Origin of the sequence: Streptococcus sp. 21.1 (assembly GCF_016648635.1) — a bacterium.
In the GTDB taxonomy this organism is placed as follows: domain Bacteria; phylum Bacillota; class Bacilli; order Lactobacillales; family Streptococcaceae; genus Streptococcus.
In genome coordinates, this window is sequence record NZ_JACLQL010000015.1 from 1 (window position 1) to 40,530 (window position 40,530).

Annotated in this window: 19 protein-coding genes; 5 read left to right on the plus strand and 14 right to left on the minus strand. The window is 39.9% G+C overall.

The window, feature by feature from the left end:
- Positions 1-854, minus strand: an 854-nt coding sequence (locus H7U01_RS09030) for an ISL3 family transposase (RefSeq protein ID WP_201041472.1), incomplete at its 3' end; no start/stop codon positions are given.
- 283 nt (positions 855-1,137) lie between these two features.
- Between H7U01_RS09030 and H7U01_RS09035 the strand changes: the two genes are divergently transcribed.
- A complete protein-coding gene (locus H7U01_RS09035) occupies positions 1,138-4,230 on the plus strand; it encodes a hypothetical protein (protein WP_201041473.1) in 3,093 nt (1,030 codons plus the stop codon).
- 325 nt (positions 4,231-4,555) lie between these two features.
- Entirely contained in the window at positions 4,556-7,081 is a 2,526-nt protein-coding gene (locus H7U01_RS09040; RefSeq protein ID WP_201041474.1) for a glucosyl transferase, read from the plus strand.
- A 112-nt stretch (positions 7,082-7,193) separates the two neighbouring features.
- Here the strand turns inward: H7U01_RS09040 and H7U01_RS09045 are convergent, their stop codons facing one another.
- The 4 genes from H7U01_RS09045 to H7U01_RS09060 form a co-directional block, all read right to left on the minus strand.
- Positions 7,194-8,204, minus strand: coding sequence for a hypothetical protein (locus H7U01_RS09045; RefSeq protein WP_201041475.1), 1,011 nt, complete (start codon positions 8,202-8,204; stop codon positions 7,194-7,196).
- A 242-nt stretch (positions 8,205-8,446) separates the two neighbouring features.
- Positions 8,447-10,972 (minus strand): bifunctional lysylphosphatidylglycerol flippase/synthetase MprF, encoded by a 2,526-nt coding sequence (gene mprF / locus H7U01_RS09050; protein WP_201041476.1) that lies wholly within the window; start codon positions 10,970-10,972, stop codon positions 8,447-8,449.
- Between the two features lie 18 nt (positions 10,973-10,990).
- Complete coding sequence (locus H7U01_RS09055; protein ID WP_183135779.1) at positions 10,991-11,938, minus strand: AEC family transporter; 948 nt, start codon at positions 11,936-11,938, stop codon at positions 10,991-10,993.
- 83 nt (positions 11,939-12,021) lie between these two features.
- Positions 12,022-13,647, minus strand: a complete 1,626-nt coding sequence (locus H7U01_RS09060) for a malolactic enzyme (protein WP_201041477.1) — start codon at positions 13,645-13,647, stop codon at positions 12,022-12,024.
- Between the two features lie 349 nt (positions 13,648-13,996).
- Here H7U01_RS09060 and H7U01_RS09065 point away from each other — a divergent pair, with 349 nt between their 5' ends.
- Together H7U01_RS09065 and H7U01_RS09070 are read left to right on the plus strand one after the other, a co-directional pair.
- On the plus strand, positions 13,997-14,347 hold the full coding sequence (locus H7U01_RS09065; protein ID WP_037598004.1) for a helix-turn-helix domain-containing protein: 351 nt from the start codon (positions 13,997-13,999) through the stop codon (positions 14,345-14,347).
- A gap of 140 nt (positions 14,348-14,487) precedes the next feature.
- Positions 14,488-15,363, plus strand: a complete 876-nt coding sequence (locus H7U01_RS09070) for a LysR family transcriptional regulator (RefSeq protein ID WP_073686346.1) — start codon at positions 14,488-14,490, stop codon at positions 15,361-15,363.
- 82 nt (positions 15,364-15,445) lie between these two features.
- On the opposite strand, the gene H7U01_RS09075 is transcribed toward H7U01_RS09070, so the two are convergent.
- The 7 genes from H7U01_RS09075 to H7U01_RS09105 form a co-directional block, all read right to left on the minus strand.
- Positions 15,446-16,204, minus strand: coding sequence for a CPBP family intramembrane glutamic endopeptidase (locus tag H7U01_RS09075; RefSeq protein ID WP_060973011.1), 759 nt, complete (start codon positions 16,202-16,204; stop codon positions 15,446-15,448).
- Between the two features lie 166 nt (positions 16,205-16,370).
- Positions 16,371-17,756 carry an MFS transporter gene (locus tag H7U01_RS09080; protein ID WP_060972267.1) on the minus strand — a complete coding sequence of 462 codons (1,386 nt, stop codon included), beginning with the start codon at positions 17,754-17,756 and terminating at the stop codon, positions 16,371-16,373.
- A 25-nt stretch (positions 17,757-17,781) separates the two neighbouring features.
- Positions 17,782-18,192, minus strand: coding sequence for a MarR family winged helix-turn-helix transcriptional regulator (locus H7U01_RS09085; protein ID WP_060972268.1), 411 nt, complete (start codon positions 18,190-18,192; stop codon positions 17,782-17,784).
- Between the two features lie 151 nt (positions 18,193-18,343).
- On the minus strand, positions 18,344-18,907 hold the full coding sequence (locus H7U01_RS09090; protein ID WP_073950906.1) for a sugar O-acetyltransferase: 564 nt from the start codon (positions 18,905-18,907) through the stop codon (positions 18,344-18,346).
- A gap of 137 nt (positions 18,908-19,044) precedes the next feature.
- Positions 19,045-19,794, minus strand: a complete 750-nt coding sequence (locus tag H7U01_RS09095) for an MBL fold metallo-hydrolase (RefSeq protein WP_201041478.1) — start codon at positions 19,792-19,794, stop codon at positions 19,045-19,047.
- Between the two features lie 263 nt (positions 19,795-20,057).
- A complete protein-coding gene (locus H7U01_RS09100) occupies positions 20,058-24,041 on the minus strand; it encodes a mucin-binding protein (RefSeq protein ID WP_201041479.1) in 3,984 nt (1,327 codons plus the stop codon).
- A 778-nt stretch (positions 24,042-24,819) separates the two neighbouring features.
- Positions 24,820-29,169 (minus strand): glycoside hydrolase family 70 protein, encoded by a 4,350-nt coding sequence (locus H7U01_RS09105; protein WP_201041480.1) that lies wholly within the window; start codon positions 29,167-29,169, stop codon positions 24,820-24,822.
- Between the two features lie 592 nt (positions 29,170-29,761).
- On the opposite strand from H7U01_RS09105, the gene H7U01_RS09110 reads away from it, so the two are divergent.
- Positions 29,762-30,205 carry a hypothetical protein gene (locus H7U01_RS09110; RefSeq protein ID WP_201041481.1) on the plus strand — a complete coding sequence of 148 codons (444 nt, stop codon included), beginning with the start codon at positions 29,762-29,764 and terminating at the stop codon, positions 30,203-30,205.
- A 201-nt stretch (positions 30,206-30,406) separates the two neighbouring features.
- Here the strand turns inward: H7U01_RS09110 and H7U01_RS09115 are convergent, their stop codons facing one another.
- Together H7U01_RS09115 and H7U01_RS09120 are read right to left on the minus strand one after the other, a co-directional pair.
- Positions 30,407-37,381, minus strand: coding sequence for an accessory Sec-dependent serine-rich glycoprotein adhesin (locus H7U01_RS09115; RefSeq protein WP_201041482.1), 6,975 nt, complete (start codon positions 37,379-37,381; stop codon positions 30,407-30,409).
- 272 nt (positions 37,382-37,653) lie between these two features.
- On the minus strand, positions 37,654-40,530 hold a 2,877-nt coding region (locus tag H7U01_RS09120; RefSeq protein ID WP_201041483.1), incomplete at its 5' end, for an LPXTG cell wall anchor domain-containing protein.

The following is a 40,530-nucleotide window of genomic DNA, read 5'->3' on the forward strand; positions in this document are numbered from 1 at the left end:
TAAAAAGGGTTGAGAGATAACTTACGGCTGTCCTTTTGGAAGAGTCTCCAGTGATTTTTTAAAGCTCGATAAGGTAGCGACTTCTTATCAAACTGGTTCATAATCGCAATTCTTGTCTTTAAAAAGGCTCGACCAAGGTGCTGAATAATGTGAAATCGATCAAGAACGATTTTGGCGTTTGGAAAGAGCTTGCGAGCCAGTGGCATATAAGCTCCAGACATATCCATCGTGATAAACTGCACCTTTTGGCGAGCTTTTAATGGATACTTCAAAAAGTAGTTTCGTATAGTAGTTTGGCAGCGATTATCAAGTATAGTTATGAGTTCGTTTGTCTCATAGTTCTGTGCCACAAAAGCCAATTCCCCTTTCTTGAAGCCAAACTCATCCCAGGACATAATAGCTGGGAGTTTGTCATAATGTTCCTTGAAAGTAAACTGGTCGAGTTTACGATAGACAGTGGACGTTGACACGCGAAGTCTTCTGGCAATATCCGTTAATGACACCTTCTCAGTTAGGAGTTGTGTAACCTTTTGTCGGACTAGATTGGAGATTTGGCAGTTTTTCTCAACGATAGATGTCTCAGCTACCGTGACTCGTCTACAACTTTTACACTGGAAACGACGTTTTTTCAGACGTAGTAGTGTTGGAGTTCCAGCTTGCTCAAGAAGAGGGATTTTAGAAGGCTTTTGAAAGTCGTACTTGATCATCTTTCTATGGCAATGAGGACATGATGGTGCAGGGGAATCGAGTTTTGCTTGAATCTCGATATGAGTATCAGTTTCAAAAACAAGTGAAATATTGATATTTTGGTCTTTAATTCCGATTAATTCTGTGGTATTCTTAATAAGTCTCATAAGTTCTTCCTAATGATGGTTTGGTTGCTTTTCATTATAGTTCTTATGGGACTTTTTGTCTGCATTCAAAAAGCTCTATAATCTCTACAGTAGTTTTACCCACTACAGAAATTATAGAGCCGGATTTTTTTGTTTTTAGAAAAGTCTGTAGCAACTAAAATCATTCCCTCTCTCACTCGCATCACAATGTAATCGTTTTCTTATTTTTATCAAAATTTCTTATATTTCCTTGAAAGTCTCTAAAATAGCGCTATAATAGGACTTAGGAAATGGAGGAAAAAGTATGAAAGTACATTCTAATTTTACTGGACCTAAGTCCACAAAACGTCTGATTGCATTCTCATGTGCAACTGCTCTTGCAAGTTTTGCCTTTATCGCAAAACCTGCCTTCGCTGAGGAAGCTAAGGCTGACAATGCATCTAACCTTGATACGACTGCTGCTACCACTGCCAATGTAGAAACTACCGCAGACCTCGTCGAAACAAAGGTTGTCGAAGCACCTGTTACTACTGAAAATGTGGCTAGCACAGAAAACACCACAAATGTCTCAGAACAAGCCTCAACTTCTACAGCAAGTTCTGAAACTGCCAGTGAAACAGCTTCAACAACTACAAGCGAAAGTCAAGCACCTGCAGAATCGGTCTCAGGCCAAACACGCGAAGCTGTAACTACAGACCGGGCTGCCAGTGAGGCTGCATCAGCAACCGCAGATACCAATAGTGAAACCAATGTTACCGGTGGTCAATATTATAGTGATAGCCTTGGTAACTGGTATTATAAGGATGCTAGTGGTAAGAACCTAACTGGTGCACAAAAAATCGATGGGGTCAACGTTTATTTCGATGAAAATGGCATACAAGTCAAGGGAAACTTTTCAAAAAATAAACAATACTATGATGCAGATTCTGGTGCTCTTGTAACGGATCGTTATATTAATCATCTTGGTGGTGTTTACTATGTTGATAAAAATGGTGAAACATTAAAAGGTGCACAAACCATTCAAGGAAAACAAGTTTATTTCAATGATTACAACGGCCTTCAAGTTCGAGACGGATTTGCTAGCAATGAACACTTCTACGATAAAGATGGTAACCTTGTAACAGATAGCTATGTTTTTAGCACTAAATACAACTATAACAACACTATCTATCCTTTCTATGTTGATAAAAATGGCGACAAATTAAAAGGTGAACAAATCATCAATGGAAAATCTGTCTATTTCGATAAGTATGATGGAGCACAGGTGCGTAATAGCGTTGCTGACAATGGGCGTTTCTATGATCAAGATGGTAATTTAGTTGATCTAGGGAAAAAACACTACGTGTTCATCGATAACCATTGGTTCTATGTTGATGAAGATGGAAAGATACTTAAAGGTGAACAAGTCATTGATGGTGTGAAAGTTTACTTTACCCCTTATTACGGATATCAAATTAAAGGGGATTTTAATTCTGACGGCCAATTCTATGACAAGGATACTGGCGAGCTCGTGACAAACCGTTATATTCAATTAACACGCTACGAATCGAACGGCTCTATGGCTCCAACTCTAGAGACCCATTGGTATTATCTTGGGTCAGACGGAAAAGTGGTAACAGGTCCACAAGTTATTGACGGCGTTCGTGTCTACTTTAACTATAGAGGACACCAAGCCAAAGGAGACTTTGGCTACGATGGTTATTATTATGATAAAGACACTGGAGCACTCGTCAAAAATAGCTTTGTCTCCTTAGAGCAACCATCAGGAACCCTTATTTATTACCTCGATAACGAAGGCAATACAATTAAGGGAGAACAAATTATTAATGGTAAGCATCTCAACTTCGGTAAATACGGTATCCAAGTTAAAGGAAATTTCGCACCTAATGGACTTTTTTATGATGCAATTACAGGGGAACCTGTTACTAATCGTTATGTTCAAATCAATGACCTGAGTAACTCATATAATACCCATGAAAATAAAGATAAATGGTTCTATATCGGTTCAGACTCTAAAGCTCTTAAAGGAGAGCAAGTCATTAATGGCGTAACCGTATTCTTTGACAAAGATGGGGTTCAAGCTAAAGGGATTTTCGCAGATGACGGTTTCTATTATGATAAAGATTCTGGTGCACGCGTTAATCTTGGAAACAATCAGTTTGTTCAAGTGAACGGCAACTGGTACTATCTTAATAACGAAGGTAAAATTGTAAAAGGTGAACAAGTCATTGATGGCAACAATTTTTACTTTGATAAAGATGGCAAGCAAGTTAAAGGGAACTTTGCTGAAAATGGAGCGTACTATGATGAAAATTCAGGAGTACAAGTAACCAATCGTTATATTAACTTCAATAACAATTGGTATAGAATCGGTGCTAAAGGTACTCCTCTTAAAGGTGCCCATGTCGTTGATGGTCATAATGTTTTCTTTGACCAAGACGGTAAACAGATTAAGGGCGACTTCGCTTCGGATGGCTACTATTACAGTAAAAATTCAGGAGACCGAGTAGACTTAGGACAAAATCATTATCAAAACATAAACAATAATTGGTATTATATTGGTAATGACGGCAAACGCCTTACTGGTGAACAAGTCATTGATGGTGTCGAGGTCTACTTCGATAGTACTGGTAAGCAGGTTAAAGGAAACTTTGCTGAAAACGATTCATTTTACGATAAAGATAGTGGTGCCCGCCTTAAGGAACAATTTGTCGATTTGAATGGAAAGACTTATTATGTTGATGCTAAAGGCAAAAGACTTAGAGAAGGGGGAGTTCGAACTATCAATGGTAAAGAGTATACCTTTACGGGCGGTGCAGATCCCCACCTTGCTAGAGAAGAATTTCTATATCCTTACGGCTACTCTTCATTCTACGATTTGAATAACAAAGAAGTCAAAGGGCCTCAATTCGTTAAGGCCAAAAACGGTAATAGATATTACATTACCGCTTCTGGTCACGTCCCATTAGGGCTTCACATTATCAACGGAGAACTTTATATGTTTGATGCTCCGACAAATAAATATGCTGATGGTAGGGTTAGTGCGAATGGCTTGACTAAAGACTATTTCCCATCACTTATTCCTAATGGTAGCCATATCTATTACTTTGATAAGGAAACAGCTACTGCTATAAAAAATCAATATAAAGAGGTTAATGGTAACTGGTATTACTTTGGACCTAATTGGTATGCACTAACCGGTGAACAAACTATTGATGGGGCTCATGTCTATTTCCATAGAGATGGCAAACAAGCTAAAGGGGAACTAGTCACTGTAAATGATAAACTTCATTATTATGATCCTAACAGTGGTGCACGTACTGAGAACACTACCCTCACTATCGAAGGTAAGACCTACCATTTTGATGCTGAGGGAAATGGAAAACTCCTCAATTAGTGTAAGTGAGCAGTAAGCATTATGAAAAAGTAATTCCATCTTCCACTTTAAGAAAACTTTAGGCTTTGCTTTATATACTATAAACATCCTAAAACTTTTCTTTTTCATAATCTCCTAAATCCAGGGCGCAGGTCCTGGATTTTTTTGTTTTTTGATAATTGTTTGAATTACTAAGAACTGGAAAAATCTCACCTAATAGCCAGAAAAATAGATGTTATTCTCTTTTATCAATCTCTTCACATTAAAAGAAAGCCTTTTTATTTTTAATATTGAAAAGGCTTTCTTATTGCATTATAATATAAATTAAAAAGGGGAGGTATTTGTTATGGAAACAAATAATAAGGTCAAACATCAAACATCTAAAAAGTATCTTATTGCATTTTCATGTGCATCAGCTCTTGCAAGTTTTGCGCTTATTGCAGGAGTTGCTTTTGCGGATGAAGTAACTACTGGTGAAACACACAAGATTGACACAACAACAAGTGTTATTGCCAATGTTGAAACAACAGCAGACTTAGTTGAAACAAAGGGTATTGAAGCAATATCTTCTGCTGAAAGTTCAACAGGTGCTCCAGAGTTAGCAAGTTCGGAAAACGTTAGAGAAACGGCTTCAGCAACCACTAGTGAAAGTCAAGCACCTACTGAAACAACAACCGTTGAAGCACACGCAGCTTCAACAAGAGACAGTGTAACTAGTGAAACAACTACAACAACTCCTGTTATTAATGAGAACGTAAACATTACAGGTGGTCAATATTACAGTGACCAAAACGGTAAATGGCATTACCGAGATGCCAATGGTAATGACCTGACTGGACCACAAACTATTGATGGGGTTCAAGTCTATTTCGATAAAGAAAATGGCGTGCAAGCTAAAGGCGTTTTTGCAAAGGATCCTAATAATGCTAAAAAACTAAATTTCTATGACAAAGATTCTGGTGCCCTTCTCAAAAGTCAATTTATCGTAGCCTACAGCAACGATACGAAACAATATGAACGTTACTATCTAGATGATAATGGGAACCCCGTGTACGGTGAGTATCGAATTAATCGTAGATCATCCTACTTTGACGATAAATTTGGGACTCAAATCATTGATCGCTTTGCTCCTAATGGACACTTTTACGATCAGGATGGTGTTTTCGTCAATTTAGGTACCAACCGCTTTGTTGAAATCAAAGGAAAATGGTACTATCTCAATGATAGAGGACAAATTATAAAGGGCAGCCATATCATCAATGGAGCTCAGGTCTATTTCGATGAAAATGGTGTTCAAATAAAAGGGAATTTTGACAAGGAAAACCGCTATTATGATAAACACACTGGTAAGCTAGTAAGCAACCGATTCGTAACAGTCAACGATAAGAGCTACTTCGTTGGCGCAAAAGGTGTCGCCATGAAGGGTGCTACTCGTATTGATGGTAAAGAGTACTACTTCGATAAAAAGACAGGTGCCCAAGTAAAAGGTGACTTCGGAGGTAATGGTAAATACTACGACGCCTCAACTGGTGCACTTGTAACCAACCGTTATGTCAATGTAGATAAATATTGGTACTATGTTGATGCTGAGGGCAAACCATTAAAAGGTTCACAAACCATAAATAATGTTCCTGTCTACTTTGATTCTTATTATGGACGACAAGTTAAAGGTGATTTTGGAGACGACGGTTACTACTATGATAAAGACTCTGGTGCGAGAATTACACTCGAAAAAAATCGTTACCATAATATTAATAACCATTGGTATTATGTCGGTTCAAATGGCAAAATCCTTAAAGGTGACCACGTCATCAATGGCGTTCAGGTGCATTTCGATAGGGTATTTGGAATACAAGCTAAAGATGACTTTGTAGATAAAGATGGCATTAATGTTCTCTATGATAGCTTTGTTGTCTTCGGTATCCCAGTTAAGTATTATGATAAGGATACTGGTGAACTTGTTAAGGGGCGTTACTTTACAAGTCGAGGCAAATGGTTCTATGCAGACAAGCAAGGCAATATTCTAAAAGGTGCCCATACCATTGATGGTGTCCCTGTCTATTTTGACGACCACCTCGGAACACAATTCAAAAACGTAGTTAAAAATGGCTACTACTATGATAAGGATACCGGTGAACAGAAGGAAGTTCCACGGAACCAATTTGTTCGTGCTGATAATGGGCTCTTCTATTATTATAAAGATGGTAAAGCACTTTCTGGTTCTCATACCATTAATGGTGTAACCTATTCGTTCTATGAAAATGGACAAGCCCGTCAAGGAACTTTTGGGCCTTCCGGTTCAGGACCTTTCTACGATGAGGTTACTGGAGCAGCAGTCAGAGAAAAAGGATTCCATCAAGTAGGTGGCGATTGGTACTATACTGATGAAAATGGTAATAAACTCTTAGGTCTTCAAGAAATAGATGGCAAACTCTATTATCTCGATAATACAGAGTCTACTAGCTTAATTACTGGTTATCTCGCAAAAGATAAAGTGCTTAGTCCTGAGCAAAAAGAGTCTACTAGATATCCTCGGACATCTAGTAGTACTATCATCGAACCTAAAATCTACAGTTACTACTACTTTGACGCTGAAACAGGTGCTGCTGTAACTAATCAATTCGTTAATTGGAAGGGCAACTGGTACTACTTCGGTAACGATGGCAAGGCCCTCCTCTTTGATCAAGTCGTCAATGGTCAACACCTCTACTTTGATTATGAAGGTAAACAAGTGAAGGGTGATTTCGTTACAGACTACAAGGGAACTCGTTATTATGACGAAAACTCTGGTGAGCTTGTAACCAACCAAACTCGTACCATCAATGGTGTGACTTATCACTTTGATGAAAATGGACGTGTGAAGCAATTGTAAGAAATGTAAGAAAATCGACTAAAATTATTCTTACTAGTCATACAGATAAAAAAACAAACAAAAAGCCAAAATCAGAATGCTGATTTTGGCTTTTTGTTAGGTAAAGAATTTATTAGTCCTTTTTCAGTCTTTTTAGGTGTTTATAGAGACCGAAGGCCCGATCCAGTTGCATAGATTCGATAGGACGTTTGCCCTTGATATAGAGATTTCCATTGGTTGCATTCATCAACCCTGTCTTAGAAATAGCATAGCCGGTAATCATGCCACTATAAAGGAATCTTTCCAGTTCCTTGACATCTAGAACTCTGCTTGAAGGTTCAAGAATACCATATTCTGCTTCATAGATATCCACAAGTCTTTTAAATTTATAGGCTGTTTTTATGGGCATATCTCCGACATTTCCCTTGGCATAATAATGATAAAGATTCTGTGGGCTTAAGTCTGCAGATGCCACCTCTTGACCATTGGGCGAGTAAGGTTGTGATTTAATGAAAGTATTAAGCTTGCCAATATCAATGTGGGAGTCGCTAACATTTTCCTTAGGAACAGGACCTTCAACCTTATCAACAATCTCCCTTCGTCTTATAGTTGCCAACAATTCATAAGGCTCGACTCTAAGTCTTTTGGAGAATTTTTCCAAAGTATCAAGCGAAACCGTTCCGGTTTGATTGATTAAATTATAGTTAGTTTGAGCCATGCCAGATGATACCACAAAGGCAGTCATACGTTCTCTGACTTGGTCCTCATCCATATCTTCCGTAATCTCTAGCTTCTTACGAATGTTGTTCCACAAGTTTTGCGTGACTTGATCAGGATCTCGTGGAAACTCAAAAACTCCATGCTGATTGTCTCGAGCTAAGAGATTCCCAAGTGTAATGTTTTTCCCAGTCACCTTGGCCAGACCGTTAGTAATGGTTACAATCTTTGGAATATTTCCCTTGGGCTTGTTCATGAAAAGCATCCGAAGGCTTCCTGACGGAATCCCCGTAGCTTCTGAAAGCTCTTTGTAACTCTTCTTGTCTTTCCAAAATTCCCCCATACGAGCTTTTTCCGCATTTTCCCAGAAAAGCTCCTTAAGGGGTTTGGGGGCATTCAGCTCATCCGAAAATAGTCGTTTTGACATCATTGTCTCCCTCTAAAATTGCTGTTTTAAAATTAGTCCAAATCTATTATCTCATATTTTTAATAAAAATCAAATCATTCCCTAATTAAATGTATTTATAACTTTCTATTTGTGCTGATTTTTTACAAGATAAAAAGGATTTAGCTCTGTTTTACACGGAACTAAATCCCTTACTTAGACAAACTATCGGAAGTCATAATAAATCTCGAAAATCATCATATACGGTTTAAAACTAAAAGTTATCATGATAATCTCTTTACTTTGCGATTATCAACTCTATAAATGGCTAACATATCTAGTATAAGCCATGTATCACGGGGATAAGCGACATATCGTGGTGACCAGATTGGATTAAACTTTTGTTTATATTGTCTAAGACCACTAAAAGAATAGAAGCGATTGGTAAAGGCATAGATTAGATAAGCCACTTTTTCCTGTAAGAAACTATGTTTCTCAGTTCCTACATTTGACAATGGCGCCATACCTAAGTCAAAGTAGGTAACTCCTTCTTCTTTAAAATGAAGTAATAATTTTACAAAAAGATAATCCATGATACCATTGGAGGCTGTCTTTAAGTCGTAACGCATCAGGTCAATGCTTGCTTCGTTAGGTCCATTGCTAGCTAAAAAGGTAACGAAAGCCTGAATGTTATCTTCCTCATCACTTACAAGAGCTATTGGAGCTAATTGAATGTACTTTTCATCAAAATAGCCAAGTGAAAAACCTTTTTCTTGGCGACCATCTAGCCAACTATCCGATATTTCTTTTAGGGTATTAAGCATCTTTTTATCAAAAGGCGGTTGTAATACTTGAAATTGATATCCTTTATTTTCTAGCTTATTCACAACCGTTCTAAACTTCTTCCCGTGTTTTCCTTCAGTTGTAAATTCATCGAGTGATACCTGAGCAGTCTCACCAAACTTCATAAAGTCGTATCCATATTCATGAAGTAAAAGGGTTGTTTCTTGATTAACTTCATAGAAAATAACAGAGATATTTGCATCCTCAGCTTCTGCTAGAAACTGCGATAAGCCCTTTTCTAAGTAGCCTGAGTGTGCTAGTGGATCCGACATAACAACACACTTGTTATTTTCAATTGCAAATTGGAAAACAACTTTGTCTTGACCATCCTCCTGGTACCAATAAAGATATTTATCACCTAAAAATGCTAGGGCAGCATCTAAATTTAAATTTGGGATTGTTGCGATAAAGTCTTGATAACGTTGCTTATCGAAAACTTCTCCGAAGTTCTCTTTAATTTTATTACTTTCACGAAGAACCAAAACATACAAAATGACCAATATCAGAGACAAACCAAGAAAATGAATCCAGTGTGTAACCAGATGAGAGAGATGTTTTAACTTAAACACATGATGTGGATTCAAATGTCCTAACAAAACAAGCGTCAAGAAGAAACTACCACCAATATAGGATATATCTTTATAACAATCTTCCCAAGCATAAATATAATGTCTGCGAACAAATATATCTTTATTCCACCAAATGAGTGACAAAAGAATGATTAAGAAAATACTACTTGGTAATGAAAAACTACCAATATTCAAATAAACAAGACTTACTAGCCCTAGGACAGTAGCCAGTGTTAACGTAAATTTTAAACGTCGTTTAACTAATCTTGCTAAAAGGAAGAACAGAGCACCAAGAACAATACTAGGAAGTTGAAAAACAAACTGTCCAGTGCTAGGTGTAAGTTCTCTAAGCAAAGGAAGATGTCCTAATTCTTGAGGAACTATGGCTGAAACGATAAGAAAGAAACCAAAGAGTCGCAACCCCCAAACCAATACTATACTAGATAAGGCCTCAATGACCTTTTGGGGAATTCCTAAATATTTCTCATTTAGTCGTCCACCCATATTTTTTAAGAATAAAACAACTCCTAAACAGAAAGGGAGAATATAATAGAATAATCGAAATACAAGTAACCAACTTAGTGCCTGAGCTTTATCAAGCCCAAGACCAACTAAACCAGATACCATAATTAAATCAAAACTACCTAGACTACCTGGAATCATTGACATAATCCCAATTGTAATAGCAATCATAAAGAGGGGGATTACATCATAAATTGGTAAATTATAGCCCAAAATATACCCAACCAAAAGGAAAAAATTTAGTACGCAAGCCCAATCAAGGGCAGAAGCTAATACTAAAGATAACATCGTCTTTCCACCAAGCTGGCCAAAATAGGCCCAATTTTTCCTATTTGAAACAAATAAAACAATTGGGAGATAGAGACTAGCTCCTAACAGGACTGGCCAATACTGCTTAATCCCAATTGATAAAGGGAATAAACCTGTCAAAACCAAGCTTATCAGGGCAAACAGTGAAAATCCACTCATGAAATAAGGAATAACACGAGAAATTCCCTGCATACTTTTTTCAGGTCGTTCTTCATCTCCATAGAAAGAATATCGTAAACCAATATCTATCAAGCCGGCAAAGCCTATCATATTATTCAAGCTATTAATTGTCCAGCTAGTTTCTAGTAAGTAAGAAAATGTTTGTTTCTGATTTAGCTCTTTATTTAAGATACTATCATAGAAGATCATTGGCGCAACGGCCATAAAACCAAACAGTGCCAAACAGATGACATTTAGTGGAGACAGTTCCCCCAATATTTCTTCAATCTTATCAAACGAAATTGTTTTAAAAAGTCTAGTTATCTCTACAATAACTAGACTAGTAATAGATATAAATAAGACGAGTTTGATAAGTGTTTGCCATTTTTTAACCCAATTTAAAAACATTTGCAAACTCTACTCCTTTTATCCTAATAATGTCTGTAAAATCGGAATCACAATCACAAATAAAACCGTACTGAGAGTGACCACATTCGTTGAAAACTCAACATCACCTTTTCCTTGATTGGCAAGAATAGGAAGAACCGCTAGAGCAGGTGTTGCTGATTGGATCATAAAGGTCCTAAATTCTGGTGCTACCATATTTGGAGAGAAGAATTTCAAAACTAGGAGCATGATGACCGGTGCAAGGATAAAACGACCAACCAGTGTGATAATGGTATCCTTATCAAAGCGAATCGTCTTAAGTCCTGCCTTCGCTAGAACGATACCAATATAGACAAGTGATAATGGCGTTGTTAAACTACCAATATAGGTCAAGGTGCTTTCCGCAAAACTTGGAACAGGAAGACGGAGCACTAAAAAGGCGAGGGCTACGAGAAATCCTAATAAAGGAGCAGGGAAGAGCTTCTTCCAATTAAATTTTTGAGCCTGTTTTGAAGCCCCTTCTTTGCTATCAGACGTCATCAGATAGACACCTAATGTCCAAGTAGATACTGTATTTGTAATATAATACACTAAGAAATAAGGAAGGGCTTGATTTCCAAACAGAGCGATATTTAAAGGCAAACCAATAAATATGGTATTGGCATTGACAAAGGTATTAATCATGGTTCCTCGGCGTCCTGGGCGCACTCTAAAAACTTTCACCGCGATAAAGGCCGCTAGGTAACCAAGAATGAAGGCGATAAACGTATAGAGCAAACCGCCAGACAAGCTAATCAGCTTATCTAAAGTTAAATATTTAAGAACAGAGGTGAAAATTGCAACGGGCATGGCCACATTCATAATAAGTTTAGACAAGTCATTTCCGAAACTCTCTTGGAACCAACCGCGGACTTGCAAGAAATAACCAAGAATGATGATGACGATAATGGGTACAATACTCTGAATTGACGTTATAAAGATTTCCATAGTCTCCCCTTCTATATAATAGGACATACAGCAAAAGGCGTACGAGGCATCCAGTCGCACTCGTACACCCCAATTAAATTTACTTATTTATATTCTGGGTACCATTTCAAATCACGAACTGCTTTGGCCATATCTGTTTCCTTAGCACGCGCAAGACCTTGCTCTTGTGCTTTTTTAGCGACTGCTTCTGCTACTTTAATAGAAACATCTGCTACATACTTGAATGGTGGCAAGACAGGAGCTCCTGGTTGGCCTGGATTGACAATACCACTCAATGAATGAGCTGCTGCTCCAATCATTTCATCAGTCAAAAGACTTGCTTCAGAAGCCAGCATACCTAGACCAAGACCTGGGTAAATCAAGGCATTATTGGCTTGACCAATCACATAGTCGACACCTTTATAAAAAACTGTATCAGCAGGAATTCCTGTTGCGACAAAAGCTTTGCCATCTGACCATTCAATCAAATCTTTGGCACTAGCTTCTGCTAGTTTGGTTGGATTTGACAAAGGGAAGATCATCGGACGTTCTGTGTTTTCACACATAGCTTCTACTATTTCTTTGGTGAAGGTATTAGGTTGAGTTGAAGTTCCTACAAGAATGGTTGGCTTCACAGTCTTCACTACTTCAAGCAGGTCAGTCAATTTGTCTGCGTTACTAAAGTCAGCACGTTTCTTAGCAAACGGTTTTTGTTCAGGAGTTAGGTCATCCATGTCATCAAAGAGAAGACCTTGTTTATCAACCATAAAGAAACGTTTATAGGCTTCTTCTTCAGAAAGACCTTCACTTACCATTTCACGAAGAACACGAGAGGCAATTCCTGCACCCGCAGTACCACCACCATAGCAGAGATAAACTTGATCTGTTAATTTTTCACCACTAATATCCAGTGAACCAAAGATACCACCTAAGGTAACGATTCCTGTACCTTGAATATCATCATTAAAAGTTGGAATTTGTTTCCGGTATTTTTCAAGAATATTGGCTGCATTCAAGCGGCCGAAGTCTTCCCAGTGAAGGTAGAGTTTAGGAAAAAGACGTTCTGCTGTTTGAACAAATTGTTCAATGAAGTCGTAGTAACGATCTCCGCGAACCCGTTCGTGACGATTTCCTAAGTAATTAGGATTGTTACGAAGTTCTTCACGGTTAGTCCCTGCATCAATAACTAAAGGAAGGACCATAGAAGGATCGATTCCAGCAGCACCCGTGTAGACCATCAATTTCCCGACAGAAATATCGACACCATTTGTTCCCCAGTCACCGATTCCAAGGATTCCTTCTGCATCTGTTACAACAATGAGACGAATCTCGCGATCCCCAGCAGCATTTTTCAAAGTGGCTTCAATATTTTCAGGATGATTGATATCAAGATATCCCGCATATTGTGGATCTACAAAGAGGTCACTATAGCCTTCAATGGTATCTGCAATGGTTGGATCGTATACAATTGGATTGAATTCCTCCAAATGTTGAGAAAAGAGGTAATAGAAAAGAGTCCGGTTGGTATTAAAAATTTCCATTAGGAAAAGACGTTTTCCCAAATCATTGGCTTTTGTTTGCATTTGTGCATAAGTTTGTGCCGCTTGCTCTTCAATCGTTTGAACATACGGTGGCAGTAAACCAATAAGGCCTAGTTCCTTTCGCTCCTCTAAGGTAAAGGCAGTACCTTTATTTAGGAAAGGGTTGTTTAAAATATCATGTGCAGTCATAGTGCAACCTCCTTTTTACTTATATTATACTACTTAAATAGTTGTTTTAAAGAACAATGTACTTTATAGTGTCCACTCATTTCTTTTATGTTATAATGGGCAAAAAGAATTATGACAGAATCAACTATACAACCAGTTATCATCTTTCCTCCAGATACAAATGGACAACCACTTTATCTGTGCCTAACCGTATAACACATTTGTTTTACAGTCTGTATAGTAGCAACAATTATGATGGTACTAATAGAGACTAGCATATTGAACTAATAAACAATAATATGGATTTTATAGTATACTTTGTATTGTTTAAAAAGTTATTTTTGTCATTTAAAACTTGTATTCTGTTTATATGACAACTAATAATTATCTACAAAAATATATTTCACAAAAAGTGAAATATTTTCGTAAACAAAACAAAATGAGCCAGGAGGAACTTTCGGAACAGGCAGGACTCGGACTCAAGTATATCAATCAATTAGAAAACCAAAATGTGAATCTGACCATTCACAGTCTAGAAAAAGTGATTGTCGCCTTAAACTTGACACCAGAGGACTTTTTCAATTTCAATAGCCTCGAGCCCACCACTGACCAAACCGATAATCTCTCATTGAAAAGAGTTAACATGAAGCTGAAACAAGTTCCTGTTGATAAAAGGGAGAAAATCCTAGCTATTTTTGAAGATATTCTTGATAACCTATAATCATCTCCTGACTCATCATCATATTCTAACTCAATAAAAAAGTTATAGTCAAACACACCACTACGGATAATATTTACTTATCGTCTCACCTAGCCTTGTCTATGTAACTCTTTTTAACAATTTTTTGAAAGTGTGATTTTATGAATCTTAAAGACTTATACTATTTTTATGACCTAAGCAACCTGCAATCTTTCACTGAAGTAGCTCGAAAAAACGGGGTGAGTCAACCATCTATTTCTTATGCCATTAAACGTTTAGAAAAGGAGTTTCATTGCCAATTACTTGTGCATGATCCTTCACATAGGACATTTAAGCTAACTCCACAAGGTGATATATTGTTACGACATGTAAAGAAAGCTCTTCCAGAAATACAAGGTGCCCAAAAAGAAATACTTCGAAGCATTTCTCCCTATGATACAATTGGGTTTCCGCCTCTTATTATTGACTATCTTGTTCGTAAAGAGCCTGCTTTTATTGAAAATGCCTCAGCACTTCGAAATATTCACCCTATACAAGAAGGTTCTATTGAACTTCTAAACCTCTTGTCTAAGGGAGAACTAGATGCCAGTTTTATTGGAAGCTTAGAACCGATTATCGATAAACGATTTTCAGTTAAAACTCTTATGACAAGTGATCTTTATTATATTCTACCTTCAGGCCACTCATTGGCAGATAAGGAAGCTATCGCTTTCTCTGATGTTCTAAATGAAAATTTTATTATTTTAGACGAACATTTTGTTCATCTAAAAGCTTTTCAACATTTGAATAATCAATATCATCATGCTGCAACACCATTCTTTCAAACAGATGATATTAATTTGCTTAAGCAACTCCTTCGTAAAAAAATTGGTATCAGTCTTCTTTCTGAAATCGCTATAACAAAGGAAGACAAAGATTTAATTTCTATCCCAATGGTTAAAGAGGAACGCATGTCGCTTTATGTTTCACTACTTACACTTAAGGAAACTAATCTTCATCCTGAGGTAGAAAACTTCTTCCAAGAACTATTAAATTAAAAGCGATAATACTAAGCTAATTAAGATACATCTAACAATAAAAGGAAACTCCCCTCGTACTTAAACGAAGGGAGTTGTTTTACTAATAATTCCAGTTTACCAAGAGATAAATGAGACTCGAGCCAAACATATCCGCCAAGGCATGCATGAGGAAGAATGGAAGCAAGTTTTTGACCTTGTATTTATAAAGGAAATAATAAAGTAGACCAAAGACCACACCGATAACCAGAGCCCATAGCATGCCCTGATAGGTATGGAAGGACACACGGACAATGGTTGAAAAGAGCAAGACCCACCATTTATACTTGTCCTTTACTGAGGTCAAGAGCCCTAAGAAGAAAAATTCCTCGTAGAAACCATTAAGCAGTCCGTAAGCAATGGCCATAGGTGACAAAGCCATAAACTTATCAATAACAGCCATAGGATTAATATAGGCTAAAACTTGAGGACTAAAATAATTATACTGTCCTGACAAGGTGCTAACCATATCGGCAAATAGACCTGAGATAGCGAAAATAAAGGGTACCCAAAAGAGAACAGACCACTTTAGGCGTATAGGTAATTGTTTAAAGTCAAAATGACGTATCCAGAGATATATAATCGCTAAGGTTAGGAGAATAATCTGCAAGGTGAAATTACTTGAATAGCCTGCTCCTTCACTGGCTGTATTTGTTGAAGTCTCACTGATTGCTGTGGAAACGCTTGGAGCCAAACTTGCCAAATATATTTGTGTTGAACGGACAATAAACTGTCCAAACATAATGAGCGTAACAATACCGATATCAAACCACCTCAGATTCTTTAGTGGTTGTTCGGGACGAATTTTCTTGAGTAAAGACATTGGTCTTTCCTTTCTTCTATCCTCTTGATCGAAGACTGGTTTATTCTTTAAGTTTATTATAAGTCATAAACCTTAACATAATACTAAAATTTGCAGTAAGATTAGTATTTCATTTAAGGAAAGAAAAAGCAAGGGAAAGCATGTTTCCTTTGCTTCAAACTTGTTATTAATCATTCTTTTTAACAACACTAACTAAGACAAGGAGTTGGAAAATAGCCAAAACAAATAGGACCACAAAGCCATTTCGACTACCTTGAGCCGTTGCTCGTGCAAAGTCAATCTTGTGGTTAGCTTGACTCATAGCAACAATTAGAGATGCTAGTGTTGTTCCCACTGCTCCTGCAAATTGTTGGAGCGTGTTAAAGATGGCATTAGCATCGGCTCGTTGATCAAGCGACAGTTGTTTCTGTCCATTGGTCATGACATTACCAAAGACAACCCCAAGTCCCGTCATGAAAATCATGTAAAAGGCGAGAATCAAAGTATTTGAAAGGGAGAGACCAAACAAGCTAAATAGCAACTGAGCAAGAACGATAAGGCTTGCTCCAATCAGAATTGGTTTACGAGCTCCCATCTTATCTAAAATGATACCCGAAAACGGAGCAAATCCTGCACCAATGATAGCTCCTGGGAGGAGCATCAAGGCTGCAAGAGTGGTATTAGAGTTGTTAACCAACTGCACATAGTTTGGCAAGAGGAAACTCATCGCAAGGGAACCCAATTGGAAAGAAAAGAAAGCGATGATATGACCTGTCAGTTTACGATTTTTCAAAATAGAGAGGTTGATGATGGGATTTTCTAATGTTGTAGAACGCCAAATCAAAATGACAAGACCTAAGATCCCAATCAAAAGCCAACCTAAGACTGAGAAGCTGAAGAAGGCATGTTCAGCAACCCCATGAAGACCTAAAATCAGGCCCAAGAAAAGAAAGATGGTAGCCAGTAGACTGAGGATATCTAAAGATTCACGTTTAACCTCACTCTTTTGCTCAATCGAGCGAAGCCCTGCAATCAGTGAAGCCAAGAGAATAGGAAACTGAATGAGGAAGATAGAACGCCAACCAAAATGTGCCGTCAAAAGTCCACCAACAGTTGGTCCAATCGCCGGTGCAACTGCTGTAATCAGTGTCCCAACTCCCATCATGAGACCAATCTTACGACTTGGCACCTGCTCCAAAATGATGTTAAACATGAGAGGTAGGGCAAAACCAACTCCCATCCCTTGAACCAATCGTCCCAAAACAACAAAGCTAAAACTAGGAGCTATAAAGTCAATGAGAACACCTAAGATAGACAAAAGGTTTGCGACAAGAAAGATGGTTTTCATCTTAAACGAGCGCTTGAGATAGGCAGATAAGGGCACCACGCAAGCAACGACTAATAGGTAGATGGTTGTAACCCACTGTACTGTTGACGTATTAACCGAAAATGCCTTCATCAATACAGGAAAGGTGATGTTCATAGCTGTTTCACCAGCCACTCCACAAAAAGAAAGGATTCCTGTCGCAAAGATGGCACACAGGATCTTAGTGGAGATTTTTTCGTCTGACATAAGTATTTGTTCCTCCTATATAAACTTAAATATTGCGGTAGTGTTGTAAGATTTTGAGAAAGACTTCTCTCTCTTCAGATGAAAATTGCTGGGCAAACTCTTCCTCTTCTTTTCGAAGATAGGATTGGCAGGCAGACGCGATTTTTACTGCCTTATCCGTTAAAACAACCGCTTTTTGCCTAGCGTCTTTCGATGAGGTATGTCGTTCGATAAGGCCTTTTTTCTCCATCCGTTGTAAGAGAACTGTCGTTGTCGAACGCTGAATCTCAAATTCGTGCTCAATGTCACGTTGAAATACCTCATGATTAGCATGATTGGTTATAAAATCGATAATGGCCATCTGATTTCCAGTCAAATCATACTGCCTAGCAAACTGATCAAAGTGGCGCATCATATTGTTATTGGCTTGCTTCAACAAGCGTCCAAAGTGGTCCAAAAAACAACTCCTTAACTACATTGTTAGCTAACTAACGTTGTTTAGTATAAGAGTTTTAGAAGGTAATGTCAATAACTTTTCAAGAGATTTCCACTCAACTTTCAATAGATTTCAAAAAAACTCAAGGACTTAAATCCTTGAGTTGCTTCATTTAGTCTTTCTTTACAGGAATTTCCTTAATAACACGCGCAGGGTTTCCACCTAGCACCACATTGTCACCGAAAGACTTAGTCACAACAGCGCCTGCCCCAGCCACTACATTATTCCCCAAAGTAACGCCTGGAAGGATGGTCACGCCTCCACCAGCCCAGAAGTTATCACCGATAGTAATTGGAGCCCCATATTCAAGGCCTGAATTACGCTCGGTTGGATCAAGCGGATGAAGAGGTGTTAGAAACTGACAATTCGGACCAATCATAGCATTGTCACCAATCGTGATAGGACAGACGTCTAGCATAGTCAAGTTCCAGTTAGAATAAAAATTTTCACCGATATGGATATTAACACCGTAATCCGTAACGAACTGAGGATTCATGGCAAGATTTTCACCAGTCGAACCAAACCAAGATTTGACAATTTCAGCTCTCTTGAGACGGTCAGGTTCCGCATTAAAGGCCATTTGGTTTTCTCTCGATTTAGCTGCTAGGGCACGTAACTCAGGGTCGCTAGGCTTATAAAAATCACCTGCAATCATTTTTTCATATTCTGTCGGCATGGCATACTCCTTTTATGGTTGTTTTCCTATATTGTAGTATAGAAGTGATGTTACCACAAGAGAAACTACAATGCAAACGTGAGTAAGAATGCCATAAACAAGTTCATTTTAGTAGAGTATTCAATTCGCTCAATAAATTATATATCGATGGTCTCACCTACAGCTAAAACCTTATAGCCTGCTGCTTCAACTTCTTTTTTAGTTGTCTTGTAATGACTATAATCATCTATATGAATGGGATAAATCCTTTTAGGTTGAAGGAGATCTTTCATTCGGTTTAACATATTTAAGTCCATGGTAAATGGTCCACCAAATGAACCTGATTTTACAGCACCTAAATTAGCAAATATAGCATCTATATTTTGAGGAACATTTTTTGTTAAACCTGGGTACAAAACAGTATCGCCGGTAAAATAAATGACTTTAGTTTCTGACGAACTGGTGAATGTTAGTTGATAGCCATTTACCTTACCAACAATCTTTCGTATGATGTAGTTGCTGGCATGATAAGCCGGTAGTGCTTTAATGGTGATACAGTAGTCAGCGACTTGAAATGATTGTTCTTCTCCCCATTTTAAAACACTATTATTTAAACATGACACGCCATTTAAGATTTTCTTATTAGGAGAAATGACTGTTTTACCCTTCAAATAATCTTTCCCTACATCATCCAAATGATCTTGATGCCCATGAGTAATTAGCCATACATCAACTTTACTAAGAAGAGACTTATCCTTATGAACATCAGTTTGTTTCTCGGAGACAAATCCTTTAAACCGTACCAAGGTTCCTTTAGGTGATAAATCAGGATCAATTCCGATATAAAATTGATTATCAATAGAGATGACGCCACATGCAACGCCACAATAAGTAAACGAAATAGACATAGTACCTCTTTTTTAAAACAAGCTGTAAGTTGAATTTAACAGTATTTGAATGAACATTTAAGTACATAACACTTGTAACTAGATTATAGTTTTTATCGTCAATTTAATCAATGTCTGTTTATGTTTCAACACCTTCTTTTACATTTATAATGCTAAGTTTCCACAAATCTCAGTTAGGTAATCCACAAAAAAATCCCAAGTGCTCTATGCAACTTGAGATTTTCTTTCTGTCTGGGCATGCCTGAGTCATTCAGGTCTTTTGATTATTTTTCTTTTTGATCTTTGTGATCTTTTTTATTTTTCTTCTTACGTCCGTTGCGGCCAAGTCCTAGACCTGTTACCGATACGGTGAAGCCTGCGATATTGATGGTTTCTTCAATCTTACCTTTGCTTGCTTCTTCCTCATTTGAGAGATTAATTGGCATCTTGTGTTTAGAGCCTTTACCCTCAGCTTGACCAGAAACAGGTGCTTCAAAGTCGTCGCCTGGTCCATAAGTGACTGGTCCCTCATGAGATTCCATTTGTTCTTCGACTTGGTCGAGAACTTCTAGGTCTTGAACCTCTTCAACAACGATATCGTCTGCCTTGTTTTCTTTAGGTTTACCATTGATATCGCCTGTAAGCGGGATATAAACAACGGTTTCTTCAAGGTTACGTTGACCAACGGTCTTACCTTCAACCTTATCCTTATCAGCGCTGTAGCCTTCTACTTCAGGAGTGATGACTGTTTCAAACTGACCTTTATTTGAAGTCCAGTAGCTTGAACCAAGCTCTTCACCTGTAACCTTATCAATGGTCAAACTACGAGTCCATTGAGCGGTTTGGATGTTATTGGCAGGAAGTTCTGCTTGTCCATCGCTAGATGTGTAGAGAACTGTGAAGGTTACATCTTTGATATAGCTTTCACGTTCTGGCCATTTAGCACCATCAGGATTTGCTGGGTTGATTGGTGTACCAGCTTCTTGGATGTTATCTGGACCTACTTGAACAGTACCATGACGAAGGGTAACCATGAAGTTTTGGTCAACATGTGAATCACCATCAAAGATAACACCGTTTGTGAAGCCATCTGCAAGGAGGGTATAACCACGGTCACTATAGTACTTGATACGCTCGATTGTTGAGTATTCAATCACTTCGCCTGATTTACCAAGCAAGTCAACCACTTCAAGTTTCTTACGAGTTGTGCCATCAACATAAGTAACTGTAGCTTTCTGAGCATCCTTGAGGTAAGTTACTACTTCCATGATTTCAGGTGTTTCTACAGAAACATCTGTCATTTCAGCTACTTCCATACGGTCTGGTGTAAATCCAACAACCTCTGGAGAAGGAACAGCTGAGAAGCCAGCTTGAGTACTTGACCATGCTTCATAATTGATAGCGCCTGTCACAAGGTTAACGTTAGCCAAACGTTTGAAATCAAGAACTTCAACGTAATCGTCGCTAGCCAAGCCGCCTTCTTCGAAGACATACTGGATTGTACGTGTCACATCTGCACGGTTTTCAAGCATCTCTACGCTATTTGGCCAAACTGGACTATTAACATCGTTTGGATCTACGACTTCACCTGCAACTGGTGCTGGCATATCTGGGTCAATAAGAACCAAACGTTCACGAAGAACAACTTCGAAGACTTGATCAAAGTCAGAGTCACCATTGTAAGTGTGGTCAAAGGCTGCCGCATAACCATCGTTGACGAGCTCGTAACCTTGTTTGAGCAAGTTTGCGATTTGTTCATCAGTAGAGTAGTCAATCTTCTCACCTGAGCTTCCGATGACAACATCACGAGTCAATTCTGACTTATCAAGCTCATTCATGTAAAGGATAATAGCTTTTTGCTCATCCTTAGCATAAACCACGTTGGTATCTTGACCTGGGTGTTCTGGAGTAATAAAGGCCTTTTCAGAAATGTAACCAAGAACATCTGGAACGACTGTTTCCATAGCCATGGTCGGATCTTCAGGATCGTTGTTGTAGCTTGGAGTAGGCGCATTTTCAATAGGTGTACCATACTCATCTACTGGAATAATCTTACCAAGCTCTGTGTAAGTAACTGTATCTTCCACTTCTGGAAGGTCAGGGCGAACTTCAAGTCCACCAGCTTGACGTTTATCTGCATAGAAGCCTTCAACTACTGGAACTTCTACAACATCATAAGTGAAGCTTTCTTGATCCCAAGTGCTTGTTTGTTCCACTTGGTTAAACTTACCGTGGAAGCTGAAGCTATCTTGAATGTTGATAACTGGATCTTTGTAGCCAGCACCTTGGAAGGTAACCGTTTGTTTCGTATCTTGTGTGATATCATCCAAGATTGGTTCGTAAACCAAGGTTTGGTCCAGGCTGAGGTCAATTGGCAATACCAATTCACTTTCAGCTTGGTAGCCAGCAACTTGTGGTGCTGGTGTTTCAATAACTTGCGTAGCATCTTGAGGATTATTAGCATAATGAACTGGTTCTGCATCCGCGATTGGATTACCAAAGGTATCAACAGGGATAATCTTACCGAGTTCTTTATAGACAACACTGTCTGTAGCTTCTGGTTTATCAGGTGTAACAACCTGCATACCAGCCACTGCCTTGTCCGCATAGTAACCTTCGATAACTGGGACATTAACCTTAGCAAAGGTATAGCTGTCTTGATCCCAAGTGTAAGTGTCTTCTGCTTGATTGTACTTACCAGTGAAAGTAAAGTCAGACTGGATATTAACAGACGGTGTTGCTTCGCCAGCTCCTTTGAAGAAGACCGTTTGCAAGGTTGGTTGCGTTACATCTTCAAGGATTGGAGCGTACTCAACAAGAATATCGTCTGTCAAGCTCTCAGGCATGACACTTTGTTGCATTGGACGATAACCCGGAATGTGAGGAACAAGTGTCTCACTAACCTTAGTTGGGTTATTGGCATCGTTGTTGAAGGTTGGCGTTGGAACGTTTGGAATCAAGCGTCCATTCGCATCAATAGGAATAATCTTACCAAGTGGAACGTAGGTAATGGTTTCTTCGATGTTATCTTCAGTAACCTCTCTACCTTTTACTTCTACTCTATCAGCAAAATAGCCTAAAACAACTGGTGCATAGATATCATAATACTTGGTTTTGTTTGGAGACCACTCTGTCTCATCAACAAGCTCACCTGTAACCTTGTCGAAGGTAAGAGTACGCACCCAATAAGCCTTTTGCACATCGGCATCTGGCAAATCCGCATTACCATCTGTACTTCTGTAAAAGACTGTGAAGCTTACTTCTTTTTCGTAAGCATACTTAGATGGCCATTTAGGTCCATCTGGATTATTAGGATTGATTGGAGTATCTGGGACTTGTTCATTTTCAGGTCCCACCTTGGCAACATCGTGTTGCAAGAGGACGAACCACTCTTGATCATCAATATCTTTATCATCAAAAATGGCATCCTTAGGGAATTCGTCCTGAATCAAGTCATATCCCATGTCTTTGAAAGTCTTGATACGTGTTGCTGTCCCGTATTCAATCGCTTCACCTAATTCACCGGTCAACTGGTCGCTAACCAAGTAAGCACCGGTAGTTTCATCGATATAAGTGATGCTGGCTTTCTTGAAAATCTTACGATACACAACCGGAGTGTCCGCTCCTGGTTTGTTCGGTACTACACTTTTAATATCTGTCATATAATCTTGAACAGCTGGTGTTGCTGTCTCACCCGCCTTTCGTGGATCTTTTTTGTTATTGTTATACTGCTTAGTCAAAGCACCTGGAATATATTCCCCATCTTCTGTCACAGGGATTATGCGTCCCAATTTCCTATAGGTCACATGTTCCGTTACTGTTGGCACATAGGGTGTGACAACGTTAAAACCCGCTTCCTTTTGGTCAGCGAAATAGCCCTGGACAACTGGTACCGATATCTTAGGATAGGTATAGCTGTCCTTGTCCCATTCGATTAAACCAGTCTTCCCATCTCTAGTCCCTGTAAAGACATGGTTTTCCATGACTTCAGGATCTGGAGTTTGCGAATCCGCTCCTTGAAAGATAATCTCCTGCTTGGATGGAATCCTCACAGTTTCCGATTGAGCATGGTTATCAAAGAGGGCTTCGTCAGCTCTGGCAAAATCTAATGGGGAGGGGGCACTGTGGTCAGAGCGACTTTTTGGGTTAGTCAATAATTTAGAAAGATCTATAGTATCAACTAAATCAGAGTGCGCTGATTTATGTGCAATATGCTCTTCGGCAGTTCTTGCTGCTGCTTCAGTCGCATCTTCCCTATAGGCTCTCAAAAATACTCCCCCTTTCTTCTTTTTATGAGAAATAAAATCCTTTACTTGCTAAGTTCTCATGGAAATCTTTTCTATTAAGATTTCATTTTCCCTCAGAGAAGCTAACAAGTTCTTATCAAAGATTAAAATTTTTGATATCTCTTATATATACTATAATACGAGAATCGAATTTTTACAAGTAAGGTGTAAGAACTTTAATCATTTTAACCCCTAAGTGAAAAAATAGCGCTTTAATGTGCAATATCTATCAAGTAGTTTACGAAAGTGACATCAAAATGAGATTACCCCTATAACTTAAATGATGAGTCTTTAATGGTGTTTTCTCTCCCTAAAGACACTCTCATAAGAAATACACTATAAACTATCACAACTACTTCTCATCTTTGAATGGCTAGAGCCTTACTGTATTTGTTAAAGAAATGGCCTATTAGGAATGACACAGGCCAAGCCTGCGACTAGTCCTCGACTAGGGATGCCAATAAATAACTGGTATTACTCCTAGTATAGATTGACTTTGACGCTTCGTCAATAGATTGGAAGCATTTAATGAAAATCCCTAATTTTAAAGCTTTTTCGTATTAAATTGTGCATTAATAATAGTCATTGGGATTAGGCTATTTTGCTGTCATTCTGGGCACCAAATAGTCATAGGTATTTCACAACTCAGCCAAGAAAAGGGTTAAATGACTTTTCACAGTCCACATTTAAGTCTTTACGGAAACCCAGTTATGCCATAAAAACCGAGACTACTGTCTCGGTTCATACAGTTTGGAAACGATTAGATTTGACCTCGGCCTTCACCGTCAAAGTAAACCCACCATTCTGGACTTACTTCAACCCAACGGTTAACTGCCATTTCACCTGAATTTGGATCAAAGTAACGAACAACACCGTTTACGCGAACCAGATGACCTTTGATTTGTTTACCATTGTTATCAAAGAGGAGATTTTGACCATTGATATTAACCATGCCTTTGACAGCATTACCATTACCATCAAAGTAATACCAGCTACCATCAATTTCGTGGAATTGATTGCGGTAGAGCTCACCTGAGTTTACATCATAATAACGAAGGTTACCATCTACGTTTGCCAAAGCACCTTTGACCTGACGGCCATTTTGATCAAAGTAGAGGTTTTGACCATTGATGTTTTGTGAACCTTTTACGGCTGCTCCATCATTATTGAAGTAAGCCCAAACACCTGGTTCGATTTCAGCAAAACGGTTGCGAGCCATTTCGCCTGAGTTAGCATCATAGTAACGGATAGTGCCGTTCTCATTAACGGTACGACCTTTAACTTGGACACCATTGTTGTCGAAGAAGAGTTCTTGACCATTAATGTTTTGGTGACCTGTTACACGTTTACCATTACCATCATAGTAAGCCCAAACGTTATTACCAATTTGAACGAATTGGTTACGTCCTGATGCATTATTATTGTTATCTGGTTTTGGATCTTGTTTACCGTTTGCATTCAAGACACCGTTTTGGTCATAGTAGAAGACTTGACCTCTGCGGTTTTGACGATAACCATCACGCAACTGCACCCCATTAGCGAGGAAGAAGTATTGTTTACCATCGATAGTCTTTTCACCGATTGCCATGCGACCTGAGTTATCAAAGTAGTAAACATTTCCGTCGTTATCTTTGATGAAGGCATTCTTAGCACGTTTGCCATCGTTATAACGATAGTAAACACTGCCCCAGCTCTTCTCGAACCTACCACTACCATCACCGTTTTGGTTGTCGTTGTTAGTTGATTGGTTGCTTCCGACTACTTTTGGAAGGCTAACTTTACCACCATTTGTACCATAGTAACCACTTAGACCATTCTTAAGCACGTACTCTGAACCACGGTCAAGAATATTAGTACCATTCATGTACTTCGCAGACCACTGTGTAATCTTCTCGTCAGTAGTCATACGTTTACCAGTAGAGATTTGAACACGGTCAAAGATTTGTGGGTAAAGACGTTTCAATTCATCAAGGAAGGCACCACCATATTTACCTTGGTAGTCGTTACCAAAAGTACGTGTCTTAGCAGCATAGAGGCTATGATTGATGATTGCACCGTCTTTAGTTTCACCATAGTTATTAACACGAGTTGCAGTGACCACTTCATCACCCGGAAGGTTGTAGATTTGGTCTGGAACCCAGTCAGCAATCGCTGAGATACCTACAGCGTGGAGCGATTTAAGAGCTGCTTTCAAGTCAGCCAATGAACCGTACTTGTTGTCCTTACTCATACCAATATCATAACGGTCTGTAAAGGCATAACCATTTTGGATGACTGAGTCAAGGAAGCTACCATCATCACTTGAAACGTATTGTGGTGCAAGTTCGAATGATGTAATACCCCATGATTTGAAGAGACTAGCATTTTCAGCAATCTTCTTATTAGTGTATTGTGATGGATTTTGAACGAAGTCTTGGAAGTTAGAGAAGCCTTCGTAGATAACTTGTGAATCAAGGGCAGCATTTGATTCGTAGACCAAACCACTGCTGTTTTTCTCTTTACTTGGTGCTACACGCACATCTTGAGTTTCAGAAGCTCCTACTGGCACCCAAACAGCAAGGTAACCATCAACTTGAGGATTACGGATACCACGGATTTCGTTTGCATTAAATGTCAAATTACCATTACCATCAGTGTATTTGACAATGCCGTTAGCATCGCTATCATTCAAGTAAGTAGCCACACCATCCTTTGTTGTCAAAAGCAATGGACGATAAGCTTGGTTACGGTGAGCCGCACCCATGTTAATTGTCAAGTTGCTTGTCAAACGAAGGGCTGGTTGGTTTGAAACGATAACTGCCATACCTTGGTTGCGTGTTTCTGCTGTACCAGCATCAGAAGCACTGTTAGCCCCTGTACCATAACGTACAGATGTCAAGACACCTGCAGCATCCCAACCATTAGTATTACCATAACCGATGTAGTTAACCTTCATATCTTGACCGCCGGCTGCATAGCGGATACGGCCTTTCAAGAGGGTTTCAATAGCATCATAATATGGTGATTTTTTAGCCATATATTGACCATCATCTGTGTACATGTCTCCATAGTAAACACGTGGCACAGTGTCCTTATGTGTAAGCATCAAGGCATATGCTGATGGGATGTTATATTGTGTGTATTGCTTGTTAGCACTACGCATGTCTCTGTTGTAGATTTCAAAGGCTTTCTTCATTTCATCAAGCGTGAAGGTATTCCCTGTTGATTGAGGGTTGATTTCATTTTTGATGATTTGACCAATGATTGATTGTACCTCTGAATCGTGGGCACGAACAAATGAGTAGTTAGCCATACGTTTAGAGTTTTTACCACTTTCAGAACGGTCATTTAAACTATTTGAAATGAGTGGTTCAACTCCTGAACGGTTACCAATTGGACGCAAGAGTGAATATACCAATGCCAAGTGCATAGGGTCATCCATTGGCAATTGAGCACCTTTGGTGTCTTCATTGTAGTAGGCATCATTGTGAGACCATGCTTCCAAGATAGACAAGTGCTTAATAGCTTGTTCTTGGCTTTGATCAGAACCATACTTAGCTTTGAAGTAATCTGAAGCAATTTGGAGAAGGTCAGCATTGACATTATCCACGGCATCGACACGAACACCATCAAAGTTTTCATCTTCAGAACCACCAGTGATAGTACCGATGTTCATGATGTAGTAGAGCCAGTTCAACTGCTCAGCTTGAACCGCTGGGTTTGAGTTGTCGATATCATTAGCCAACAAGAATTCAAAACCACCGTTACTTGTATCCTTAGTATACTTAGGATTCTGTTTACCTGTTTGGCTAGTTGGTGTGCGGTTCAAGAGACGATAGTCAGAGTTAGCATGACTTGTACGACTATCGTTGTTATAGAGAAGGGCACCACCTTGCAAGTGGTCACTATTATCAAGATTTTCAGAAGTTGAATTCCAACCTGGTTGGGTCTTCACGAAATTTTTGATAGTTGTACGCAACCAGTCAGTGTTACCTTCACGCGCAATACGTTCTTCAATACGTTTTTGAACTTCAAGCGCTGCTTGGTCCATTTGGGTTTGTGAGCTGAATGACGTATAGGTCTGATTGGTACCGAGACCTTGCTCCTTCATGTAGTTGAGGTAGCTCGCTTGGATAGCCTTGCTTGGCCACCAAACTGTAAGCAATGGACGTTTGTCATTTTCAGTTGAAGCAGTCCACTCTTTACCATCTTTCAAGATTTCTTTTGGACGGTACCATGTGTTGGCAGTGAAGTAACCATCAACAAGTTCGATATCTTTATCAGTTGTACCATAAAAGGCATTTTTATCACCATTTACAGTAACGTTTGTGTTTGTGCTATCAGCTGATGAACCTGTTCCACCGTTCTTGTCGAAACGGTATTCTTTTTGGTTAGACAATTCACCAGTTTCAGCGTTAAAGTATTGGCTTCCGCCGTTACGTTCAAGGACATAGTTCTTGCGAATAGTGCCATCATCTTCAACGTAGTATTGTTTTCCATTAATAGTTTTGATGTGGCTTGGACCATTAGTTACAACATTGTTAGTTGCTGGAAGGTCGTTATTTACTACTGTGACCGTATTGTTAGCATTGTTATTATTACCAGCAACTGGTGTGGCACGACGGCCTCCTGTAGGACCACGGCGGGCACCAGTCGCACGACGTTCACGTGTCGCTGCACGGTCTGTAACTGTTGTTGTATCAGTTGTAGTATTGTTATTTGTTGTATCAACGGCTGTATCGTTGGTTGCTGTTGTATCTGTTGTAGTTGCCGCACGATCAGTGCCGACTGTCGCTGCCGTATCAACAGCATTCGCTACAACTGTATTTGTTGTATCAGTTGTCAAATCGAAAGTTGCTGTTGGAGCTGCTTGGTCAGTTGCGGCATTGTTTGTCGTTGCAACTGCTGTAGTTGGATCCTGAGCAGTCGTTGTATCGTTAGATACAGTACCCGTATCAACAGAAATATCGGGGATGGCTACAGTAGCATCCGTGTGTTCGTCGGCCTGAACGACACCGTCGTTAGTCCCTAATGAAACCGCTGAGACTGCACCGAGTGACATCCCTGTAACTGCAATGGTTACCCATTGTTTCTTGACTTTGTGCATTTTATAATGTACTTTTTTGTCCATAATAAAAAGACTCCTTTTTCCCATTTATAGCTTCATTCTAAATCATTGAAAGCTTTTTTTCAATAAGATTCGATAAATTTTCATAATTTTTAGAAAAAACACTTTATTGTTTTAATTAAATGAGTTTAAAGTGAGTGTTTCGAAATAAAAAATAGCTTATTTTATTTTTTTTAAATCAATACAAATGATACTCTATCGCTATTTAGAATGATTATTGATAAGGTATTTCTTTTAATGGGATTACAATGAAATCTAATGAAAATTCACAAAATCCTTAAGACTTCTTCTCTTGAGTCATCTAAGATTTACATCCTAACTAAATCATTAGGTTTGTAAAGATGATGATTTTTTAGGAGAGCTTCTCATACTGAAAATAAATTCTAACTATCTAAGCGACTCATTACTTACCGAGGTGTAAGGGCTTTAAATTGAGACCTATAGTGCCAGTAAGAAAGCAGAACACGAGCAACAAGCCATCACATAATAATGTCTCAAAAGCCTATCAATCTTGCTGAAACTAAGGAAAAAAGAAGTATAATAAAGGTGAAAGAATTAACCTATTTAGATACAATTAGAGGGGTAGGTGAGAAAGATGTCAGTACAACATACAAACTTCAACATAAGCCAAGATAAGGGTAAGACTGGTCAAGAGTTCAATAATCAAGAGCTCATTAAGAAGAATGCTCCAGACAACAGGGTTGCTTCTATTTTCCTTGCAGTCGCCTTTTATTTAGCTATAGTCTATCTTGTCTTATTCTTGCTCTTAGGTCTGTCAAATCCTTGGGGAATGCTTATAATAATTTTCCTAGCACCTAGTTTGATTAGTTTTATCATTGCAACTATTTTAACAGGAATAGGACGTAAAAAAGGTAACAAAAACTTTCTATACACTAGTATTATTTTTTACCTAGTCTCAATTTTTTTGGCCTATGACCCTGACTGGGGAGTTTTTCGAGTTATACCAATTCTGTTAACCATTCTAGTAACGATTGGAACTGTGATGTTTAAACAAGATAATGAGCAAGACAACAAATAAGAGACCATGCTCAAGTGGTCTCTTATTTTTATGTAGTCATTTGTATTTCAAAAAGTCAGTTCCATTTTGAAACTTTCACAACATCTCCAAATCAAAAAACACCTTCTAGCTAGAATGGTTAGCTAACATAAAGGTGTTTTTTTGTGCTTATCTGAGCATTGCAAAGACTATTACAATTCTGAAATACGAATAATCTTCGACCTATTCTTCATCTTTCTTACGTTTAGCAAGAAAGGCGAGACCTGTTGCAGTTGCCAAAGCACCAAATGCCATTGACAATGATGAGTTTTCCTCACCAGTCTTAGGAAGCGCTTGGCTTCCACGTTTGTGCTTAAGATCTTTCACTTCAGAAGTTGATTCTGAGGCACTTGTTGAGGCAGAGGTTGAAAGACTTGCTGATGTACTCAATGATGTTGAAATACTTGTTGAAGCGCTTGTGCTTTCAGAGGTACTCAAGAATGCTGATGTAGAAGCTGACTCTGATACTGAAACGCTTGATGAAGCGGATTCTGAGACAGAGGCACTTGTTGAGACTGACTCTGACGTGCTGGCTGATGCTGATAGAGATACACTTGCACTTTGTAATTCGCTCAACGATAAAGACTCACTTGTTGAAATCGAAGTACTTACTGAGGATGATTCTGACGTACCTACTGAGGCTGACGTAGATACTGAAGCGGATGCGCTCGCTGATACTGACTCTGATGCACTTACACTTTGTGATCCGCTCAACGATACAGACTCACTTGTTGAAATCGAAGAGCTTACTGACGCTGAAACTGAGTTTGATACTGATTGTAATTCTAAGATTGAAGCACTTAATGAGGCTGACTCTGACTCAGAGGCTGATTCAGATGCACTTGTGCTTTGAGACTCACTCAATGATGCTGACTCACTAGCTGAAACTGAAGCACTTAATGAGCTCGATGTACTCAATGATACTGATTCAGAAGCCGAAACTGATGCACTTGTGCTCTGCGATTCACTCAATGATGCTGACTCACTAGCTGAAACTGAAGCACTTAATGATGCTGATTCTGAGTTTGACTCAGATTGTGATGTTGACGTTGATTCACTCTCTGAAGTCGAAACTGAATTCGATACTGATTGTGATCCTGAAACAGATGCACTCAATGACGCCGACTCACTCAAGGATGTTGAGTTAGATGTCAAAACAGATTCACTTGTTGAAATGAAGCTTGAAGCCGAGTTCGAAACAGATTCAACAGTTGAAATAATCGCAGAAATTGAAGCACTGAAAGCTTGAGACTGACTTTCAAATACAGAAGCACTTAATGAGCTCGATATACTCAATGATACTGATTCAGAAGCCGAAACTGACGCACTTGTGCTCTGCGATTCACTCAATGATGCTGACTCACTAGCTGAAACTGATGCACTTACTGACGCTGACTCTGAGTTAGATTCTGATTGTGATTCTGAAATTGATTCACTTACCGAGGCTGACTCGGAATTGGACACTGATTGTGACTCTGAAATTGATTCACTTACTGAAGCGGATTCTGAGTTAGACTCTGACTGTGACTCAGACACTGATGCACTCTCTGAAGCGGATTCGGAAGTTGAGACAGACTGTGACTCAGACACAGATGCACTTTCTGAAGCGGATTCTGAGTTAGACACTGATTGTGACTCAGACACAGATACACTCTCTGAAGTGGATTCTGAATTTGAAACTGATTGTGATTCTGAAACAGACGCACTTTCTGAAGCGGATTCGGAAGTTGAGACAGACTGTGACTCAGACACAGATACACTCTCTGAAGTGGATTCTGAATTTGAAACTGATTGTGATTCTAAAATTGATTCACTTACTGAGGCTGAAGTTGAGTTCGACTCAGACTGAGATGCTGATGTTGATTCACTTTCTGAAGTTGAAACTGAATTCGATTCCAGCTGTGATGTGCTTACTGATGCACTTTCTGACGCAGAAACTGAGTTCGATTCTGATTGTGATGCTGACGTTGACTCACTCTCTGAAGTAGAAACTGAGTTTGACTCGGATTGTGATGTCGATGTTGACTCACTCTCTGAAGCTGAAACTGAATTTGACTCGGATTGTGATGTCGATGTTGATTTACTTTCTGAGGTCGAAACTGAGTTTGACTCGGATTGTGATGCTGAAATTGAGGCACTCTCTGAGGCTGACTCTGAGTTTGAGACTGACTGCGATTCAGATACTGACTCACTCTCTGAAGCTGACTCGGAATTTGAGATTGATTGAGAGATCGATGTTGAGGCACTTTCAGATGCTGATGTTGAGTTTGATTCAGACTGTGATGTTGATGTTGACGCACTTTCTGAAGCTGAAACTGAATTTGATTCAGATTGTGACACTGACGTTGACTCACTCTCTGAAGTAGAAACTGAGTTTGATTCGGATTGTGAAGATGATGTCGATTCACTCTCTGAGGTAGAAACTGAATTTGATTCCAGCTGTGATGTGCTTACTGATGCACTTACTGACGCAGAAACTGAATTTGACTCAGATTGTGACTCAGAGATTGATTCGCTTACTGAGGCTGATTCGGAATTTGATACAGATTGTGATTCTGAAATCGACTCACTTGCAGATGCAGACTCGGAATTAGACAATGATTGTGATTCGCTTACTGAAGCACTTTCTGAAGCTGACTCTGAGTTTGAAACGGATTGTGATTCTGAAATTGATTCACTTACTGATGATGACTCTGAATTTGAGGCAGATTGTGATTCTGACACAGATGCACTTTCTGAAGCGGATTCTGAGTTAGACACTGATTGTGACTCAGACACAGATACACTCTCTGAAGTGGATTCTGAATTTGAAACTGATTGTGATTCTGAAACAGACGCACTTTCTGAAGCGGATTCTGAGTTTGAGACAGACTGTGATTCTGAGACTGATTCACTTTCTGACGCTGACTCTGAGTTTGAAGAAGACTGTGATTCAGACACTGATGTACTTTCTGATGCTGATTCGGAATTTGATACAGATTGTGATTCAGACACTGATGCACTTGCTGATGCTGATTCAGAATTAGATACAGACTGCGACTCTGAAATTGACTCACTTTCTGACGATGACTCGGAAGTTGAGGCAGATTGTGATTCTGAAATTGATTCACTTACTGACGATGATTCTGAATTAGACACTGATTGTGAGGCTGAAACAGACGCACTTACTGACGATGAAACTGAGTTTGATCCAGACTGTGAAGCTGAAACTGATTCACTTACTGAGGCTGATTCTGAATTTGAAACAGACTGTGATTCTGAAATTGATTCACTTACTGACGATGACTCCGAATTTGAAACAGACTGTGAGGCTGAAATTGACTCACTTACTGAGGCCGATTCTGAGTTTGACTCGGATTGTGATGTCGATGTTGATTCACTTACTGACGATGACTCTGAATTTGAAACAGACTGTGATTCTGAAATTGAAGCACTTACTGAGGCTGAAGTTGAATTTGACTCTGATTGTGATGTCGACGTTGATTCGCTCTCTGAAGCTGACTCGGAAGCCGAGACTGATTTCGATTCAGACACTGATGCACTCGTTGAGGCTGATTCGGAATTTGATACGGATTTCGAATCCGAAACAGACGCACTCTCTGAAGCGGACTCACTTTGTGAGACACTAGTCTTCAAAGACTCACTCAAGGAACTTGAAATGCTCGCCGATTTCACGGCACTCAAAGATGTACTTGTTGAGGCTGATTGACTTTGTGAGACGCTTGTCTTCAAGGATTCACTCAAAGAACTTGAAATGCTCGCCGATTTCACGGTACTCAAAGACGCACTTGTTGAAGCGGATTCACTTTGTGATTGGCTTGTCTTCAAGGACTCACTCAAGGAACTTGAGATACTCGCCGATTTCACGGTACTCAAAGACGCACTGGTTAAAGCGGACTCACTTTGTGAGACACTTGTCTTCAAGGACTCACTCAAGGAACTTGAAACACTTGCTGATTTCACGGCACTCAAAGATGCACTTGTTGAAGCGGATTCACTTTGTGAGATGCTAGTCTTCAAGGATTCACTCAAGGAGGTTGAAACGCTCTCAGATTTCACGGTACTCAAAGACGCACTTGTTGAAGCGGATTCACTTTGTGAGATGCTAGTCTTCAAGGATTCACTCAAAGAGCTTGAAACACTCGCTGATTTCACGGTACTCAAAGACGCACTTGTTGAAGCGGATTCACTTTGTGAGACGCTCGTCTTCAAAGACTCACTCAAGGAACTTGAGACACTCGCTGACTTCACAGTACTCAAAGACGCACTTGTTGAAGCAGATTGACTTCGAGATTGACTTGTCTTCAAAGATTCACTCAAAGAACTTGAGACACTCGCTGACTTCACAGCACTCAAAGATGCACTCGTTGAAGCGGATTGACTTCGAGATTGGCTTGTCTTCAACGATTCACTCAAAGAACTTGAAACACTTTTTGAGGCTACCGTGCTCAATGAAAGGCTAGTCGATGCAGATTGCTTAACAGACTCACTTCGACTTTGAGAAATCGATTCCTGCTTAGACTGACTGACACTTTGCGACACTGACTGGCTGTAATCACTATCCGACAATTTCACCGTCACAACATTCGTCGTACTATCTTTATAAGTAATCGTTACCGTACCATCACTATTAACCGTATAAGACTTAATACGGTTAGCGACCTCTGGATTCAAGGCAGATACAGCCTCAATAATCTTACTCTTATCTGCGTCTGTTAGGGCAGTCAGGCTGGTCACCTGAATAGTACTTGTCGGCGCCACACCCGGTTTACGATCTGACAAGCGCCCCTGAGTAATACGAATCTCACCCAAGCCATTTGGACGATTCATATTTGACGCATTGTCAATAGCAGCAACATTACGTTGCCATGTGTTTCGGAAGGAATGGTAAAGATCATCTTTCAAATGAATGGTCGCTGTGATGGTTGCAGGATTGTCACTCGTTGCTGTGATATCTCCCGTAATCGGTGCAATATTACCTGTTCCATACTGGCTACTACCAAAGAAATTTCCGTTCAAGGCATTGTCATTCAAGTCGGCTCTTGCAACGACTTTCATTTCTTTAAGCTTACCACTGTCATCTGTAGCCGTGAAAGTCAAAACAGCATCATCGCCAGCATAGATGGTATAGTTTTTCCCGCCACCTTCAAGAGGCGTAGACTCAGGTTCCACACCATCGACAGTCAACTTGGCCGTCACTTCAGGACGCGTTCCGTCCGTTACAGCCACGGAATTGCTGGCATCTGAGTATACCGCATAATCATCATACATGATGCAAGCTTTGGCTGTTACACCACCTGTTTGTAACTTAACTGTCGGCGTCACAATCGCTTGACCCGAAGCATCTGCCACTGCTGTTCCCACTTCGTCGTCATTATTGTATAGAACGACTGTAGAACCTGGCTCAGCTCCTGTCACCGTTACAGGTGTCTGCGTGTAAGCCTTGTCCAATAATCTCGTTTCAACCGTTGGTGCTGCAAGTCGCTTCACTGGAGCCGTCACATCATTTGTGGTGTTATCTTTATAAGTAATAGTCACCACACCAGATGATGAAACCGAATAAGATTTAAAATCCTTTGAAGTGGCAATATTTGGGTTAGCAGTCTTAAAGGCCTCCCAAACCTTATCTTTTTCGGCTTGAGCGAGATTACTTGTGTCATTAACATAAGTCCCCGTTGTCACCGCCGTAATCGGGTTTCGAATGCCATCATTTTGTGGCAAAACCTGAATACGAAGCGTACGTGTCACTGACTGCTTAGCCGTATTAGTCACTACAAAAGAAACATTATAAATTTTCCCAGGCGTTACGACCTCTGTCTGGCCAACAGTCCCCACAATATTAAAGGCGACTGCACTATTTTTCAATGCAGAGGTCTGAGGTACGTTGATCCCATTCACACGATCACTACCAGAAGCGTAGCCAATGCTTTTAATACTATTTCGTGTAGGAATGGTTTCAACAACATTATAAGCCTGATTGATGTAGTCAGAGTTATAAACAGAAATCAAGCCATTGTTAGCCAGACCTAAATTATACTGGGGTGCACGAAGGTTGCTATTAGCATCAATGCGAGAACCATTACGAGGATCACGCTGACCAGATGTCGCACGAAGCACCGCATTGGCAAGACTATTTCTAGCCTGACGAGCCTGACTAATCGTAGGAGCCACATCACTATCACGATCAGCCAGACTGACACGAATGGCATCCAAGGCTTTATCTCCCTTAAGAATAGCAGCATCCGTATTTGGCAAATCAATAGCATGAGCTTTATAGGTATAAATATCTAAGGCTAAATCTTTGAGACGCTTTTCTTGTTCTAAACGCTCAGCATCAGCCACAACCGAGGCAGCTAGCAGCCCAGTCGCCGTATCAGACAATTTGAGATTCGTTTGCACTTCAGATGTCAAGGAAGCGTTTAACAAGGTTGACTCTGAGCTGACAAGGGATAGCCCTACTTTAGAGTCGCTGCCACTATCACTCTTGCTAACTGACTGAACAGATGCACTTGCACTATGCTCTGAACTTTCTCTAAGCGTACTCTCAGACTGACTGTGAGAAGAGGAATCCGTCTGACTTACTGATTCCGACTTAGAAGTTAATGAAGCTGACAAGGAAGAAGAAAGCGAGGCACTCAATGACAAGGATGTCGATCTTGAAGCTAATTCAGAAGCAGACACCGACTGGGTGCGTGATAAAGACTCACTCAAAGAAGCCTCCGAAGTCTGACTTGACGCAGTTTCTGATGACTCTTGACTATTTACTTGACTCTCTTGAACACTGGACACAGACTCCATATTTCCAAGAACAACGGAATCAGATGCAGCTAAGAGATCAGTCTTAGCTCCTGCTTCACTTTCCAAAATCGGCTGATCAGTCATTTCATCCGCATGAGCTACTTGAGTCACAACAGAACCACCTAACAAGGTCCCCGTTGCAAGCACTCCCTTAAGCAGTGTCTGACCTGAAAAAGCAGGTGCATCCACCTCTACCTGATGGGCAGCAACAGACGGTGTATCCACGCCTCCTCTAAGCACCTTAAAAAGACCAAAATTCGACGTCGCCGCACGAAGCCAGTGCTTCCCTGACTTAACCAATTTAAAGCGTGTCACACGATCGGTTTCACGATATTGACCTTCATTCCTTCTAAAAAACATATATACTCCATTTATTTTTGATTAAAACACTCCTTTAAATTTTATCATAAAATTAAGCAAAAAATCTCATTTCGAGATTGCTTTCTAGCGATTAATCACTTCTTTCAGCCCCCTAAAAATACGATAATAATGGTAACCCTAAGACTTATTAAAACTATTTGTATTTTTTGAATATCCGACTAAAAAAATCCCCTACCAATTAGGAAATCACTCTAATCGATAGGGGATATTTGCTTATCTCGCTAAAAGATAATGATTAAACTTACTAAGACTTAGAAGTCTTCACTTTCTTCTTCATCTTTCTTACGTTTAGCAAGAAAGGCGAGACCTGTTGCAGTTGCCAAAGCACCAAATGCCATTGACAATGATGAGTTTTCCTCACCAGTCTTAGGAAGCGCTTGGCTACCACGTTTGTGCTTAGGATCTTTCACTTCAGAAGTTGATTCTGAGGCACTCAATGAGGCAGACACTGAAGCGCTTGTTGAGGCAGAGGTTGAAAGACTTGCTGAAGTACTCAATGATGTTAAAGCACTTGTGCTTTCAGAGGCACTCAAGAATGCTGATGTGCTCGCTGATTCTGATGCAGAGACTGAAGCGGATGCGCTCGCTGACGCTGACGCAGATGCTGAAGCAGATACGCTTGATGATTCTGACGCTGATACAGAAACTGATGCGCTCGCTGACGCTGACTCAGATGCAGAAACTGATGCGCTTGCTGATTCTGATGCAGATGCTGAAGCTGACTCAGATGCACTTGCTGAGTCTGATGCAGAGACTGAAACTGATGTGCTTGCTGACGCTGATTCTGACGCAGAGACTGATGCAGATGTGCTTACTGACTCTGAAGCGGATGCACTTGCTGAGTCTGATGCGCTCGCTGAGACTGACTCAGATACTGAAACGGATGTGCTTACTGATTCTGATGCAGATACAGAAACTGATGTGCTTACTGATTCTGATGCAGAGACTGAAGCGGATGTGCTTGCTGATTCTGATGCAGATACAGAAACTGATGTGCTTGTTGATTCTGACGCAGAGACTGATGCAGATTCAGAGGCGCTTACTGATTCTGAGACTGAGACTGATTCAGATGCACTTGTTGATTCTGAGACGCTCGCTGACGCTGATGCAGATTCAGATGTGCTTACTGAGACTGACGCAGATGCTAAAGCAGATTCAGAGGCGCTTACTGATTCTGAGGCAGAGACTGATGTGCTCGCTGACGCTGACTCTGATACAGAAACTGATGTGCTTGCTGACGCTGACTCAGATGCGCTTGCTGATTCTGATGCAGATGCTGAAGCTGATGCACTTGCTGAGTCTGATGCGCTCGCTGAGACTGACTCAGATACTGAAACGGATGTGCTTGCTGAGGCTGACGCAGATGTTGATGCTGACTCTGACGCGCTTGCTGATTCTGATGCTGATGCTGAAGCGGATGTGCTTGCTGATTCTGATGCTGATGCTGACTCAGATGCACTTTCTGAGGCTGATGCAGATGCTGAAGCTGAGGCACTTGCTGATTCTGATGCAGATACTGACTCAGATGCACTTGCTGATTCTGATGCTGAGACTGAAGCGGATGTGCTTGCTGATTCTGATGCTGATGCTGACTCAGATGCGCTTGCTGATTCTGACTCTGATACAGAAACTGATGCGCTTGCTGATTCTGATGCAGATACTGAAGCTGATGTGCTTGCTGATTCTGATGCAGATGCTGACTCAGATGCACTTGCTGATTCTGATGCAGAGACTGAAGCTGATGTGCTTGCTGATTCTGATGCAGATGCTGACTCAGATGCACTTGCTGATTCTGATGCAGATGCTGAAGCTGACTCAGATGCAGATGTGCTTGCTGAGGCTGACGCAGAGACTGATGCAGATACGCTTGATGATTCTGACTCTGATACAGAAACTGATGTGCTTGCTGACGCTGACTCTGATACAGAAACTGATGTGCTCGCTGATTCTGATGCAGAGACACTCGCTGAGGCTGACGCTGAAAGTGAGTTGGAAACAGACTGTGATTCTGAGATAGAGGCACTTGTTGATGCAGACTCAGAATTTGAAACTGATTGTGATTCTGAAACTGATGCACTTACAGATGTACTTTCAGAATTAGATACTGATTGTGAGCCTGAAACAGATGCACTCAATGACACTGACTCACTCAATGATGCTGAGTTAGATGTTGAAATCGATTCACTTGTTGAAATGAAGCTTGAAGCAGAGTTCGAAATAGACTCAACAGTTGAAATGATTGCAGAAATTGAAGCACTGAAGGCTTGAGACTGACTTTCAAATACAGAAGCACTCAAAGAGCTTGATGTACTTAATGATTCTGATTCAGAAGCCGAAACTGACGCACTTGTACTTCGAGATTCACTCAATGATGCTGACTCACTAGCTGAAATTGAAGCACTTACTGACGCTGACTCGGAATTTGAGACAGACTGTGATTCTGAAACTGATGCACTTTCTGACGCTGATTCTGAGTTTGAAACAGACTGTGATTCTGAAACTGATGCACTTTCTGAGGCTGATTCGGAGTTTGAAACAGACTGTGATTCTGAAACTGATGCACTCTCTGATGCTGATTCTGAGTTAGACACTGATTGTGATTCTGAAACTGATTCACTTTCTGAGGCTGACTCTGAGTTTGAAACAGACTGTGATTCTGAAACTGATGCACTTTCTGACGCTGATTCTGAGTTAGACACTGATTGTGATTCTGAAACTGATGCACTTTCTGAAGCTGATTCTGAGTTTGAAACAGACTGTGATGCTGATGTTGATTCACTTTCTGAAGTTGAAACTGAGTTTGACTCGGATTGTGATGTCGATGTTGACTCACTCTCTGAGGCTGACTCTGAGTTAGATACTGATTGTGATTCTGAAATTGATGCACTTTCTGAGGCTGATTCGGAGTTTGAAACAGACTGTGATTCAGAAACTGACGCACTCTCTGATGCTGATTCTGAGTTAGACACTGATTGTGATTCTGAAACTGATTCACTTACTGATGCTGACTCGGAATTAGACACTGATTGTGATTCTGAAACTGATGCACTTTCTGATGCTGATTCTGAGTTAGACACTGATTGTGATTCTGAAACTGATTCACTTACTGATGCTGACTCGGAATTAGA

Bases quoted from the DNA above. Each gene is read 5' to 3' on its own strand.
- H7U01_RS09115 (WP_201041482.1), bottom strand. From the start codon at position 37,381: ATGTTTTTTAGAAGGAATGAAGGTCAATATCGTGAAACCGATCGTGTG.
- H7U01_RS09035 (WP_201041473.1), top strand. From the start codon at position 1,138: ATGAAAGTACATTCTAATTTTACTGGACCTAAGTCCACAAAACGTCTG.
- H7U01_RS09110 (WP_201041481.1), top strand. From the start codon at position 29,762: ATGTCAGTACAACATACAAACTTCAACATAAGCCAAGATAAGGGTAAG.
- H7U01_RS09060 (WP_201041477.1), bottom strand. From the start codon at position 13,647: ATGACTGCACATGATATTTTAAACAACCCTTTCCTAAATAAAGGTACT.
- H7U01_RS09075 (WP_060973011.1), bottom strand. From the start codon at position 16,204: ATGTCTTTACTCAAGAAAATTCGTCCCGAACAACCACTAAAGAATCTG.
- H7U01_RS09095 (WP_201041478.1), bottom strand. From the start codon at position 19,794: ATGTCTATTTCGTTTACTTATTGTGGCGTTGCATGTGGCGTCATCTCT.
- H7U01_RS09080 (WP_060972267.1), bottom strand. From the start codon at position 17,756: ATGTCAGACGAAAAAATCTCCACTAAGATCCTGTGTGCCATCTTTGCG.
- H7U01_RS09040 (WP_201041474.1), top strand. From the start codon at position 4,556: ATGGAAACAAATAATAAGGTCAAACATCAAACATCTAAAAAGTATCTT.
- H7U01_RS09055 (WP_183135779.1), bottom strand. From the start codon at position 11,938: ATGGAAATCTTTATAACGTCAATTCAGAGTATTGTACCCATTATCGTC.
- H7U01_RS09045 (WP_201041475.1), bottom strand. From the start codon at position 8,204: ATGTCAAAACGACTATTTTCGGATGAGCTGAATGCCCCCAAACCCCTT.
- H7U01_RS09065 (WP_037598004.1), top strand. From the start codon at position 13,997: ATGACAACTAATAATTATCTACAAAAATATATTTCACAAAAAGTGAAA.
- H7U01_RS09105 (WP_201041480.1), bottom strand. From the start codon at position 29,169: ATGGACAAAAAAGTACATTATAAAATGCACAAAGTCAAGAAACAATGG.
- H7U01_RS09090 (WP_073950906.1), bottom strand. From the start codon at position 18,907: ATGCCGACAGAATATGAAAAAATGATTGCAGGTGATTTTTATAAGCCT.
- H7U01_RS09070 (WP_073686346.1), top strand. From the start codon at position 14,488: ATGAATCTTAAAGACTTATACTATTTTTATGACCTAAGCAACCTGCAA.
- mprF (WP_201041476.1), bottom strand. From the start codon at position 10,972: ATGTTTTTAAATTGGGTTAAAAAATGGCAAACACTTATCAAACTCGTC.